Source organism: Novosphingobium sp. PY1, from assembly GCF_017312445.1.
Classification (GTDB): Bacteria; Pseudomonadota; Alphaproteobacteria; order Sphingomonadales; family Sphingomonadaceae; genus Novosphingobium.
Genome location: NZ_BLTI01000004.1, coordinates 620,018 through 677,688 on the forward strand (window position 1 = coordinate 620,018; position 57,671 = coordinate 677,688).

Sequence of the window (57,671 nt, forward strand, 5' to 3'; positions counted from 1 at the left end):
TACGGTACCGGCCGCAAGGGCGATGCCCCGGGCTTCCGCATCGGCGGCAAGACCGGCTCGGCCGAAAAGCCGGGTGCAGGCGGATATCGCCACCACTCGCTGATCTCGACCTTCGCTTCGGCTTTCCCGATGGACAAGCCGCGCTTCGTCGTGATCGCCATGCTCGACGAGCCGCAGGGCACGCAGGCCACCTCATTCCAGCGCACGGCAGCCTGGAACGCCGCGCCGGTCATCGGCCGCGTCGTCCCGCGTATCGGCCCGATCCTGGGCATCATGCCCGACGAAACGCGCGACATCGACATTTCCGATCTCAAGCCGCTCATCCCCAACGAAGTGCGTGCGTCAGAGGCTGACGGCGAATGAAACTGACCGATCTTTGCTCTGCAGCCGGCATCGCCCTGACCGAGAGCGGTGAGGCGACGGTGACCGGCTTCGCCATCGATCATCGCAAGGTCGCGCCCGGCACTGTCTTCGGCGCCTTCCGCGGTGCGAAGTTCAACGGCGAGGATTTCATCGCTGCTGCCATCGAAGCCGGCGCGGTCGCCGTGGTTGCCGCGCCCGATGCGACGGTGGAAGGCGCAATCCACTTTGCCGATGCCGAGCCGCGCAGGCTTTTCGCCCGCCTGGCCGCACAGTTCTTCACGCCCGTGCCGCCGACCCTGGTCGCGGTGACCGGCACCAACGGCAAGACCTCCACGGTCGAACTGACGCGCCAGATCTGGCGCATGGCCGGCATTCGCGCCGCCTCCATCGGCACCCTTGGCGTGACCACCAGCGACGAGACGGTCTCGACCGGGCTGACCACGCCCGACATCGTCACTTTCCTCGGCAACCTCTCCGGCCTGGCCCGCGAAGGCGTTACCCACGTTGCCTACGAGGCATCGAGCCACGGCCTTTCGCAGTTCCGCATCGAGGGGCCGCGCGTCGCAGCCGGGGCCTTCACTAACCTCAGCCGAGACCACCTCGACTATCATGCGACGATGGAAGAGTACTTCGCCGCCAAGATGCGTCTGTTCGACGAAGTGGTGGTTGACGGCGGCACGGCAGTGGTCTGGGCGGACGACGCGTGGTCCGACAGGGCGATCGAACATGCCGCCAAGCGCGGACTGAAGCTGTTTACCGTCGGCACGAAGGGCGAGCATATCCGCCTTCTCGGCCGCACGCCCGGCGGGCTCGGGCAGAAGTTGGAGATCGAGTACGCAGGCACGAACCACACTATCGATCTGCCGCTGATCGGCGCGTACCAGGCCGCCAATTCCCTGGTCGCGGCGGGACTCGTGCTGGCGACCGGAGGCGAGGCGCATGCCACCTTCGACGCGCTCAAGCGCCTGCAGACCGTGCGGGGCCGAATCGAGCGCGCGGCGATCACGCCGTCCGGCGCTCCGGTCTATGTCGACTATGCGCATACGCCCGATGCACTGGAAGCCGCGATCGCCGCGCTTCGTCCTCACGTTGCCGGGCGCCTGATCGTTGTGTTTGGTGCGGGCGGCGACCGCGACACGGGCAAGCGCCCGGAAATGGGCAAGGTGGCGGCCGATGGCGCGGATCTCGCGATCGTCACCGACGACAACCCGCGCGGCGAGGATCCCGCCGCGATCCGGTCCATGGTCCTGGCAGGCATGCAGGACAGGGGCCGGGAAATCGGCGACAGGCGGGAGGCCATCGGCGCCGCCGTCGGGGAAGCCGGAGCCGGCGATATCGTCCTGATCGCCGGCAAGGGACATGAGCAAGGACAAATCATCGGCAGCGGCGCAGATGTGCGCGTCCTGCCATTCGACGATGTCACGGTTGCCAGGGAAATGGCTGGCGCACTGGGGAGGTAGAAGACGATGAACGCTGTTGCCCGGATTCTCGACTGGCCTGCTGAACTGTCGGATGAGAACCCGTCTGCGCTGTGGGACGCGGTTGCGATCGCGCGCGCGGTCAAGGGCACGGCGAATGCCGAATTCACCGTTTCCGGTGTCGAGATCGACAGCCGCGACGTCCAGCCCGGAGACCTGTTCTTCGCCTTGAAGGGGGAGAGCATGGACGGGCACCGTTTCGTCGAGATGGCCTTTGCCAAGGGCGCTGCAGCCGTCGTCGTCGACCGTCCCGTGGACGGCCCTCACATTCTCGTGAAGGACACGACCGAAGCGCTGGAGAAGCTGGGCGCAGCCGCACGCCAGCGCGGGCGCGGCCCGATCATCGGCGTGACCGGATCGGTCGGCAAGACCGGCGTCAAGGAATCGATTTTCGCGGCTCTCGATCGCTCCAGCCGCGGCGACGCGCATCGCTCGGTCAAGAGCTACAACAACCACGTCGGCGTTCCGCTCAGCCTTGCGCGCATGCCTAGCCGCGCGCGCTTCGGCATCTTCGAGATGGGCATGAACCACGCCGGCGAGATCGCCGCGCTGACCCGGCAGGTACGCCCGCACGTTGCGGTGATCACCACCATTGCCCCGGCCCACATCGAGATGCTGGGCTCCGAAGAAGCGATTGCCGATGCCAAGGCCGAGATCTTCCAGGGACTGGAGGAAGGCGGCACGGCGGTGATCCCGGCGGACAGCCCGCATTTCCTGCGCCTGCGCGATGCGGCGGTGGCATGTGGGGCGAAAGTGGTGTCGTTCGGCAAGGCCGCCGATGCCGACGTGCGCCTGCTCGATACCGTTTCGGCCATCGGCGGCGGTTCGCTGGTAACGGTGGACATGGGCGACCGCCGCGTCTGCTACACCGTCGCTGCCCCGGGCGAACACTGGGTAATGAATTCGCTTGCCGTCATGGCGGCAGTACGCGCGGTCAAGGGAGACCTTGGCGCAGCTGGCGTGGCGCTCGCCGAAATGGGCGGCCTTCCGGGCCGCGGTGCGCGCGTCGAGATCGACGTTCCGGGCGGCGAGGCCGACGACGAAGGCCAGCGCAAGGCGCTGCTGATCGACGAGAGCTACAACGCCAATCCGGCCTCGATGCGCGCGACGCTGGCCCAGCTCGGCCGCACTCCGGCGCGTCGCCGGATCGCCGTGCTCGGTGCGATGAAGGAGCTGGGCAGCCACGGGCCTGACTATCATGCCGCCCTGGCCGAACCGATCCGCGAGGCGGGCGTCGATTACGCCGTGCTCGTCGGAGAGGAAATGGCGCCGCTCGCCAAGGTCCTCGACGAAGGGGAATTGGGGAAATCGGAAGGCGCGAAACTTGGCAAAACCGTGGCTTTCGCGCATTGCGGCAGTGTAGGGGAAGCTGTCGATGCCTTGCGCGCATTCGGACTTGAGCGGGATGATGCAATCCTTGTCAAAGGTTCGAATTCGGTGGGCCTCGCTTCCCTCGTGACCGCGCTCAGCAAGCAGGAAGGGTAGGGGTTCACCCCGCAAGATGCTGTATCTTTTCGCAGAATGGTTTCATTTCGAAGGGCTGGCCAACCTCTTTCGCTACCAGTCGTTCCGCTCCGGCGCCGCGCTGATGACGGCTCTAGTCATCGGTCTGATCATTGGGCCGAAGTTCATCAACATGCTGCGAATCCGCCAGGGCAAGGGCCAGCCGATCCGTGAGGACGGCCCGCAATCTCACCTCGCCAAGCGCGGCACGCCCACGATGGGCGGGCTGATGATCCTGATCGCGGTGATCGTGTCGATGCTGCTGTACATGGACATGTCCAACCCCTTCGTCTGGGCCTGCGTGGCCGTGACGGTGGGTTTCGGCGCCATCGGTTTCATGGACGACTACGACAAGGTGTCGAAGAGCAGCCACAAGGGCGTGCCCGGACGGGTGCGCCTGGCGATGGAATTCGTGGTCGCGGGCATTGCCGCCTACATCATCGTCAGCCAGCTCAACACCAACCTCTATGTGCCGTTCCTTTCGGGTCGCTATATTCCGCTGGGGCCGTTCTACTACGTCTTCGCTGCATTCGTGATCGTCGGCGCCGGCAATGCCGTGAACCTGACGGACGGGCTCGACGGCCTTGCGACGATGCCGGTGATCATCGCTGCAGGCACCTTCGCGATCATCTGCTATCTCGCGGGCCGCGTCGACTATGCGACCTACCTCGGCATTCCCCACGTGCCGCGCGCCGGTGAACTGGCGATCTTCTGCGCCGGTATCATGGGCGCAGGGCTGGCCTTCCTGTGGTTCAACGCCCCGCCGGCGGCCGTCTTCATGGGCGACACCGGCAGTCTGGCACTGGGCGGCGCGCTGGGCGCCATCGCCGTGGCTGCTCATCACGAGATCGTGCTGGCCGTCGTCGGCGGCCTGTTCGTCCTCGAAGCGGCCTCGGTGATCATCCAGGTCTTCTGGTTCAAGCGGACCGGAAGGCGCGTGTTCCGCATGGCGCCGATCCACCACCACTTCGAACAGAAGGGGTGGAAGGAATCGACGGTCGTGATCCGCTTCTGGATCATCTCGATCGTGCTTGCCGTAATCGGCCTGTCCACGCTGAAGCTGCGATAAGGGGACAGGCGTGATCGTCTCCCCCGCCTTTGCCGGTAAACGATACGCGGTCCTCGGGCTTGCCCGCTCGGGGATGACCGCTGTCGAGACCTTGCTGGCCAGCGGGGCGCACGTCATGGCCTGGGACAACCGCGACGAGCCCCGACAGGCCCTGGCTGGCCGCGTCGAACTGGCCGACCCGGTGACGGCGGACATTTCCGGCTACGACGGCGTGGTCGTCTCGCCCGGAATCCCGCTGAACCGCCATCCCATCGCTTCTGCCGCGCAGCGCGCCGGAGTGCCGGTGATCGGCGACATCGAGCTTTTCGCGCTGGCGCGGCCCAGCTTGCCTGCCCATCGCGTGGTTGGCATAACCGGCACCAACGGCAAGTCGACGACCACTTCGCTGGTTCATCACCTGCTCGAAAAGGCCGGCGTGCCCGCGCGCATGGGTGGCAATATCGGCGTGCCCATTCTCGGTACCGATCCGCTTCCCGAAGGGGGCGTCTATGTGCTGGAGCTTTCGAGCTACCAGATCGATCTGACGCGCAGCCTTGACTGCGACGTGGCCGCACTGCTCAACATCACGCCCGACCACCTCGATCGCTATGACGGCTTTGCGGCCTATGCGGCGTCGAAGGCCAGGCTCTTCACGATGCAGGGGGCCGAGCATGACGCGGTCTTCGGCAGCGGCGATGCGGAAACCGCCGCCATCGCCAGCACCGAGGCGAACAGGCGCGGTCTCGATCACGTCCGCATCGTCGATGGCGCCAAGCTCACGACGCTGCAGAAGAAGTGGCCCTCGCTGCAGGGGCCGCACAACCTGCAGAATGCGGCCGTTGCCGTGGCCATCGTCGAGGCGCTCGGCATTAAGCCCGAGCAGTGGAAGCGCGCCATGCGCAATTTCCGCGGACTGCCGCACCGCATGGAGCGCGTGGCCGAGGCTGACGGTGTCTTTTATATCAACGACAGCAAGGCGACGAACCCGGCTTCGGCCGCTCCGGCGCTGGCTGCATTCCCGCCCGACCCAGAGCCGCGCATCCACTGGATCGTCGGCGGTCTGCCCAAGGGCGATGACCTTGACGAGTGCGCACCCTATTTCGGCAACCTCGCGGCGGCATACACGATCGGCGATGCCGGGCCGCGGTTTGCCGAGATCCTTGCGCCCTACACGCAGGTCCACCGCAGCGAGATGATGGCCGAGGCGATCCGCGAGGCAATGGCGGCGGCCAGGCCGGGCGACGTGGTGATGCTGTCCCCGGCCTGCGCCAGTTTCGACCAGTTCCGCGACTACGAGGCGCGCGGCGAGGTTTTCCGCCAGATCGTCGAGGCGCTGCTTGCGCCCGAGGAAGAGGAGGACGCCTGATGGCGACCGCCGCTCCCGGCTCCAGTTCGCGCGCCGCCCGCTATAACCGCAATCGCCGCAGCGAACTGGCGATATGGTGGCAGGAAATCGACCGTGCGGTGCTGGCCATCGTGCTGATCCTCATGGGCATCGGCGCGGTCGCCGTCGCGGCCGGTTCGCCAGCCAGCGCCAAGCGCTTGTCGACCGCGCATGAGCGGCTGCCGGAACTGCACTTCTTCTACCTGCACATGCGCTGGCAGCTGATCGGCCTTGCCGCGATGTTCTGGGCCTCGACCCGGACCAAGGACAGCGCGCGGCGCATCGGCATCCTGATGGCGGGGGCCATGCTGTTCCTGCTGGTACTGGTGCCTTTCGTCGGTTCCGAAGTGAACGGTGCGCGGCGCTGGATCCGTCTCGGTGTCTCGATCCAGCCGTCCGAGTTCCTCAAGTGCGGCTACCCGATCCTGCTTGCCTGGATTCTCTCCTGGCGGGCACGCGATCCGAACATTCCCGTCGTCGGGATCTGTTTTGCAGTCATGGCGCTGCTGGGCGCATTGCTCATGGCCCAGCCCGACTTCGGCTCGACCATGCTGTTCGGCGGGACCTTCTTCGTGCTGATCCTGCTGTCGGGCATTCCGCTCAAGCGCATCGGCATGTTCGCGGGCGCGGGCCTGGTGGGCATCGTCCTGATGTACTTCACCTATGAGAACGGCCGGAACCGCATCGACAACTTCCTGTTCGGCGGCACCGCCTTCGACCAGGTCGACCTGGCCGAACGCACCCTGCTGAACGGAGGCTGGTCGGGACTGGGCTTCTGGATGGGCACGCGCAAGTTCGCGCTGCCCGAGGCGCACACCGACTACATCTTCTCGGTCATCGGCGAGGAATTCGGACTGATCGCCTGCATCGTGATCGTCGTGCTCTACCTTGCGGTGCTGACCCGCATCCTGCTGCGCCTCGTCGACGAGGAAGACCTCTTCACCGTGCTGGCCGCTTCGGGCCTTGCTGCGCAGTTCGGCGGGCAGGCCTTCATCAATATCCTCGTCAATCTGCAGCTTTTTCCTTCGAAGGGCATGACCCTGCCGCTGATCAGTTACGGTGGTTCCTCCACCGTCGCAGTGTGTCTTGCCATGGGGCTGCTACTGGCGATTACGCGGCGAAATCCGTACATCAAGCGTGAACGCTTTTCGCTTCGCGCCATCGGAGACAATTCATGAGTCAGGTCAGCCGCCACTACGTTCTCGCCGCGGGCGGGACGGGCGGACACCTCATTCCCGCATTCGCGCTTGCCGCCGAGCTGGACCGGCGCGGGCACCACGTGGCGCTCATCACCGACGAGCGGGGCGCGGCGATTCCCGGAAAACCCGATTTCCTGCCTGCCCATGTGCTGCCGCCCGGCCGCATTGCCGGCAAGAATCCGGTCAACTGGCTCAAGGGCGCGCGCGGCATCCTCGATGGCCGCCAGATGGCGCTGCGCCTGTTCGACAGCTTCGAGCCTTCGGCCGTCGTCGGCTTCGGCGGCTATCCGGCCATGCCCACGTTGCTTGCCGCCACGGCTGCCAAGATCCCGACCGTCCTGCACGAGCAGAACGCCGTGCTGGGCCGCGTGAACCGCTACTTCGCGGGCAAGGTCGATGCCATCGCCACGTCCTGCGAGGAAGTCGACCGGCTCGATCCCAGGCATGCCGGGAAGGTGACGCTCGTCGGAAATCCGGTGCGCAGCGAAGTGCTCACGCTTCGCGACGAGCCGTTCCCGGATTTCACCGAAGACAGCCTTTTCCGCATTCTCGTGACCGGCGGCAGCCAGGGCGCGCGCGTGCTGTCGCAGGTCGTGCCCGATGGCCTTGCCATGCTGCCGCCCGCGCTGCGCTCGCGCCTGCAGGTTATCCAGCAGTGCCGTCCGGAGGATATCGAGGCGGTGCGTGAACGATATGCCAGCCACGGCATTCCCGCCGAACTGGCAACCTATTTCGAGGACATGGACGAGCGTCTGGCCTCGGCCCACCTGTTCATCGGCCGCGCCGGTGCCTCGACCATCGCGGAGCTGACGGCTGTCGGCCGTCCCGCCATCCTCATTCCCCTGCCGATCGCGACTGACGATCACCAGGCCGCCAACACGCGCGAGATCGTCGCAGCAGGCGGAGCCCGTTCGATCCGGCAGGAAGGCTTCACCGGCGCCACGCTTGCCAAGCAGATCCAGGCGATGGCCCAGCATCCCGAGACCCTCGCCAATGCCGCCCACGCGGCGTGGAACTGCGGCTATCCCAATGCCGCGCGCGATCTGGCCGATCTCGTCGAGAGCTTCGGCGCTGCCCCGATCATGGACGTGATCCGCATGGACAGGAAGGTTGCGCCCGCCAACGGCAACGAGGCACTGGCCCGGGAGCCCGCGCTGTGAGGGGCGTAGGCACGGATATCGGCACGATTCACTTCGTGGGCATCGGCGGCATCGGCATGTCCGGCATTGCCGAAGTCATGCACAACCTCGGTTATTCGGTGCAGGGCTCCGACATTGCCGAGGGCTATGTCATCGACGGGCTGCGCAAGCGCGGCATCAAGGTGATGATCGGTCATGCGGGCGAGAACGTCGCCGGGGCCGCAGTCGTCGTCACGTCCACGGCGGTTAAGCGCGACAATCCCGAAGTGGTCTATGCGCTGGAACACCGCATTCCCGTGGTGCGCCGCGCAGAGATGCTGGCCGAGCTGATGCGGCTCAAGAACACCGTCGCCGTGGCCGGCACCCACGGCAAGACGACGACGACTTCGATGGTCGCGGCGCTGCTCGACGCGGGCGGCATCGATCCCACCGTGATCAACGGCGGCATCATCAATTCCTACGGTTCGAATGCCCGGCTCGGCGCGTCGGACTGGATGGTGGTGGAAGCCGACGAAAGCGACGGCTCGTTCCTGCGCCTCGACGGCACGCTCGCCGTCGTCACCAACATCGATCCCGAGCACCTCGACCATTACGGCTCGTTCGAGCGCGTGAAGGAAGCCTTCGTCGAGTTCATCGAGAACGTGCCGTTCTACGGCGCGGCCCTGCTGTGCATCGATCATCCCGAAGTGCAGGGCGTGATCTCCAAGGTCCGGGACCGCAGGGTCGTGACTTACGGCTTCTCCGCACAGGCGGACATCCGCGGCGAGAACGTGACGCCTTTCCCGGGTGGCAACCGCTTCGATGTCGCCCTGCGCCAGCGCGACGGCTCGTTCCGCCGGATCGAGGGGATCGAACTGCCGATGCCCGGTCGGCACAATGTCCAGAACGCACTGGCAGCGGTTGGCGTCGCGGTCGAGATGGGCTGCTCGGACGAGTGCATCAAAGGCGGCTTCGCCAAGTTCGGCGGGGTCAAGCGCCGCTTCACCAAGGTGGGCGAAGTGGATGGGGTCGCCATCATCGACGACTACGGCCATCACCCGGTCGAGATCCGCGCCGTGCTGGCCGCCGCGCGCGAGGGCGTGAAGGGGCGGGTCATCGCCGTCGTGCAGCCGCACCGCTTCACGCGCCTGCGCGATCACATGGACGAGTTCCAGACTGCCTTCAACGATGCCGACGTGGTCTATGCCAGCCCGGTCTATCCTGCCGGCGAGCAGCCGATCGAGGGCGTCGACAGCGCCGCCATGGTCGAGGGCATGAAGTCGCGCGGGCACCGTTCGGCGCAGGTCATCGCGGGTCCGGGTGAACTGGCCGATACGCTGGCCGCCTCGGTCCAGCCCGGCGACATGGTCGTGTGCCTGGGGGCCGGCGACATCACCAAGTGGGCCGCGGGCCTTGCCGACGAGATCCGTTCGCGGAGGACGGCGTGAACCTGTTCAACCCTCTCGATTGGCTGGAGCTCGTCTCCGAGTCTCATCGCCGCCACATCGAAGCCCTGCAGAAGTACGTCGAGGCGAGCCAGGCCTCGATCGATCCGGCACGCAAGGAAGAGGCAGGCGAACTGCTCGGCGAAGCCAACGAGAAGGCGCGCGAGGCGGCCGAGGGGCTGGCACGTGCGCAATGGGCGTGGCTCGGGATGTGGCGGTTCTGATGGAAGCCCTGTTTCCCTCCGTTTCCGGCAAGCTGACTGCCAATGCCCCGCTGGCTCCGCTCGTCTGGTTCAAGTCCGGCGGCGTTGCCGAGTGGCTTTTCGAACCCAGGGACATTGCCGATCTGCAGGCCTTCTTGCGCGAACTCGATCCCGCGGTGCCGATCATGGCGCTGGGCCTGGGTTCGAACATGATCGTGCGCGACGGCGGCGTGCCGGGCGTGGTGGTGCGTCTGGGCAAGCCTTTCGCCAGGGTCGCGCGGGTTGATGCCGTGACGTTGGACTGCGGGGGCGGGGCCTCGGGCATCCTCGTGTCCTCGACCGCGCGCGACAACGGGATTTCCGGCGTCGAATTCCTGCGCTCGATCCCCGGAACGGTCGGAGGCTTCGTGCGCATGAATGGCGGCGCCTATGGCGGGGAGGTCAAGGACATCCTCGTCGATTGCGACGTCGTCCTGCGTTCGGGTGAACTGGTGACGCTGGGCAATGCCGATCTCGGCTATACCTATCGCCATTCGGAATTGCCTGAGGGCGCCATTGTCGTGGCCGCACGCTTCAAGGGACGCCCCGGCGACCCCGTGGCGATCCAGGCGGAGATGGACCGGATCTCGGCCAGCCGCGAGGCCAGCCAGCCGCTGCGCTCCAAGACCGGCGGTTCGACGTTCAAGAACCCCGAGGGGCACAAGGCCTGGCAGCTCGTCGATCAGGCCGGATGCCGGGGACTGCAGGTCGGCGGCGCGCAGGTCAGCGAGAAGCATACCAATTTCCTGATCAATACCGGCGGCGCGACAAGCGCCGATATCGAGGCCTTGGGCGAGGAAGTGCGCCGCAGGGTCCGGGAAAACTCGGGCGTCGAGCTCGAATGGGAAATCCAGCGCGTCGGCACGCCTGCCGACGGGCCCAACACACAGCAAGCAGGTACACAGTGAGCCTTCCCAAACTTCATGTCGCGGTCCTGATGGGCGGTTGGTCGCATGAGCGGTCGGTTTCGCTGATGAGCGGGGAAGGCGTGGCCAAGGCGCTGGAGTCCAAGGGCCACAAGGTCACCCGAATCGACATGGACCGTAATGTCGCGCTGCGCCTGTCGGAAGCCGCGCCCGACGTCGTGTTCAATGCGCTGCACGGTGCTCCGGGCGAAGATGGCACGGTTCAGGGCATGATGGACCTGATGGGCCTTACCTATACCCATTCCGGCCTCGCAACGTCGGTCATCGCCATCGACAAGGAACTGACCAAGCAGGCGCTCGTCCCCCATGGCATTCCGATGCCGGGCGGGCGCATCGTGGCCTCCGAAGATCTCTACGCCGGCGATCCGCTGCCGCGCCCTTATGTCCTCAAGCCGGTTAACGAAGGCTCGTCCGTCGGCGTTGCGATCGTCATGGACGCGAGCAACTACGGCAATCCGATCCGCCGCGATGCAGCCGGGCCGTGGCAGGAATTCGATCACCTGCTGGCCGAGCCCTACATCCGCGGCCGCGAACTGACGACGGCAGTGATCGGCGACCGTGCGCTGCTGGTGACGGAACTGAAGCCGAAGTCCGGTTTCTATGACTTCGATTCCAAATACACCGACGGTTTGACCGAGCATGTCTGCCCGGCCGAAATCCCGGACGAGATTGCGCAGGCCTGCAAGGACCTAGCCCTGCGCGCGCACCGCCTGCTCGGCTGCAAGGGCACCAGCCGCTCGGATTTCCGCTGGGACGATACGCAGGGCGTGGAAGGGCTGTTCCTGCTGGAAACCAACACCCAACCCGGCATGACGCCGCTCAGCCTCGTGCCCGAGCAGGCCCGGGCCTGCGGCATGGAATATGCCGACCTCGTCGAGGCGATCATCGCCGAGGCGCTGGAGGACGCGCGGTCGAAACAAGCTGCGGGGGCAGTGAAGGGGGCTGAATGAGCCAGACGATCCGGCGCAAGTCGAAGAGCGCGAGGAAGTCCGCCGCAAGGCAGGGCACCAAGGCCAAGGTCCGGCAGGCCCGGGCGACGACCGGATCGGCGATGGACGTCGCGATGAGCTGGTTGCCGTTCTCGGAAGACCAGCTTCACCGCATCTTCCTCTTCGCGATCCTTGCAGGCGCAGGCGTTCTGGCCTGGCTGGCCGCCAGTGCCGCGGGCCTTCCCGCGCTGGTCGGCGACCAGGTGGCCCAGGTCGCCGCGCATTCGGGCTTCGAGGTCAAGACCGTGGTCGTGCGCGGGGCGCAGAACATCAACAAGCTCAAGGTCTATGAAAAGGCCTTGGCCGAACGCAACCGGGCGATGCCCGACGTCGATCTCGAAGGGCTGCGCAGCGAACTGCTCGAACTTTCTTGGATCAAGGACGCGCGGGTATCGCGCCAGTTGCCCGATACGCTGGTGATCGACATCGTCGAGCGTGAGCCGCACGCGGTGCTGCGCAAGGCCGACCGCTTCGTCCTGATCGACGAATCCGGGCATGAGCTGGAGGCGATCAGCCGCAAGGATGCGCAAGGGCGGCTTATCGTCTCGGGCTTCGGCGCCGGGCAGCAGGTGACCCAGCTCGCCCACCTTCTCGAAGCTGCACCCGCGCTCAAGCCGCGTGTGCGCGAGGCGGAGTGGATCGGCAATCGCCGCTGGAATCTCACGTTCAAGACCGGGCAGGTGCTCGCGCTTCCCGAGGGCGAAAAGCCTTCGGCCAACGCGCTGGTCACCTTCGCCCGGCTCGACGGGACCAACCGCCTGCTGGGCGGCAAGGTTACCGCATTCGACATGCGGGCACGCGATCGCATCTATCTGCGCGTGCCCGACGAGGAAGGCAGGGAACTCGCGCTCAAGGCGGGCGCGGTTCCGCACAGTGTGGAGGCAGACTGATGGCAGGCCCGCGCATCACCCGCGTCTTCGGCGCGGTCAATATCGGTTCCTTCCGCATTTCCGCGATTGTCGCGGGCATTTCGGAAACCGGCGACATGATTGTCCTGGGCTCCGGGCACCGCGCCAGCCAGGGCATCAAGCGCGGCTACGTGACCGACATGACGGCGGCGACTTATGCCGTGCGCGATGCCATCGACCGGGCCGAGCGCATGGCCAACACTTCGGTCCAGAAAGTCTGGATCGGCTGCTCGGGAGCCGGGCTCGCCAGCCGTATCGACCAGTTCGACGCCGAAATCGGCGGCCGCCGGATCGAGCAGGAGGACATCGACCAGCTGCTCGTCAGTGCGCGCGACGTGATCCAGCCCGACGGGCGCATGGTCCTGCACGCGCAGCCGGCGCAGTACCGGCTCGATGGCGCACACGGTGTCATCGATCCCAAAGGCCTCCATGCCGAGCGCCTCGGTGTCGACATTCACGTCATGCTGGCCGACGGTGCACCGATCCGCAACCTCACCGAGGCGGTCCAGAGCGCGCACCTCGAGGTCGAGGCCGTGGTCGGTTCACCGATTGCGGCGGGGCAGGCCTGCCTCTCGCCCGAAGAGCGCGATCTGGGCGTTGCGCTCGTCGAATTCGGGGCGGAGGTCACCAATGTCGCGATCTATTCGGGCGGAATGCTGACCGACATGATCCCGATTCCGATGGGCTCGGCCGATATCACCGATGCGATAGCCTCGGCCTTCGGCATCCGCCGCTTCCAGGCGGAGCGCCTGAAGTGCGTCAACGGTTCGGCCATCGCCAGTCCGACCGACCATCGCGAGATGATCCCGGTCAATGCCCCGGGTGAGGAGGGCGTGGGCCCCATCGCCCGCCATGCCGACGAGAAGAACCGCATCCCGCGCGCCGAACTGATCGGCGTGATTACCGGTCAGCTCGGCGCATTGATGGAAGAAGTCAGCAAGGCCCTGAAAGCCATGCGCTTCAGCGGTCAGCGCGGACAGCAGGTGGTGTTCACGGGAGGCGGTGCGGAGCTGGTCGGCCTTGCCGATTTTGCCCAGGCCGCACTGGGCAAACCGGTACGGATCGGCCGCGTCCCGCAGCTTGCCGGTTTGGCCGAAGCCCATGTAAAGCCGGGGTTTTCAACCTTGGCCGGTCTTGTGTTATACGCCGCCGACGACCCGGTGGACATCCGTAGTCTCGGAAAGAGCCACCAGAAGACCGTCAAGTACAGTGGGCTTGGTGTGGTCGGTCGCGTCGTCAGTGCCTTGAAGGAATATTTCTGAGGCGGCCGCGCGCCTTGCATTCGCGTCGGAGCAATTCGCCGCATCTTGCACTGCAGCGGCTGTGGACAAAGGTTAAGAGCGCTTTGCGTGGACGAGTCGAAGCGTGCAATCAGGCTAGTCAAAGTGATTTCTTCGCGCACGTGCCTGCAGGAGAGCGAAATGAGCATTAACATTGGACCGCCGGCGATTGACGAACTTCGCCCGCGGATTGTCGTAATCGGTGTCGGCGGGGCCGGTGGCAACGCAATTGCCAACATGATCGAGGCCCAGATCGAGGGCGTTGACTTCGTGGTGGCCAATACCGATGCGCAGGCCCTGAACAATTCCATCGCCGAAACCCGCGTGCAGCTGGGGCCGGACATCACCCAGGGCCTCGGTGCCGGTTCGCGCCCCGAAGTGGGACGCGCCGCAGCCGAGGAGACGCTCGAGGAAATCGATCGTCTGCTGGACGGCGTCCACATGGTCTTCATCGCTGCGGGCATGGGCGGCGGCACCGGCACGGGTGCCGCTCCGATCATCGCGCAGGCAGCGCGTGAAAAGGGCGTCCTGACTGTCGGCGTGGTGACCAAGCCCTTCATGTTCGAAGGCACGCGTCGCATGCGTTCGGCCGAAGCGGGCATCGAAGAGCTGCAGAAGCACGTCGATACCCTGATCGTCATACCGAACCAGAACCTGTTCCTCGTCGCCAAGGCGGAGACGACCTTCAAGGAAGCGTTCTCGCTTGCCGACGAAGTGCTGCAGCAGGGCGTGCGTTCGATCACCGACCTCATGGTCATGCCGGGCCTGATCAACCTCGACTTTGCCGACGTGCGTTCGGTCATGGGCGAGATGGGCAAGGCGATGATGGGCACGGGCGAGGGTGAAGGTCCGAACCGTGCGCTCGAGGCGGCCGAGCAGGCGATTGCCAACCCGCTGCTCGACGGCGTGTCGATGCAGGGCGCCAAGGGCGTCATCATCTCGATCATCGGCGGCGACGACATGAAGCTGCTCGAAGTCGACGAGGCGGCCAACCATATCCGCGAACTGGTCGATCCCGACGCCAACATCATCTGGGGTTCGGCGTTCAATCCGGACCTGCAGGGCAAGATCCGGGTCTCGGTCGTCGCCACCGGCATCGAGCAGACCGCCGAGCAGGCCGAAGTGGCTTCGCGTCCGATGAGCCTGGGTGCCTCGCGCGGCCCGGTTCGTCCGGCCGTTGCCCGTCCGGTCGCCGTCGAAGCGCCCGGCGAGCCGGAACCGCTTGAACTGGGCGAGCCCGAGCCGGCGCCGCAGGCCGAACCGGTCGCCGCCGCGCCCGAGCCGGAGTCGTTCGACGAGCTCGAGCTCGGTGCGAGCGAGGAGATCGAGGGCGCCGATGAGCAGAAGGAAGCCGCTTCGGGCAGCTATGCCAGTCTTTCCGGGTTGCGCACGCCGCGCAAGGAGCCGCTGGATCTTGGCGCTGAAGCCGAAGCCTCCGAACCGGCGCGCAATCAGGACGAACTGATGCTCGACGGCGGGCAGGCGGCACCAGCGCCTTCGCCCACGCCGATCCCGCGTCGCCCCGCACCCGCCCAGCCGGCATCCGGCGGCGGCAGCACCCTGTTCGAGCGTATGACCAGCCTGTCCCGTCCCAAGTCGGCAGCCAGCGCGCAGTCGGACGAGGAAGAGGATAGCGCCTCGATCAGCATTCCGCGCTTCCTCGGGCGCCAGAACAACCAGTAACGGACACAAGGCCAGGGGCGGTGACTGCAGTTGCCGCCTCAGCTTCTTGCGCCATTCCCGGCACCGTCTGTCGCTCTGCGCGATTGTGTCGGCGGTCCGTTCGCTGCAGGTTAATCGACGGGACGGCATAGGGCGGCCCGGCTTTTCATTTGACGGCGCATAAGCACGCTATTCGACAGTGCGCGAACGCGTTTCTTGCCGTCGCGATAGAGGTATTCAGGATCTTGCGGTTTGAGCTGAGGGTTTCGCGGTTCCTGGCAGGCGTGGGCCTCGCCGCCTTCTCGTTTGTTCCCGCCGCCGCATCGGCCCAGAGTGCCCCGGTCGTTTCACGGCCCATCGTCCAGGCGATCCCCAGCGTCGATCCCCAGAAGCTCAGCGATGCGCTGACCCGGCTCGGCCGTGACCCGCGCGACGTCAACGCGCTGATGGATGCCGCCGATGCCGCGCGCGCGCTGGGTGACTATGACGCCTCGATCGGCTTCTATCGCCGCGCGGAAGACCTTTCTCCGAACAATGCACGGATCAAGTCGGGCCTGGCGAGCGCGCTGGTCCTGAGCGGCGATCCGGTCGCGGCTATTCCGGTCTTTGCCGAGGCAGAGCGGGCAGGGGCCAGAGCCAGCGACATCGCCTCCGACCGCGGCCTTGCCTTCGACCTCGTCGGCGACAATGCGACGGCCCAGCGCTACTACATCGGCGCGCTCAATGGTTCGGGCGACGACGAGGCGCGGCTGCGCTATGCCGTCAGCCAGGCCATCGCGGGCGACGTCGAGGCGGCGCAGCAGACGCTGATGCCGTTGCTGCGCAAGCAGGACAAGCCGGGTTGGCGCACCCGTGCCTTCACGCTGGCAATCGTCGGCGACACCAAGGAGGCGGTCGACCTTGCGAACCGTATCCTGCCTGCGCCCCTGGCACAGAACGTGGCGCCGTACTTGCGCTACATGCCGCGCCTGACCAAGGCCCAGCAGGCTGCGGCGGCCAACCTCGGAAAATTCCCCAAGGCATCGGAAATCGGCCGCGACGATCCGCGCATCGCTTCCTACAAACCGGTGCAGCTGGCTGCCGCGATGCCAGCCGCCGCCATGGCGCAGGCGCCAGCCTATTCGGACAAGGCGAGCCGGCAGAAGGCCGCCAAAGCACAGGCCGAACAGGTCAGGCGCGAGGCCGAAGTCAACGAGAACCGGCGCAAGGCCGCGCTCGCCTCGGCCTCGGCGGACCGCGTTGCGCCGCCGGATCCCAAACCGGCGATCGAGCGCGAAATGGGTGAGTTGCCGCCGCGCGATGCCAATGGCGAACTGCCGCCGGTGAACGCGGGTTCGGCGCGTCAGGCGGCAACAGCAGCAAGCATGGCCCGCGCCGCGCCCACTCCGGCACCCACTCCGGCACCGGTTCGTGCGTCCGCTGAGGCACCTGCACCGGCACCCGTGACCACGCCGCCGCCGCGGCCTGCGGCTTCGACGTCGGGCAACTTCGATTTGGCCAGGATCGGCGGTTCGGCATCGCCACCGCCGCCTGCCAGTCCTTCGTCTGTGCCTGTCGTTGCCACTTCCGCTTCGTCCCTGACATCCAGACCAGTGGCGGAAGCGCCGCCTGAGCCGGGGCCAAGCCAGCTTTCGCTTTCGGAGATCTTCGCCGATCTGGGCAAGCCTACGGCGCAGGCCATGCCCGCCTCCGGCGCAGTCGATATCCGCAAGATCATTCCGGCCAAGCCCAAGCCCAAGGAAGAGCCGAAGCCTGCTCCCAAGCCGGAGAAGCCGGCGCCGCCGCCTCCGCCGGCGCATCCGAGCCGGATCTGGGTGCAGATCGGCGTCGGCCGCGACAAGAGCGCCATCGCCTTCGACTGGCGGCGCCATCTGCGTGAGACGCCGGAGCTGTTCAAGGGGCGCAAGCCTTATGTCAGCGAAATGGGCCGGACCAACCGCATCCTCGTCGGTCCGTTCGAGACCAGCAAGGCGGCGAACGAGTTCGCTGCCGATGTCCGCAAGGCAGACGTCGCGAATGCCTTGCCCTGGACGAGTCCGGCAGGCCAGGTCGTGGACGAATTGCCGGCCAAGTGATGGTGTTCGGGGTAAACTAAACACCGATCAGGCGAAGTAATTTTCCGGATGGTTGGTAGGTGCCGTTAATCTTCGGTTTAGCCTTATCCACATCATGTAAACAGGCTTGTGCAGTTTTGCGCAGGCGTTTCGGTCTCCCGCATTGTGCTGCCCCGGGCAAGCAAGACATCCATGCTCCAGATATCTCGGAGGATGAATGTCAGGATTTATGAGAACGGTGCAGGACGAGATGGGCAGTGAGGACGAAGCCGCTCCGGTGGAGATGCTCGCCTGCCTTTTCGAAGCCCGCGACTGGCCATTCGAACACACCTCCGACGACGAGATCTCGGCGGAAGTGAAAGGGAGCTGGGCGACCTACCAGATCCAGGCGGTCTGGCGCCGCGAGGACCGGGTGCTCCAGCTCCTGTGCCTGCCCGACATCCGGGTGACCGATGCCAAGCGCGCAGCGGTTTACGAGGCACTGGCGATGATCAACGAACAGCTTTGGGTCGGCCATTTCGATGTCTGGTCCAACGGCAGCGTCGTGCTCTACCGCCACGGCCTGATGCTGGGCGAGGACGGCCTGCTCGGCCCCGGGCAGGCGCAGATGGTGGTCGAGGCGGCGATCGAGGAGTGCGATCGCTTCTATCCGGTCTTCCAGTTCATCCTGTGGGGCGACAAGACCCCCTCCGAAGCGCTTGCGGCAGCGCTCGTCGACGCGGCCGGAGAAGCCTGATCGGTTGATAACGGCGGATCGGGATGGTCCGCTTGAAAACCGCGCTTTGGGCCTTGGCAGGAATTGGGAGCGCGCCTAGTTGAAGCGGCAATTCAAGCCGTTCCCTACAGGAGAAGACATGGAACGCTTTCAGAACATCCTGCTGGTTGGCTGCGGCAACATGGCCGGTGCCATGCTCGACGGATGGCTGGCAGGCGGTATCCCGGCCTCGCGCTTCACGGTTGTCGATCCCTATCGCAAGGCCGTGCCGCAAGGCGTGACCCTGCTGCGCGAGCTGCCGGAGGGGCGCTTCGATGCCGTGATGCTGGGGGTAAAACCCCAGGGCCTCGACGATCTTGCCCCCTCGCTGGCGCCCTCGGTCGGCGCGCAGACGGTGCTCTTTTCCATTCTTGCCGGCGTCGAGTTCGACAGCCTTGCCGCGCGCTTTCCCGATGCGGGTGCGATTGTGCGGATCATGCCGAACCTTGCGGCGGCCATCGGCAAGTCGCCCATCGCCCTCGATTCCCGCGGGCTCGACGACCAGGGGCGCGATGCCGTCACGGCGTTCATGCAGCCGCTTGGCACGCCGGAATGGCTGGCAGGAGAAGAGCTGTTCGACGCCGTGACCGCGCTTGCAGGTTGTGGTCCGGCCTTCGTTTATCGCTTCATCGACTCCCTCGCGGCAGGGGCGACTGCCCTGGGCCTCGATGCGAGGCAGTCCCAGCGCCTCGCGATCGCGATGGTAGAAGGCGCCGCGCAGCTTGCCGCCGGGCAGGCTGCGGCTCAGCCGCCGGTCTCGCCGGGCGAGCTGGCCGACATGGTGGCGAGCCCGGGTGGCTCGACCCGGGCGGGCATGAACGTGCTCGATGCTGACGAGGCGCTGGCCAGGGTGATCGCCTCGGCCATGGAAGCATCGCGCGACCGCAATGCTGAAATGGCGGCCGAAGCGCGCAAGGCTTGAGCGATGCCGGGGCTTGCATCTCCGATCGATACACTTTGACACAATCCGCGGCGTCCGGTTTTTCTTGAATAATGGGCCCCGGGCGCCGATATTCATTGTGTAACCGGCCACGGCATTGTGCGCGCGCCGGGAAAGGGAGTTAGAAATGGCGAATTGGAACGACCCCCAGCCCCGCTCGGGCTTCGGTGCGTCTCCGAGCCTTGACGGACGCACGGCTGGCCAGGCCACCTATGACATGGGCCTGCGCCGTCACATGCTTTCGATCTACAACTACATGGCTTCCGGCGTTCTGCTGTCGGGGATCGTGGCGATGCTTTTCGCTTCGTCCGGCATGGCCGTGCAATTGCTGTCGAGCCCGCTCAAGTGGGTAGTCATGCTGGCACCGCTCGGCTTCGTCATGGCCATGAACTTCGGCGTGAACAGGATGAAGACCTCGACGCTGCAGATGCTCTACTGGGGCTTCTGCGTGGTCATGGGTCTTTCGCTCTCGGCGATCTTCCTGGTCTTCACCGCCAGCTCGATCGCGACGACGTTCTTCGCGACCGCGGCTGCCTTCGCTGGTCTCAGCCTCTTCGGCTATACCACGAAGAAGGATCTTTCGGGCTTCGGCACGTTCCTGATCATGGGCGTGGTTGGCATCCTCGTTGCGATGGTGATCAACCTGTTCGTCGGGTCGACGGTGCTGCAGCTGGCGATTTCGGTCCTCGGCGTGCTGATCTTCGCCGGCCTGACTGCCTACGACACCCAGATGCTGAAGAACCAGTACTACCAACTGCGTGGGACTGAATTCATCGGCAAGGCGGTCGTGCTCGGTGCGTTGAGCCTCTACCTGGACTTCATCAACATGTTCCAGTTCCTGCTCTCGTTCCTCGGCCAGAGGGACTGATCCAGGCGGACATGGCGGTTCGTCCCGCTTGCGGGGCGAGTAATCCACAGTCCAGGCAGGCATTGCTATCATGCCCGGTGCGGTTCGTCGCACCGGGCATTTCTTTTGCCGCGGGCTGGAGATAGGATTCCGGCCGTTCTGATGGAGTTTTACAGGGTGGAAGACCACAAGATGAAAGGACTTGCTCGCCGCGTGCCGTTGCTGGCCGGCTCGGTCCTGGCCGTAACGATCGCAGTCCTTTCCGGCTGCTCGACCCCGCCGCCACCGCCGCCGCCACCGCCACCGGTCGTGGTCATCCCGCCCAAGCCGACGCCGCCGATGGGCGCGCCGGAGCACATGACGGTTCCGGCTGCCGACGCGAACGGCGTGCGCCATACGGTGAACTCGGGAATCTCGACGCCTCAGGCGGTGTGGAACCTGCGTTCGGCCTACAACGTGGCCGCACTCAATTGCGTCGAAGCGCAGTACCTGCCGATCCTCGAAGGCTACAAGCGCTTCCTCAAGGTCTACGCAAAGCCGCTCAATACCGCGAACCGCGAGATCGATCGAAGCTTCCAGACCCAGCACAAGGGGCGTGAAGCGATCAAGGCGCGTGAAAGCTACCAGACGCAGGTCTACAATTTCTTCTCGCTGCCGCCGGTCGATGCCAACTTCTGCCAGGCGGCCATGGACCTGACGACCGAGCTGGAAACCGTGGACCCGAGCCAGTTCGAGACTTACGCCTATACCGGCCTTGCCAAGATGGAAGCGCCGTTCAAGTCGTTCTTCGACAGCTACGAGCAGTACCGGGCCGATCTGGCCGCATGGGAAGCGCGCTACGGCAATGGCAATATTACCGTGCGCCCCACTTTCGAGCAGCAGGCGCAGGCTGGCTCGCAAGTGCTGCAGCAGTAACCTGATTGCGGGAATGCGCGAGGTGGGCGGAAAATCCGCCTCGCGCATTTTTGCTCTTTCATGGTCGGGTTCTCTTCGCTAAGGGAGCCGCTCGCGTGGCGGCAGTCCGCTATGCGCGATTGCTGGAACGGGGCCGTAGCTCAGCTGGGAGAGCGCGTCGTTCGCAATGACGAGGTCAGGGGTTCGATCCCCCTCGGCTCCACCAGTAATTGAAGATTTGCGCTGGTCCGGAAGGCTTCCGGATCTCACCCGGTCGGGCGCGGCCGGGTTTTTTGTTTGAGTGCCGGATTGGCTTGGTCCATCACCGGCATTGTTCGGGCAGGGCTGTTCCTTGCGTGAACGGACCCACGAGCGAGACCGCCGGAAACCACGATGCATTTTCTCGACCAGGCCAAGATCTACATCCGTTCGGGCGCAGGCGGCCCGGGTGCGGTCAGCTTCCGGCGCGAAAAGTACGTTGAGTACGGCGGCCCCGACGGCGGCAACGGCGGCAAGGGCGGCGACGTCATCTTCGAAGCGGTTGCCGGCCTCAACACGCTGATCGACTTTCGCTACACCCAGCACTTCAAGGCCCCGCGCGGCGGCCATGGCATGGGCAAGAACCGCAATGGCGCGGCCGGCAAGGACCTGGTGGTCAAGGTTCCGGTCGGCACGCAGATCATTGCCGACGAGGATCGCGAGACGGTGCTGGCCGACCTGACCGAGGCGGGCCAGCGCGTGACCCTGCTCGAAGGCGGCATGGGCGGCCGGGGCAACGCCAGCTACAAGACCAGCACCAACCGCGCCCCGCGCCAGCACCAGCCCGGCATCCCGGCCGAAGAGCTGTGGGTCTGGCTGCGCCTCAAGCTTCTGGCCGATGTCGGCCTGGTCGGCATGCCCAATGCAGGCAAGTCGACCTTCATCAACAAGCTGTCGAACACCAAGGCCAAGGTCGGCGACTATGCCTTCACCACGCTGCGGCCGCAGCTGGGCGTGGTCACCCACAAGCACCGCGAATTCGTGCTGGCCGACATTCCGGGCCTGATCGCGGGCGCTGCCGACGGCGCCGGGATCGGCGACCGTTTTCTCGGCCACATCGAGCGCTGCCGTGTGCTCGTCCACCTCATCGACATTTCCAGCACCGACCCGGTCGAGGCGATGCAGGTCGTGGAGGAAGAGCTGGAGGCCTACGGAGGCGGGCTCGAGGACAAGCCGCGCCTCGTGGCCCTAAACAAGATCGACCTGGTCGATGACGAACTGGCGCGGGAATACGCCAGGGAGCTGCTCAAGGGCGGCGCCGACGAGGTCTTCCCGATTTCCGGCGCGACCGGCAAGGGCATGTCGAAGCTGCTCGACGCGGTGATCGAGTACCTGCCTGCCGCGACTGTCACCGAACGTCCCGAAGGCGAGCAGGAAGAGTCCGAGGAAAAGCCCTGGTCGCCGATCTGACCGATGGGCACTTGACGCTCAGGCGGGCGGTGCCCGGTGATGCGGATGCGATCGCGCAGATCATCCTGCCGGTTATCGCTGCCGGAGAGACTTACGCGCTCGAAGCGCACATGACGCGGGAGGCTGCGCTGGCCTACTGGATGGGGCCGGACCGGCAGACCTTCGTTGCCGAGCAAGGCGGCGAAATCCTCGGGACCTACTACTTTCGCGCCAACCAGGCCGGCGGCGGCGGGCATGTCTGCAATTGCGGCTACATGACGCGGGCCTCGGCGAGCGGCAGGGGCGTGGCGCGCCGCATGTGTGAGCACTCGCTCGCCCATGCACGCGAGCAGGGCTTCCGTGCGATGCAGTTCAATTTCGTGGTGAGCACCAATGTGCGCGCCGTCGGCCTTTGGCATTCGTTGGGTTTCGAGACGGTCGGCCGCCTTCCGCGCGCCTTCGCCCATCCCCGGCAGGGGCTGGTCGATGCCCTTGTGATGTACCGCGAGCTTTGAGGATGGGCCTTTACTTCCATCCGTTGCTCAAACAGGACGATCCGCGTACCTGATTGCAAGCGGACGCTTTTCAGGGCGCCGCAATTCTCCTAGAGGCTCGGCTCCGATGCCCATTTCCCGCCTGTTCGATCTTTCAGACAAGTCCCATGCGCCTCGCCTCGTTCTCAAGGTGGGATCGGCGCTGCTTGTCGGGAAGCAAGGCGTGCGGCGCGAATGGCTGACGGGCCTCGTCGCCGAAATCGCCGCGGCGCGCGCGCGTGGCCAGCAGGTGATCGTTGTTTCCTCGGGCGCGATCGCGCTGGGTGCGGCGACGCTGGGCCTCGACAAGGGCGGTCGCGGCTCGCTGGCCGACGCGCAGGCCGCGGCTGCGGTCGGGCAGATCGCGCTTTCGGGGCTATGGGCCGAACTGCTCGGCAGCCATGGCCTCACTGCCGCGCAGATGCTGCTGACGCTGGAGGACCTTGAGGATCGCCGCCGTTATCTCAACGTCACCGCCACGCTCACGCGCCTGCTGGATGCCGGGGCGGTGCCGGTGATCAACGAGAACGATTCGGTCGCCACCAACGAGATCCGCTTCGGTGACAACGACCGCCTCGCCGCGCGCGTGGCGCAGGCGGCGCAGGCAAGTGCAGTCCTGCTGCTCTCCGACATCGATGGCCTGTACGATCGCCACCCGAAGGAGCCGGGCGCGAAGATGATCCCGGTGGTGGAGGGCGTGACGGCCGAAGTCCACGCCATGGCCAGCGCGGAATCGAATTCCGGCATGGGCTCGGGCGGCATGATCTCGAAGCTGCAGGCGGCCGAGATCGCCGAACTGGCCGGGATCGCATTGGTCATCGGCAACGGGCAGCATGACCGACCGGTGGCGCGGATTGTCGACGAAGGCGTGGGCACGCTGTTCCTGCCGCGGCGCAAGGCCGGCGCGCGCAAGGCCTGGCTGGGCGGTCGCCTGCGCCTCAAGGGCAGCATCATCGTCGACGATGGCGCGGCGGCGGCGCTGCTGCGCGGATCGAGCCTGCTCGCCAAGGGCATCACCGGGGTGAGCGGCGCTTTCCTGCGCGGCGATCCGGTGGCGATCGAGGACGGGCAGGGCCGGGTTCTGGCCCACGGCCTGTCGGAATACGACGCGGCCGAATGTGAGCAGATCCGCGGCCATCATTCGAGCGAGCAGGCCGACATTCTCGGCTATGCGCCGCGTTCCTCCGTGGTCCATCGCGACCAGCTGGTGCTGAAATGACCGCAAGTGCATTCGAACAGCGGCCTCTGGTTGCGCTGACCGGCGCGACCGGTTTCGTCGGGCAGGCAGTGCTCGATGCAGCGACAGCCCAGGGTTACGAGGTCGTAGCACTCACCCGGCGCGAGCAGGCACCGCGCCAGCACGTGCGCTGGATCAGGGGCGAGTTGTCGGACACCGCCTCGCTTTCCGAACTGACGCGCGGCGTCGAGGCGACGATCCACGTGGCGGGCGTCGTCAATGCCCCCGATGCCGAAGGGTTCGAGCTAGGCAACGTCACCGGCACGCTCAACCTCATCGAGACGGTCGTGGCCAAGGGGATCCCGCGCTTCGTCTATGTCTCGTCGCTGAGCGCGCGCGAACCGAAGCTATCGGCTTATGGAGCGTCGAAGGCGCGGGCGGAGAAGCTGGTCCGGGCAAGCCCGCTGGACTGGACGATAGTGCGCCCTCCCGCGATCTACGGGCCGCGCGACAGGGAGATGTTCGAACTCTTCCGGGCGGCGCGCTGGGGCGTGCTTCCGATGCCTTCGGCGGGACGCGCCTCGATGATCCACGTCGAGGACCTTGCTCGCCTGCTCGTGGCGCTTGTTCCCGGCGGTGAAGAAGTGACCGGCAAGCTGTTCGAACCCGATGACGGCAAGCAGGATGGCTGGGAGCACCACGAGATGGGCCTCGCCATCGGCTGGGCCATGGGCAAGCGTCCGCGCATCTGGGGCATGTCGCGCACGGCGCTGGAGCGGGTGGCGAAGCTCGACCACTTCCTGCGCGGGACCAAGGCCAAGATGACGCCGGACCGCGCCGCCTATTTCAGCCATCCGGACTGGGTGGTCGGCAGTAAGGGGCGCGTTCCGTCCTCGATCTGGTCGCCGCAGATCGAAACGCGCGAGGGCCTGAAGGCAACCGCGCAATGGTACCGCGACAACAAGTGGCTATGACGTCCTGAGCGCGGGGGGTGGCGGCGCAGCGATTCGTATCGCTCCGCCGTGCAACGGTGTCTTCTTTGCAAACTCTGTAAAAGTATGAGCCTTTGTCGGATGGCAAGGTGTCTGCGCACTGGCAATCCGTTTATCTGGTGCTCAGTGAATCGCGGACGCCGCAGGCATGCCGCCGCCCCGTGGAATCCCCGTAATCCCGGCCTTGGCCTCGTGCGAGCGGTCGATCAGGTGACGGAAAAAGCCTGAATTTCAGCGTTACGAATCTGAAATGCCTGATCCGGTCTAACCCCTAGATTTCATACAGCCCCATTTTCACGGGGTCGCGACTAGAGCCGAATGTGAGCCGTCTCTCCGCGAAGACGGCAAATTGCACGGGTCCACAGAAAGGGATTTAGGAATGGCGTTCGGTTCCGGGCCGGGTACGAGTTGGTTGCGCCGGCAATCGATCAACCGCAGGCTGACGATTCAATCGATAACGGCGGGCGTGCTTTCGCTCTGCCTCATTGCAACGATAGTGGTAGGATCGGGACTTTCGCTCGCCACCAGCAAGAAAGACGACAAGACCTCCGAGCAGGCGCTTTCCGCGGCCCTGTTGGAAAAGGACTTCGCGTCCCTTGAGCGTGACGTGTTCCGTCACGCCGCGATCGGCACCGAGCAGACCCAAAAGGACTGGGAAAGCAATGCCGAAGACCTGAAGGAGTCGATCCGCAATGCACAGGCCAACCTCGACGGCGAGGAAGCCAAGCATGCCGGTGACGTAGAGGCGAAGGCCGATGCCTATATCGATGCGGTCGCCTCCACTTTTGCCGCGGGCCCGGCGACGCCGGAAGGCCTCGATCGCATCGGCGAGCTGGGCAGCGCCGTGGACGACGGGATCGAACAGATTCGTGAGCCGGTGATCCAGCGCAGCGAAGTGCTGAATGAGCAGCAGCGCACCGTCACCTTCTGGGTGCTGGTTCTCTCCTCGCTCATCGCTTTCGGCGCCGGTTTGATTTCCTACCTGTTGGCCCGTGCGATCCGCACCAGCATCAGCGAGGAACTTGGCGCGGTGCGAGATTCGATTGCTGAAATCGAAGCAGGGCGCCTCAACGGCCAGATCGAGCATCTCGAGCGTCAGGACGAAATCGGCGAATTGGCCCGTGCGGCTGCGCGCCTGCGCGATACCGTCAAGGCCAAGGAGCGCAGCGATGCAGAGGCGCGCGACATGATCGAGCATGTCGGCGAAAACCTGGGTCGTCTTGCCAGCGGTGACCTCACTATCGAAGTTCCGGAACTGGGCGCGTCCTATGCCGCGCTGCGTGCGGACTTCAACAAGACGGTGGTGCGCCTGCGCGAAGCCATGCAGTCGGTGTCGCGCTCGACCCATGCGATCCGCACCGGTTCGATGGAAATCAGCCAGGCTTCCGACGATCTGGCCCAGCGCACCGAACATCACGCCAGTGAGATCGGTACGGCCGCAGGTGCGGTGAGCGAACTGTCGCGTGCCCTGCAGGACACCGCGCAGAGTGCTGCCGAAGCGCATCGCGGGGTCGATGCCGCGGTCAACGAAGCGCGCCGTGGCGGCGAGGTCGTCGGCCAGGCCGTTGGCGCGATGGAGCAGATCGAGAAGTCGACGGCCGAGATCGGCAACATCATCGCCGTCATCGACTCGATTGCCTTCCAGACCAACCTCCTTGCCCTCAACGCGGGCGTCGAGGCGGCGCGTGCGGGCGATGCGGGCAAGGGCTTCGCGGTCGTTGCCAACGAGGTTCGCGGGCTTGCCCAGCGCTCCGCCGAGGCGGCCAAGGACGTACGCACGCTGATCGAGACCAGCTCGTCGCAGGTTGCGGTTGGCGTGGACATGGTACGCCGCACCGGCGAGGCGCTCGATTCGATCATTGCGCGCATCGACAACACCACCGAAGTCGTCACCCGGATCAGCAATGCCTCGTCCGAGCAATCGGAAAAGCTGCGCCAGACCAACGACACCATCAGCCAGATGGACGTCGTCACCCAGCAGAATGCCGCGATGGTCGAGGAATCGACCGCCGCCGCGCGCAGCCTGGCGACCGAGGCGGACAACCTGGCCGAACTCGTCGGCACGTTCCGTATCGGCGATGCCAGCGTGGTCTCGTTCAAGGCATCGGAAGGCAGGTCCAGCCCCGCTCGCGCGGCCACCCCGGCACCGCGACGGGCAAGCGCTCCGATGACCGTGGGCAACACCGCCGTCGCCCAGGTCGTTGACGACGCGGACTGGTCCGAGTTCTAGGAATACGAGCGGTGGCCGAAGACGGTCACCGGTCGGTCTCCTGCGCCCCATCCTGCGACCCGGCAGGGTGGGGCGTTTCGTTTGTGGCGCAGCCTTGCCGCCTCACAGCTTCGGTTCAGATGGCGAAGGCGCAGTGGCGTGCCTCGCTCATCATGCGCAGCCAGTCGGTGCCTTCGATGGCGATGAGAGTACGGTGGTCGCCGCCCTCGAAGTAGATCTCGTCATCCTCGTGCAGGCGTCTGTCGAGCAGGTCGTCGTCGATGACGAAGTCCAGCCCATAGGCCTCGCCCATTGGCGGGATTGCGCCGAATTCGCAGTCGGGAAAGCTCATGGCCGCCTCGGCTTCGCTCAGCAGCCTGACATCGCAGCCGAGGTTGGCACCCAGTCGGTCGAGATCGACATGGCGGGAGGACGGCAGCACCGCCAGCACGTAATCGTCGCCGGCGCGCATCATCACACCCTTGGCCACGTTCTTGCCAGAGACGTGGGCAGCATGCGCGGCCCGACCCGAAGCGAACGTGCGCGAGTGGGGGATCTCGTCGTAGCTCGTGCCGCAAGACCTGAGATATTTGCGTAAGTTGGGTGAGATGGCCATGGCGTCCTCCTGCGTGTCGCGGAAGCGCGGGGGCGGCCTGATCATAGCTGGTACGGCAAACGGGGGCAGGGGGCCGTACGAAGCGCCAGGTCGGACCAGCGCTTTCCATGCAGCACAATAACAAAATCCGCCGATTCGGCCAATCAGAGCCTGGCGTGAAAAAGGCACGCGCCAACCCGGCCGGGGTGGCCGGGCACGGCGTCAGGCTATGTGAGCTGGTCGGCCTGGCGGCTCAGGCGCGCGCGCCGACGGGAATCGCCGCTTCGAGAACGGGACCCCGTGCGATGGGCGTTTCCGTCATCTCGATACCGGTACGTTCAGCCTTGCGTCGATAGGCGGCTGCCATTGCGCGGTGCATCTTGCGGGCTTCCGGGTCTGCCGTGGAATTGGCAAGCCCATCGTGCATCTGTGCGCGCTCAATATATTCGGCCGACGAAAGATTACTTTCCATTCGTCATCCTCCGGATCCATCATTACCGCCCGGGCGTCACTCGTAAGTCGAACGAGGGCGGACACGCCGGAACTCAAGCGGCATTACGCCTGCGCGATCTTTCCGGCAACTTAAAAAAGGCAAGTTACGCCACAATTGCCCCGATGGAAACCGATACCGCTACATTTGATCGCTTCTAAGGCGCGCCTAGTAGAATATTCCAGGGCGGGGGTCGATTGCATAACTGTTAAGTGTCTTTCTGTCAGCGGCGTCAACTTCGGTGAGGATCACCTGATACCCCCACAAGTCGGCAAGGTGCTGCAGGACCTGCCGCGCTTCCTCGCGCTGAAGCAGGACGCGGTCGCGCACGTTGTGCTCGAGCATCAGCTTGCGGTCGCTGTCGAAGTCGACGTCGACGATCTGGATGTCGGGATCGATGCCGGCGACGTCATGGTGCCGCGCCAGAGTGCGCCGGATCTCCTGATAGCCCTGTTCGTCGTGAATGGCCGCCACCTCGACTTCTTCGTCCTTCTCGCGGTCGTCCAGCTTGAACAGGCGCCACTTCCGGATCAGGTGCGGGCTGAGGAACTGGGCGATGAAGCTTTCGTCCCGGTAATTGGCCCAGGCGTCCTTGAGGACGTTCAGGGGGTCGCCGCAGCCGGCGAATTCCGCAAACCACCTGCGGTCCTCGTCCGAGGGATCGCGGCAGATCCGTTCGATGTCCTCCATGATCCCGAAGCCCAGCGCGTAGGGGTTGTGGCCCGAGTAGTGACCTGAATCGTACGTCGGCTGATAGAGCACGTTCGAATGCGAATGCAGGAATTCGAGGAAGGCCCCTTCGGTGATCTGTCCGGTTTCGTGAAGCCGCTTGAGAATGTTGTAATGGACCCAGACCGCGCAGCCCTCGTTCATCACCTTGGTCTGGCGCTGCGGATAGAAGTACTGGGCGATCAGGCGGACGATGCGCAGGATTTCCCGCTGCCAGCCGCGCAGGCGCGGCGCGCTCTTCTCAAGGAAGTAGAGTAGGTTTTCCTGCGGCAGGCCGAGTGACTTCTGGCGCATGTCACGCGATTCACGGTGCGTCGGCTTCTTGTTGGGCAGGGTGCGCCACAAGGCGTTGTAGTTCGATTCCTCATAGGCACGCCGTTCCTCCTCGCGCCGTCTTTCGGCATTGAGGTTGAGCGGTGCCGCGCGCGGATAGCGGTGGATGCCTTGCTGCATCAGGGCATGGGCGGAATCGAGAACCCGCTCGACTTCGGCCTGACCGTGGCGTTCCTCGCAGCGGGCGATGTAGTGGCGGGCGAACTCCAGGTAGTCGAGGATGCCTTCCGCATCGGTCCATTGCCTGAACACGTAGTTGTTCTTGAAGAAGTGATTGTGGCCGAAGGCGGCATGGGCGATCACCAGCGTCTGCATCGTCGCGCTGTTCTCTTCCATGACGTAGCTGATGCACGGGTCCGAATTGATCACCAGTTCATAGGCGAGCCCGCGCAGGCCCTTGCGGTACAGCAGGTCGTTGGCGAGGAACTGCTTCCCGAACGACCAGTGCTTGTAGAAGATCGGCATGCCGGTGGAGGCATAGGCATCGAGCATCTGTTCCGAAGTGATGACTTCGATGCGGTTGGGATAGACGTTGAGGTCCAGCTCGCCGATGGCGATGGTCTCGCAGGCGTCGTAGATGCGCTGGAGCGTGTCGAAGTTCCAGTCGCTTCCGGAGTAGAGCAAGGTGGAGGCAGGCGCGTTCATGAGGCGCGCGCCGTGGCACTTCGGCGGCTGAACAGGTCGCGGAACACGGGGTAGATATCCTTGCGTGAATGGACCCGGCGCATCGCGAACTTGCCGCCGGAACCGCCGATCTCGGCATAGGCCTGCCACAGGTTCGTCGCGCGTTCTTCGCCCGTGACGCCGCTGGAGGGCGGGTTGGAGACTTCGAGATAGGCCGCGTATTGCACGATTGGCAGGATCTCGTCGCGCATCAGCGCCGTGGTCTGCGGATTGTCGCGGGTGAAATTGTCTCCGTCCGAGGCCTGCGCAAGGTAGATGTTCCAGTCGAGTGGAGAGTAGCGGTCCTTTACCACGGCCAGCATCTCCTCGAGCGCGGAAGAGACGCGCGTGCCGCCGGTTTCGGTGCTGTAGAAGAAGGTCTCCTCGTCCACCTCCTGCGCCGAATCCGTGTGACGGATGAAGACGATCTCGACGTGGCGGTAGCAGCGGGTGACGAAGAGGTAGAGGAGGATGAAGAAGATCTTCGCCAGCTCCTTCATGTGCTCGTTCATCGATCCCGAAACGTCCATCAGGCAGAAGATGACGGCCTGGGAAATCGGCCTGCGTTCCTGCTCGAAGCGGCGATAACGCAAGTCGATCGGGTCGATGTAGGAGATCAGCGTCCGGCGCCGGTTGAGAACCACCAGCCGTTCGCGCAGTGCATCGAGCGTGGCGCGATCCTTCTCTGTAGGGCGGGTCTTTGCCTCGAGCCGGGCGATATCCTTTTCCAGCTCCTCGATCTCCGCCGTGGTCGGGCGCCGCAGGGCTAGCCGGCGCGACATCGCGTTGCGCATCGTGCGCGGGACCGAGAGCGAAGAAGGCGATCCCGACGTCGTATAGCCTGCGCGGCGGATGTCGAAGGAATCGCTGCCGGTCAGCCGCCGCTTGGCGAGGTCGGGGAGCTCCAGGTCTTCCAGGAACAGGTCGAGGAATTCCTCGCGGCTGAGGACGAAGCGGAACTCGTCTTCGCCATCGCCGGTGCCTGCCTCGTCGCCGCCGCCACCGCTGCCGCCCGGGGGGCGCTTGATCCGGTCGCCGGTGCGAAAGACCCGGTTGCCGGGAAGAACGTGATCGCGGTTGCCGCTGTGGCTGTCGCGGCGGAAAGTCGGTTCGTTGATGCCGCCGGTCTTGATGCTGACTTCGCCTTCGCTCTCAACTTCCCGGATCTTGCGCGAGGTCAGAGAGTCCCGGACCGCACCGCGCACGGAATCGCGCGCGCGACGCAGGAAACGCTGGCGATTGACCAGGCTCTTGCCGCGTGGGTTGAGGCGTCTGTCTATGATATGCATGTCGGGTCAGCACACCTCCTTCGCTCCCGCTCCCGCTACTCCGCCTGCTTGACGCGCATGTACCATTCGACGAGGCGCCGGACCTGGCGGGGCGTGTAGCCGCGTTCGACGAGGCGGGTGACGAACTCGTCGTGCTTGCGCTCGGTCTCGCTGTCCCGCTTCGACGAGAAGCCGATGACCGGCAGCAGGTCCTCGACCTGGCTGAACATGCGCTTCTCGATCACTTCGCGGATCTTCTCGTAGGAATTCCACTTCGGATTGCGGCCATTGTTGTTCGCCCGCATGCGCAGAGCGAACTTGACCACCTCGTTGCGGAAGTCCTTGGGGTTGGCGATCCCGGCGGGCTTCTCGATCCGGGTCAGCTCCTGGTTGATGACGTCGCGGTCCAGCATCTGACCGGTGTCCGGATCCTTGAAGTCGAGATCCTCGATCCAGGCATCGGCATAGGCGACATAGCGGTCGAACAGGTTCTGCCCGTAGTCCTCGTAGGATTCCAGGTAGGCCTTCTGGATCTCGTTGCCGATGAATTCGGCAAAGCGCGGCGCCAGTTCGCCCTTGATGAATTCCAGGTACTGGGCCTCGGTTTCGGCCGGGAGCTGTTCTTGCCGCACCATCGATTCCAGCACGTACATCAAGTGCACCGGATCGGCGGCGATCTCTTCGGTGTCGTGGTTGAAGGTGGCCGCCAGCGCCTTGAAGGCAAAGCGCGTGGACATGCCGTTCATGCCTTCGTTGACCCCGGCGTTGTCCTTGTATTCCTGCATCGTCTTGGCGTGCGGATCGATGTCGCGCAGCATCTCGCCGTTGTAGATGCGCATCTTCGAATAGATACTGCTGTTCTCCGGCGCCTTGAGCCGGGTCAGCACCGAAAAGCGCGCCAGCATGTCGAGCGTGCCTGGTGCGCAGGGCGCTTCGGCCAGCTGGGAATTCTGGAGCAGCTTCTCGTAGATCTTCCGCTCTTCGTCGATGCGCAGGCAATAGGGAACCTGGATCACGTAGATGCGGTCGATGAAGGCTTCATTGTTGCGGTTGTTCTTGAAGTTCTGCCATTCGGATTCGTTCGAGTGGGCCAGGATCACACCCGAGAAGGGAATTGCGCCGATATTCTCGGTGCCGATATAGTTGCCTTCCTGCGTTGCCGTCAGCAGCGGGTGCAACATCTTGATCGGGGCCTTGAACATCTCGACGAATTCGAGAACGCCCTGGTTGGCGCGGTTGAGCCCGCCCGAGTAACTGTAGGCGTCCGGATCGTTCTGCGAGAGCAGTTCGAGCTTGCGGATGTCGACCTTGCCGACCAGCGAGGAGATGTCCTGGTTGTTTTCGTCGCCCGGCTCGGTCTTGGAAATGGCGATCTGGCGCACGCGCGACGGCATCATCTTCGCTACCGTGAAACGGGAGACATCGCCCCCGAACTCGTCGAGCCGCTTGCGCGCCCATGGGCTCATCAGGCGGGAGAGGTAGCGCCGCGGGACGCCGTAGGTTTCCTCGATTTCCGGGCCGTCGATGTCCGGATCAAAAATCGCCAACGGGCTTTCGAACACCGGGCTCACTTCGTCGCCGGCCTTGAGCACGTAGATCGGATAGGCTTCCATGAGCGCCTTGATTCTCTCGGCGATGGAGGACTTGCCGCCGCCGACCGGGCCGAGCAGGTAGAGGATCTGCTTCTGCTCCTCGAGCCCCTGCGAGGCATGGCGGAAGAACGACACGATGCGTTCGATCGTGTCTTCCATGCCGTAGAATTCGGAGAAGCTGGGATAGACCCGGATCGTCCGGTTCATGAAGATGCGGCCGAGCCTTGCATCCTTGGCGGTATCGACGAGTTCCGGCTCGCCGATCGCTGCCAGCAGACGCTCTGCCGAGCCTGCATAGAGCATGGGGTCATCGCGACATTTGCTCAGGTATTGCTCCAGCGTCCACTCGGTTTCCCGGTGTGCTTCGTAAGAGCGCATGAACTTCGAAAAGAGATCATTCGTGGCCATCGAGAATACCTCTCCTGCCCCAGCTTTTCAGAATCGAAGAGTAACAAATTTAGCCTTTGTGTACCAGTAATTAGATGTGGTGCCGGGGTGTCTCTGAGGGGCCGGAGCTGCCCTTGCTGCACGGTGCAAGCCAGTGAAACTCGGCCATTCCCGCGGCCCGTCGGGGGTGTTTTCGGCTTTCCAAATAGTTGTGGAAACTATTTCTGCGGGCCTGCAAATATACATTCCTCCGATGTAATCGGGCCGTTTCTCGTGCCGAATCACCGGGCCGTCATATGCTGCCTCGAAAGGCTCGAGAGGCATCGCTGAGTCGCTTCCAGGAGTATGTCGGCAATCGGGGCGGCGATACCAACGCCATGATTTCGTATGCCACACAGGCAGACGCGAAGAATTCCTTAACCACGTTCAGGCAGGCTTTTTTTCAAGCATCACAGCGCATTGGGCGTGCTTGACCCTTTCCCGCGTTCAGCATTGGCATCGGCCATATCTGGTCAATTGCTCGGGGGTCACGCAATGCGATGCTAACGAATGTACGCCAAGCAAAGCATCCGAGATGCGCGACACCGTGCCGCGGCGATGACTGGAGATGCATTTACCATGGCGAACGAGAAGGCTTACAAGTGCCGTGACTTCGCACAGCTCGATGGCGAGAACTACGCCAGCTATCCTGCGATCAAGGCGATCGTGGAGAAGCACGCGCCCAAGGCGCTCGAGAAGCTTTATGCGCGCATCGCCACGGACGAGCAGGCCAGCAGCCTGCTGCCCAACCAGCAGATCCGCGATCACGCGGCCAGCGCCCAGCTTGCGCACTGGAAGGCGCTCTTTTCGCACCGCTTCGACGACGAGCAGGTACAGCGCTCGGAGAAGATCGGGCGCGTTCACTCGGAAGTCGGCCTGGACCCTTCGTTCTATATCGGCGGCTATGCTCTCGTTCTCGAGGAAATGATCGAGCGGGCGATGACATCGGGCCTGCACAATCCGCTCAGCGCGCGCAAGACCGGCAAGACGATCGCGACCCTGGTGAAAGTCGCCCTCGTCGACATGGAGGCCGCGATGTCGGCTTATTTCCGCGAAGAAGAGCGGGCTCGGCGCGCCGTCATCGCGTCGATGGGCGAGGCCCTCCAGGCGATGAAGGACGGCAACCTGCAGGCGCAGCTTTCCGACCTGCCCGAGGAATACCAGGAAATCACCCATGATTTCCACGAGATGCGCCGCGAATTGAGCTCGATCATCGTCGACATTTCGGACGCGGCCGGAAACATCGACACCGGCTCGCGTGAAATCAGTGCGGCCGCCAACGATCTGGCCGATCGCACCGAGCGTTCGGCCGCCGGTATCTCGCGCACCGCCGAAGTGATGAGCGAGGTCAACCTGGGCATCCAGTCGACCGTGTCGAGCGTCAAGCGCGTCAATGAATCCATTGCCGAGGTCGACAACCAGGCCGTGGCCGGTGGGCAGATCGTCACCGACGCGATCGGCGCCATGGACAAGATCAAGCACTCGTCCGAGGAGATCGGCCAGATCAGCGAAGTGATCGAGAACATCGCGTTCCAGATCAACCTGCTGGCGCTCAACGCCCGGGTCGAAGCCGCGCGCGCCGGAGAGGCTGGCAAGGGCTTTGCGGTCGTTGCCAGCGAAGTCGGTGCCCTGGCGCATCGCACCAGCGATTCCGCCAAGAGCATCAAGGAACTCATCTCCAAGTCGAATGGCGATGTCCTGGCAGGAGTCGATCTCGTGGCGCAGACCAAGTCCGCGCTCGAAGTGATCATTTCGCGGCTCGCCGTCGCCCGCAGCGAGGCGCGCGACATCGCCACAAGCGCCTCGACCCAGGCCGACAGCCTGCAGGAGATCAACGACGAGGTGCAGCGCATGGAGACCTCGACGCAGCAGAACGCGGCGATGGTCGAGGAATCGAATGCGGCCACCCGCACGCTTTCGCAGGAGGCCAGCCGCCTGACCGAGATCGTCGGCCGCTTCCGCCTCGAGAGGCGCAGCAAGGTTCACGATGAGAACGATAGTGCCGTGCAGGCCTTCGTGGCGCAGGAGCATGCCGAGAACGAGGGCCTCGCGCTGCACCGTCGCTACGGTTGATGGCATCGAGCGCCGCCGCTCAAAGAGCTTTCCGCTTCGTCGGTCGAGTGTAGTGCGTGTGCCTCGACAATTCGGTATTACCCCGAGGGGCTGTTACGCGAAGCATCGGGATTAATCGGGGTATACTAGGGCCTTAGCGACCACTTCGCCGCGCCCGTTACAGGCATGGCCCATGGCGGTCGGTGGGGGTCAGATCCCGCGCTGCAATGACCGCCCGTCTCCGTTCGCCAGAGGGATGTCCTACTCCAGCCCGAAGCCGGATCCTGTCGCCGGCCGGTCGCGGATTCCTGCGGTATTTTCGGAGGTTATATATCGGATAGATGAGTTCTCCGGGCGCGCGCGTCGCACAGTGCACCTTGGCCGGGGTGTGCATTCCGCAATTGCATGGCGGACCGCTGACGTCACGCCCGGGCGCATGTTCCTTTTGGGTTAGTGCCTCGGCAACATGATCGGGAAGCTTCCCTACTGCAGGCCGCGCGTTTCGCACGCCCCAACGAGCACCCGCTTGCTGCACTGCGGAATTGCTGATTTAATGCCGTCAGGCAATGCGTTGCCGGGTCGCTTGAAACAGCTAGCACTTAAGCGATCAGAATAGCCAAAGATTGCAGCTTCGAACGGGCGGAACCATTCGCCACTTCGTGAGATTTGACTTTTCTGTTGCGCATGACCCCGGGAATGCTCTGATGTACGCCAGACCACAGCCACTTGCCAAATATCAGCCTCGCCCCGATGCGCCCGTAGATCAGGGTGCATTGATCGATTTGCGCGCCTTCATGCAGGTCCTGCGGCGGCGCAAGAAGCTGGTCATGATTGTCAGCCTGATTGTTTTCGCGATCGTCGCTGCAATCTACTTCATGATCCCGCCGCGCTATGTCGCGACTACGACTGTGGCGCTGGAGCGTGGGGCTGAACAGGTCCTCAAGGTCGATCAGGTCGTGCCCAACGTCGATCCGGACTCCGCTTCGGTCGATACCGAAGTGGAGGTGCTCAAGTCTCCCGAACTTGCGGGCGAGGTCGTCGACAAGCTCCATCTCACCAAGGATCCGGAGTTCAATCCCTCCTTGCGCGATGGCGAGGAGGCGCCGGTCGAAACGCAGCGCAACTGGGCAATCGCCCAACTGCTCAGCAATCTGGGCGTAAAGCGCAACGGCTTCTCCTACGCGATCGACATCAATTACCAGTCGGAATCGCCCGCTACGGCGGCGAAGGTCGCCAATACGCTGGCGCAGACCTACATCGACAACCAGAAGGAATCGAAGGCCGGCGCGACCAGCCGGGCCAGTACCTTCCTCGAAAAGCAGCTCGAGAAGATGCGCGGGCAGGTTGAAAGTGCCGAGGCTGACGTGGCCCGCTACCGCGCGCAGCATGGATTGTTCGACATCGGTCAGAACAGCAGTGTGACGCAGGCGGAACTTTCCAGCCTCAACGGTCAGCTGGCGCAGTTGCGGGCCGATCAGGCCGAAGCCGACGCCCGCCTGTCCACGGCCAGGGCGCAGCTTGCGCGCGGCAGCAACGGGCAGGAGCTGGGCGAGTCCCTCGATTCCCCGGTGGTCAGCAACTTGCGTGCCCAGCGCGCCAAGCTGAGCGGCCGCGTCGCTTCGCTGCGCCAGCAGTTCGGTCCGAAGTATCCCGAGCTTGCTGCAGCCAAACAGGAACTGGCCGACATCGACGAGCAGATCGAGTCCGAAGTCAGGCGCATCGTCGCCAACCTGAGCAACGAAGCTAATGCAGCGCATCAGCGGACGGCTTCGATCCAGGGCTCGCTGAGCCGTGCGGAAGGCACGCTGGCAAGCGACAATGCGGCGTCGGTCGGCCTGTCTGAGCTGGAGCGCAAGGCGGAGTCCGCTCGCACGCTCTATCTCACGCTGCTTGACCGCTACAAGCAGACCCAGGCGCAGAAGGGTCTGGAGCGCAGCAATTCCTACATCGTCGCCCTGGCACGCGTCCCGGGCATGCCGGCTTTCCCGAACGTGATCGTCTTCGCCCTCATCGGCCTGATCGGTGCCATGGCCACGTCGACTGTCGTCGTCGCCGTCATGCAGCTGCTCGACCGGGGCGTGGAAACGACCAGCAACCTGGAAAAGCGGCTGGGCGTCACCGTGCTCAACTCCATTCCGGACACCAAGCACCTGCCCGAGCTGGCAGACCTGAGCGAGCCGATCCATCCGACGCAGCTCGTGGTCGAGCGCCCGCAATCCTCGTTCGCGGAAGCCTTCCGCTGGTTGCAGACCTCGATTCAGATCAGCCAGCCCAAGCGCGGCCCGGTGGTCGTGGCCGTGACGTCCGCGCTGCCCAGCGAAGGCAAGACGACCGTTGCCCTCTCGCTGGCGCGTTCCGCGGCGATGGCGGGCAAGCGGGCCGTCCTCGTCGATTGCGACTTGCGGCGCCGGGTATCCAATCCGGGCTCGGGCTTCGAGGGCTCGATTGGCCTGCGCGCGCTGCTGGCGAACGAGGGCGAGCTGAACCAGGCGCTCTACGTCGATCCGGAAACGGGCCTGTTCATCCTTCCGCGTCGCAACGACGAGCAGCATATCCAGCCCTTCGCCGATACGCAGGAGTTCGCCGATATCATCGCGGCCCTGCGCGCGCAGTTCGACTTCATCGTCCTCGACACCCCGCCTGTCCTCACGATCGATGACAGCCGCTCGATCGCGGCCAAGGCGGACAGCACGATCCTGATGGTGCGTTGGCGCAAGACGCCGATACGCGCAGCCGAACTGGCGCTTCGCCAGCTTGAGACGGTGGGCGCGAACGTGATCGGTGCGAGCCTCTCGATGGTCGACGTTTCGGCACAGGCCAGCATCGGCTACGAGGATGCCAGCTACTATTACGGTGCGTACAAGACCTATTATGCGTGAGCCTGATCGGGTTCGAGAAGAAATGAATCGGCATGGATGAACTGGGCGCCACCGGTCCGCATTTCGGACTGCCCATCCTGGTGCCGGCAACGCTGGTACTGGTGATCATCGCGATATTGGCGGGCCGCCGCATCCATGGCCTGCCGGGGCGGTTCCTGTTCCTGGCCATCTGGCTGCGCATGATTCTGGGTGCCTACCACGTCTACATGTTCCAGCCGATGTTCGCAGGGATGTCCGGCAATGCGCTGGTGTCCATCCTCATCACCGGGCTGGCCTTCCTGGTCATCCGGCCATCGCATCTGGCGCTCAAGGTCCTGGTGCCGACCTACCTGATCATGTTCCTGGTCGCGATTAGCGGGGCGCTCAATTCCGACATTCCGGGCGTGATGACGGTGACAGTCAAGTACGGCTACTTCGTCGTGCTGCTGATTGCGACCTTCGAGGCCTTGCGGCAGGACCGCGATCAGACGCTGATGCCGCTGATGATCTGGGCCTTTTCACCCTTGCTGCTGTTCCAGTGGCTGTCGGTTGCGCTCAACTTGCCCAAGGGGTCGGAAATGGCGGACGGGCTGGTGTGGATTGGCGGCTATAACCACGAGGCCGCCTTCTCCGTCGCGCTCCTGCTCGCCTTCCTCGTGGGCTGTTTCGCGCATCGCCTTAACCCGTTCATCCGTCTGGCTTACCTGGCCCTGGTCGCTGTCGGTATCTTCCTTGCCGGTTACCGCACGACGCTGATGGCTTCGGTTCCGCTGGTGGCGACGGTGTTCTGGGCCTCGATCACCCAGCACGTCAGTCCGACCCAGCGCCGGGTCGTGGCGGCAACGGCACTGGTCGTGGCGTTCGTGGCAGTTCTGGCCGTGGCGGTGATCAATTACGACCGCTTCATCGATCTCGGCACCTTCCTCAGCAATCCCGATGCGCTGATCAAGCCGCCGCGGGAATTCACGCAGGTCGAACGCCAGATCCTTTCTGCCCGCCCGTTGATCTGGAGCGAATACATATTCGCCTACAAGGATGGCACGCCGTTGCAGCACCTGTTCGGGTTCGGACCGGAATCATGGTCCAAGGGCTTCGACGTCTACCCGCACAACACGATCATCGGCACGCTTTACGAGCTGGGCGCCGTCGGCGTGTTCGCCATGCTCCTGTTCTGGGCGACGATGGCGGTCACCGCGCTGCGCGCGCGCAGCAATGACCTGCCGATGCTGATAGCGGCCCATCTCAGCTTTCTCATCCTGAACATGGGCACGATGCCGTTCTGGCAGCTGGAAGGCCTGGCGCTCTATGCCGTGCTGTGCGGCTATACGCTGTTCAGCGCCCGCGCACCGACTTATGACTGGTCCGATCCCTATGTCGAGGAAGAAGAGCCGGTGACCGTGTACTTCCCGGTGGGCGAGGAACGTTACGGGCGCCCATACCGCTTCAGCTGACGGAGCCGCCTCAGTTGGCGCCCAGATCCGCGCAGGCGAACTCGAAAGCTTCTGCGCGGGTAGTAGCGCTACGGTATCCTTCATAGACGCCGGTCCACTGACGAGCGAAGCCGCTGACCTTGCCGTAGTTGTTGTCCAGCGCGACATGCGGAATGTCGAGCAGTACGCTCAGGATATGCGCGTGAAGTCGGTCGGTCACGACCACGCGGCCGCGCGAAAGCATGGCGAGCCCGCGCTGTACGCGCCGTTCTGCAAGGGCCTGGTAGCGCCGCAGGCGCTTGTCCTGCTCGCCCCGTCCCAGCAGGCGAGCCAGCTTTGCCCGGGCCCTGAGCTGAAGCTTCTCACCTTTGTCCTCGTGGAGCCAGTCCACTTGTTCCACTCCGGCCGGCACCGGCGAGGTGTCTGCGGTGCGTTCATGGTCGGTGCGCAGGAGCGCCAGGATCGGTTCCTGCGAGGCATCACGCTTTTGCGGCCCCATCATCAGGGCGCTGTCGGGTGCGAGCCGCACGTCGCAATCGAACTGGCGCCGGGCGAATTCGAACGAGGCGGCATCGCGCGTCAGCAGCGTGAAGGCGCCGTGCGCTTCGATCGCACGCGCCATCTTCGCCGCCGCGGCTTCGTCGTTGTAGTGGATCGATTGCGGGAGTTGCACGATCGGTCGGCCCGGGAAGCTTTCCAGCAAGTGCAGCCGCAGTTCCTCGTGCTTCATCCAGCTCGTGCCGAAATTACCGCCGCCGTGGATCAGGATCGGACCGTCAGGGCAGGTCTGCCGAAGGTCATCGACGCTGAAGTTGTTCAGAGCAGCGGTATAGGCAGGCGTTCGGCCTTGCGCGCGCAGCCACGTCATTTCTCCGAGCCATATGGCAGAATCCCCGACGTTCGAGTGATCGGGAAAGTCCACCAGGGCCAGCGGCCCGGCCGGTATCGTCTGCGAGAAGACGTTGCCCAGTTCTTCTCCCAGTGCGCGGATCAGGGTCTGGGCGGTAAGTCTTTGTGGCATGCGGGAAAACTCGTTCATCGAAACTTTCGCAAGGTCTTGAGGGCAAGGCCCCGCCAGACCGGGCTGAGAGCGATCACGGTGATGCCATAGACCAGCGCGCCGATCGCCATGTTGAGGAAAAGAACCAACCAGGAGCCGGCCAGTTCCGGCACCCCGGGATGGGCGACGAGCGCGCGGGTGGCGGGCATGGTGAGGTGAAGGACGAGGCCCATCAGCACCGAAGCCGTCAGCGGCTGCCAGATCGCGCTCCAGGTATGGCGCAGGCCGATCCCGGAAACGCGCGCGAGCAGGAAGATCTGAAGGGGCAGGGTCAGGTACGAACGCACGACATAGGCGCAGGCGACCGCGAAGACGCCGTAGGGCGCGGCGATGAGCGTGAAGATCGCCGTGAGGCTGAGCTGGGTCAGCGAGATCGTCAGCAGGCTCCTGCTCGCTCCCAGCGCGCCGAGCGAAGGCGAGGCGAACTGGTTGAGCGTGAAGGGAATGGCCATGAAGGCGAAGACTTGCGCAAGATCGCCTGCGGCGGCCCACTTGTCGCCGAACACGGTGGGGATCGCCAGCGGCGCCAGCACGCCGAAGCCGACCAGCGCGGGAAAGGAGATGATTGCGGCCTTCGAGATCATCCACTGGTAGGCGCGGGCCAGTTCGACCCGATCGTCCTTGACGCGCGCCAGGGTCTGCATGGCGACCGTGGTGAAAGGACGGATCGCGCCGTTGGAGATGATGTCGACGGTGCGCCAGGCCGTGCGGTAGATACCGACCGCGACGACGCCGATGACGTTGCCGATGACCAGCTCCTGCAGGCGCGTCGTGGCGATGTAGACCAGCTGTACCGCAGTGAGGCTGCCGTTGATGCCGAGGTTGCGCTTGAGGATCGACCATTGCCAGTCCCAGCCCGGCTTCCAGCGATAGGCATGGCGCGACAGGATGGTGCTGATAATCTCGGTGAGGATGCGCTGGATCACCAGTGACCACAGGCCGAAGCCGAGCAGGGCGGCGATGATGGCCGTGCCGCCCCCGCCGATGCCGCTGGCGACCGAACGCAGCGCCGTCGTCTTGTGCCCGAACTCGCGCAGGCGCAGCGCCATGTGCGTCTGGCCCAGTGCGGAAATCGGCAGGACGATGCTCAGCACCTGAAGCGGCAGCGCGATCTGCGGCGCATTCATGAAGGCGGCGAAGGGATGGGCCAGCGCGATGATGATGGCGCTTGTCGCCAGCGAGAAGCCCATGTGGCTGCGATAGACGGTGTCGGTAAACGCGCCGGTCAGTTCCGATTCGCGGGCAACGGTCTGGGTCAGGCCGGCCATGCTGATGGTGCGGAACACTTCGGCGAAGATCGCCATGAGCGCGAAGGCGCCGATGTCAGCCCGCGTGAGCAGGCGTGCCAGCAGCACGAAGACGATGAAGGAGAAGACCTGGTCAGAGGCGAAGCGCAGGATCGACCAGCCGATCGAATGCTTGCTCTGCTTGCGCAGCTGCGTGTCGAACCGCGCCCCTTGCGAGGACGCGAAGGAATCCTTGGCGAAAGTGTCACCGGCCACGCAGGACGCTCAGTTTCTTGGCACGAATGCGTTGACGGTCGATCCAGCGCGCAAGGCGCTGGCGCGGGGCGTGGTAGGCAGCGCCGCGCCCCGCGCCGAAACGCTCCGCGCCGATGCCGGAGGGCACGAACTCCTCGACGATCGGGGCTGGAAACAGGGCGTAGTTGCGCACCCCGTGGTCCCACGATCGGTCCATCTGGTCGTCGATCGGGCGGCAGACGGTGGCGCAGGCGTCCATAAAGCGCCGCGCGCCGCTCAGGGTGATCGCATAGCCTTGCGTCCCGTAGGGATGGCCGACCAGCTCGACTACAGAGCGCGAATGCTGCAGGAAATTGCGCCGCACCACGCGGCTGAAGGTAGGCACCTTGGCATAGAGCCGCAGATAGGGGATCGCCTGGGCTTCCAGATCGGTCGCGCAAAGCTGTTCGAGGAAAGCCCAGTCGACGATGACGTCGTCTTCCAGGACGATGCATTGCCGCGTGCCGCTGCGCACCATGCCCTGCCATACGGCGAAGTGGCTGGAATAGCAGCCGCGCTCGCCTTTGGTGAGCTGGCGGCCCTTGTTGCGCTCCACCGCCTGTTCGTCATAGCTCAGGCCTTCGACCAGCTCGGTGCGGGCATCGACGAAGCGCCATGGCACTTTCGCGTCGCGGGCACGGGCCGAGAACGCGGCGCGGCGCTGGTGGGCATCGGTCATCGAGATGACGACAACCGGGCAGGAGGATGCGTTTTCAGCCATTCTGGTTACGCACGATAATCCGCTGGATCGCATTTAACTGGCCGTGCAGGGCATCGTCCAGTTGCGCATTGGAGGTGTCGCGGTGAAGCAAACCGGATTTCACGCTGCAACGCAACAGGGCAAGGGTGGTAAAACTGGCCTGCTGCGCCATGGTGAGGCAAAATAGCGGTTAAGTTGCTGCGAATCGCCGCTTTGCACGCCTTGGCCAGCATTAGGACCGGTTCGTCTTCGCAATTGCGAGACGCGCTTGACCGCATGGAGGGACTGGGCAAGCGTCGTGTGCATTCGTGAATGCCAATACCGGGCATGTTTCAGGGGTAACGATGTCTCCACCATTGATCAGCGTAATCATTCCGGTCTGGAACGGCAGCGACGTGATCGGCCGGTGTCTGACCGCACTGCGCGAGCAAACTCTCCCGGCCGGGCAGTTCGAAGTCATCGTGGTCGATAACGGATCGACGGACAATACGGTGGAGTTGGCGCGCGCCTTTCCGGAAGTCGTGGTCTATACGGAAGATCGCCCAGGCTCGTACGCCGCGCGAAACCGCGGTCTCACGCATGCCCGTGGGCATTACATCGCCTTTACCGATGCCGATTGCCGGCCGGACCCCCATTGGCTGGAAAAGGCATTGGAAGGGGCCGGACGCAACCCCAAGGCCGGTGTCCTGGCAGGGCAGATCTGCCTGTTCGAAGAGGGTGAGTTCTCCAACGCCCTGTTCAGCGATTACGAGCGTCTTTTCAGCTTTCCGCAGGCCTTCGCCCGCCGCGGCAACTGCGCGACGGCCAACTGGATGAGCCGGCGCGAGATCTTCGACAAGCTCGGCGGATTCGACGAGAACCTCAAGTCGGGCGGCGACAGGGCCATGGCGCTGCGTATTCGCGGAGCCGGATATCCGCTCGTCTATGTGCCCGAAATGATCGTCGGGCACCCCGTTCGTGCTACCCGGGAAGAATTAATCCGAAAACGTCGCAGGCTCAGCGGTGGCCGGTGGGACAGAACGCAACCATCGGGAAGACTTGCAAGAGTTCTGGGAGTCACGTTATATGACACAGCAAGACGAATAAGACGCGTCTGGATGGCGCCCGGTCTCACTATTGGCCGGAAGATAGCGTTGATGCGCCTCACTATGGACCTTTCGGTCGTTGCTACTCGTGAATACTGGCGGCTATTTCTTGGCCGTCGATCCGCAAGACAGTGAATTGATCGGGGTTCTGAATGACGTCTCCAAAGTTCTCTGTGGTGTTGCCGCTCTACAACAAGGCCGAACATGTCGCGGCCTCGATCGAGAGTGCGCTCAAGCAGAGCCTGCCACCGTTCGAAGTGATCGTGGTCAACGACTGTTCGACCGATGGCAGCCGCGAAATCGTGGCGGCCATCGATGACGAACGCGTGCGCATCTTCGACCGCGACCGACCCGGGCCGGGTGGCTATGCCGCGCGCAATCTCGCCATTCGTGAGGCGCGGGGCGACTGGATAGCCTTTCTCGATGCCGATGATTTCTGGCACGAGGATCATCTCGAAGTGCTCGCAGGGGCCATCGACAGGGCTCCTGAGGCCGGTGTCGCGGCAACCCGCTTCAACCATGTGTTCGATACACATAGCCAGCCGCAGCGCATCGCCCGATCCTTGGAAAACGGGGCTGTCCTGGACTTCGCGCTGTTCCTCGAAGCCTGGCTGGAAGTGCGGGAATGCCCGATGTGGACCGGAGCGATCGCCTTGCGGCGCGACCTTTTGCTCAATGCTGGCCTCTTTCCGGAAGGGCGGGCCGTGCGCGGCGGCGACAAGGATCTTTGGCTGAGGGCCATGCGCCATTCGGTGTTCACCTACGATTGCCGGTTTACCGCCGACTTCAGCCGCGATTCCACCAACAAGGTCAGCAAGTCGACGAACACGCTTTCGACGCCCTGCCTCATCGATACGGCGCGGGCGATGCTCTCCGGGGCGGAGCCGCGCGAGAAGCGCCTGCTGCGCCTCCTCATCAATCAGGAAATTGCGCATTACACGCGCTATTCGCTCAAGCTGGACAGCCGCATCCGCATTCCCTTGCGCGATGTCGCCTTGCCTGAAGGCTGGGGCACTCTGGCGTTGCTGGCCGTCACCCGCTGGACGCCCGCGTCCTTGCGCAAATCGGCCTACCAGTTGATCAAATCAGTTCGGGCGAAACATATCGGGGCAGGGCAGACCGTATGAACAGAACATCGATGTCCGCGGCCTATGTGATCGCGCGCGCGATTTCGGGGGCGTGTATTCCCGTGGTCGCCTTCGGGGCGACGACCGTCCCGGCGATGGCGCAGAAGTATGACCCGTTCAGCAAACTCGGGACATTGGGCGCCAGCGACAATCCGCTGGACGAGGACCAACCGGAAAGCGTGACCGGACGATCGCGGCCGGAATATGCATCGGTGCCGATCCAGGCGGGCTCGCTGCAGATCATGCCTCAGGTTACGGTCACTTCCGAATTCGACGACAACGTCTATGCCCGGGAAGACGACCGCACCAGCGACGTCAACGTCACCCTTCGCCCGCGCCTGTCGATTTCGCGCCCGTCCGATGGTTTTTCGTGGTCTGTGGCAGGCGAATACGAGGCGACGCGTTTCTTCAAGCTGACTTCGGAAAATACCGACGATTATGCTTTAAAGGGCGGTGTGCAATACCAGGTGGGAAGTACGACCTATTTTCAGGCGAACGTCCTGCATGCGCGCAATTCGGAACAGCGGTCTTCGCCGGACTCGCCAACCGGAATCATTCGGCCCAACCGCTACAAGCTGACCGAAGGTTATGCAGACATCCGGCACAGCTTCAACCGCGTAAGCCTGCAGGCGACGGTCGACTATCAACGCCTGAACTATCGCGACAATTTCAACAATCTTGGCGAAATCGTCGATCAGTCCTTTCGTAATCGCTCGGTCTATACGGGTGGCTTGATCGCACAATATACGATGAGCCCGAGCTTCGCGATCTTCGCTGCCGGGTCTGCCAACAAGCGCGATTATCGGACTCGCATCGGACCGGTTCCGGCACGCGATTCCACCGGATACGAACTGGCGCTGGGGGCGAACTTTGCGGTTGGCAACCTGATGCGCGGAACCCTGCGTGCCGGCTACTTGCGGCAGAATTACAAGGACCCGCTGTTCAGTGATAACAAGGGCCTGCTGCTGCGCGGCGAACTGGCCTACTATGTTACGCCGCTGGTGACCCTGACGGCCAAGATCGACAGGACCGCTAATGAAACCGGTGTGCGCCAGGCGGGCGGTTACGTGAAGACGACCGCAACGCTCCAGGCCGATTACGAATTGAAGCGCAACCTGATCTTCCACCTCGAGGCGGGCAACGAGAACCGCAATTATAACGGTGTCGACCGTACCGACAATCGCTTTACCGGTCAGGTCAAGGCGACCTGGTTGCTGAGTCCGCGCTGGTCCCTGCAGGCCGGTATCAGCCATCGTGGACAAGACAGCTCGGGCCTGGCGAGTGGACGCGATTTCAGCGAAAACCGCGCCTTCGTCAGCATCCTGTTCAAGGGGCTATAGGCAAGGGCGCGGTCCTTCCGGGGCGCACCCGCCAGCGACACTGGCTGTGCGCCTCGGAACCGGTCAGTTTTTCGAGCCGATGGACGTCGCATTGCGACAGCGCCGCAGCAGGTCTTCGGGTACCAGTCGATTGACGTAGCCTTCCGATCCATTTTCCGAGAGCAACTTGCCCGGATTACCGCCGACCACGCCCTTTTCGGGCACGGTCTTGGTGACGACGGCATTCGCGCCGATGGCGCAGTCGTCACCCAGGTGAATATGGCCGATGATCTTCGCCCCGGCCCCGATGAAGACGCGGTCTCCCAGAACCGGCGATCCCGCGCGAGAACCACGGTTGGCCTGGCCCAGCATCATGCCGTGGGTCAGGTTGGCATTGGCGCCGATCACGGCATCCCCGTTGATGTAGATGCCTCCGAACCGGTTGATGAACAGGCCGGGGCCGATCACGGTGTATTCGGGAATGGCAATGCCGTATTTGTAACGACAGCGCAGCAGCATCCACTTGGAAAGCGGATAGAGACCGAAAGCCTTGAAGCGCAGGGTCTTCAGATAGCCGCAAGTGCGCATGTGCACGGTGTACTTGTAGCCCGGCGTGAACAGGAAGTGTCGCAAGAATGCCTTGGCATCCGTGCGCCCGCCGTAGCGATAGAGGTCTGCCGTCAGCAGCAGGCGCAGTTCCCTGAACGTCCGGGCACAACCGCGCTGGTGGTTCTCACTCAGCTTCGCCGGTTGCAGGCGGGACATGTCATTCAAAAGTAGCGCTCCCCGATGCGGATTGTGTCGCCGGGTGCCACGGGAATGCCCGCGGTCAGCTTGTAGGGGTGTTCGTCCTCTTCCCCGGCGCCCTTGATGTAGACGCGCTTTTCGTTCGCGCGGTAGGTGAAGCCGCCGGCCTTGGCGACGGCATCCCTAATGGTTAATCCCAAGGAGTAAGGGTATTCGCCCGGCTTGCCGACTTCGCCCAGGATATAGATCGGACGATAACTGCCGACCTCGACCGCGACACTCGGTTCCGTCACATAGCCGCTGGCGAGTCCGGCGGTGATCGTCTCCTGGATGGCGGATGGCTTGACACCTGCCGCCTTGATGTTGCCGACGAGCGGGAAAGCGATTGTACCTTCCGAGGAAATGACAAAGTCCCCGCTCAGGGCCGGTAGCCCGTAAGTGGTAACCTTGATCGTGTCTCCGGGGGCAAGCTGGAGTTCCACGTCCCTGCTTTCGCGCGGCTTCTCGCCGGCAAGGGTAGGGTGCTGTGCACTGACAGCGGTCAGCGCGAGAGTGAGTGTCAAAGCCTGAAACCACTTTTTGGCCATCGTTCGCCTCATTTTCTGTCTTGTGCTGCTTACGCCGTACTTCAAGAAATCTGACCACTTGCCGCGATCTTGGGGCGATGTGTCGTGACGGATTTGCGCCGGGTAGCTGCCAACCTGTCGATGATCTCCCAATATCTGCCAGTGGTCTGCATAATATCGAACTTGTGTGTAATGGACGCCGCGCTTGCGCCCTTCGCGTCGCGCGTGGCCGGATCGTAAACCAGGCGCAGGGCCTGTGCGAATGCTGACGGGTCATTGGTCGGTACGACCACGCCGGCATCGCACTGTACCATGCCTTCGTTCTCGTCTCGCGGTCTATTGAGGAGGATCTCCGATGGACCGGAAGGACAGTTCGTGGTGACGACGGGCAGGCCGCAGGCCATCGCCTCCACCATTCCATTGGGGAATCCTTCCGCATTCGAGGGCAGGGCGAACAGCGTTGCCCGCTTGAGGACGGCGAATGGGTTGTCGACGAAGCCGGGCAGGTAGACGCGGTCCTGCAGGCCGAGTTCCGCTACCTGGGCTTCCAGCTTCTCGCGCTCCGGTCCTTCGCCAAGGATGACGAGCGAGCAGGGCAGCGTGGACTGGGCGAAAGCATCGACCAGCATCGAGAAGTTCTTGTTGGGTACGAGCCGACCGGTCGCAGCGATATATTCGCCTTTTACAGCGACCGCCGGATCGCCCGCGCCGAGATCCTCGATCAGGTCGTGGTCGACGGGGTTGAAGATGATCGATACCCGGTCTTGCGGGACAGCGAAATTGTCGTGCAGGTCCTGCGCCACGCCATCGGAAACGGCGATGACGTGGTCGGCCTTGGGGTAGGTAAGGCGCAACAGCAGGCGGCTGGCCAGCGAGCGCAGGCGCCCTGCGAAATGGGCAGTGCTGTTTACGCGTTCACTGATGATGCAGGCGGTGCGCAGCCCCCGGGTGGCCACGATATTGCCCACATTGGCGCGCGAAAGGAAGCTGAGCGTCACGTCGGGCCGCATGCGGGCATAGAGGCGGCGCAGCGCCATGATGCTGGGCAGGAACTTGCCGCGGCAGTCGAACTGGATCACGTCTATCCAGTCGGGCACGGCATAGGCGTCCGGCTCCCTGTCAAGCAGGACCAGGGAAATATCGTAACGCTCCCGCCAGGGCGCGGAAGCGCGTAGCAAGGTCGTCATGATTCTCTCCGCCCCGCCACCGGCGAGGGAATTTATCACGAAGACGGCCTTCTTCTTTCGTACGGAACCTGACATCATCATTATTTGGCGGAACGCGAAGCCGATCGAGCGATGCTGACTGTATCGTTGGGAATTGCCGAAACCGACCGATAGAGCGCAGCGGTCTTGAACGCCGCTGCATCCCAGTCGAACCGCTTCTTGACAGTTCGGGAGTCAGAACTCCGCGCCTTGTGATTGGTTGCCAGCAGACCGGAAAGCCGTTCGACATCGCCGACCGGGAAATAGCAGTCTTCGCCAAGCCCAAGATCGCGATTGGCCTCGATGTCGCTAAGCAGCATCGGCGCCTCGCAGGACGCTGCTTCCAGAGCCGCGATCGGCAGGCCTTCATGATAGGAAGGCATCACGAAAAGGGCGCAGTTCTCATAGAGGCACTTGAGCACCGGGCGCGTCTGAAAGCCGAGAAAGCGGATCCGTTCGCTTTCGTGTGCACGAAGTTCTCGCGCATATTCGGAATCGTGGTCGGCATCGCCGGCAATGGCCAGGACCCAGTCAGCGCCGAGTTCTGCCGACTGGAACGCCTCGATAAGGTCATGCAGGCCCTTTTCGGGCACCAGGCGGCCGACGGCGATCGCATACTTCTTGCCAGTAAGGCCAAGCGCGGCATGCACTTCGGCGGAATCTACCCCATCGGAAGGCAACTTGGGCGTGCCGTTGGGGATGTAGGAAACCTTGTGCGCCTGCGAAGGGAAGATCTCGCGCAGGTGGTTGGCCAGGGAGGGCGAAATCGCGATCACGCGATGGGCCCAGATCAATCCCGACCGTTCGCCGACGCGCAGGATCATCTTGGCCATCGCGCCCCATTTTGCACGCTCGTAGTCCGCACCGTGGTGGGTCACGATCACCTTGAGGCCGAGGATGCGCGCAAGCGGCGTCATGAGCGCCGGGCCAATGCCGTGGATGTGAAGGACGTTAGCCTTCTTGAACCAGGCATAAAGCGTCGCGACGAACGTGGCGACGATCGCTTCGAACGAGCGCGAGCGCGGAGCCGGGAGCGGAGTGAGCACGATGCTCTCGAATGTGCGCCGCTCGGCGTCGACATAGGGCGCCCGGCACAGGACATTGATGTCGAAGTCGTTGTTGGCCGACTTGATGCGCGGCAACAATTCCTCGCAGTGACTCTCAATCCCGCCCATGACACGAGGTATCCCTCGAAGGCCGGTAACGAATATCTTCATGGCGTCTGCCCTGTTCGAGTGCATCCACCGCCACAGCTCTATTACCTGAAGTTTAGAGCATCAGACCAAAGACTTACTCCAAAAGGGGTAAGTTAATCCGGTGCGACGACGTTGTTCCAATTTTATTCTCATCGACTCAGTACCAAGTGCTTCAATACTAAGCGGACGATAGCTGTCTGTCGGAGCGAATGATAGCTTGCCTCAAGAGGTACTTGAACGCTTATTGTGCGCTGCAGCAGTCCTCTCGTCGGGTTTTCGCCTCGCTATATCGTACGCCGTCCGAGTTAAGGTAATTTCGCAAGGTAGCTAACAGGCGATACATGACGCTGCCTGTTCGGGGTCGTTTGCCGGATTGTATAACAATCGATTTTAGGCGCGGTTCCGCTTCACCTTGATCTTTTGTGAATCCCGTTCCGGAACCCATGTGATCACCGGCTCGGGGCCCTCGACCCGGATGAGGGGGGCGTCTGGCGCGTCGATCGTCGCATTGCGGATCTCGAGGTGCATCGGTTCCTTGGTTGCGAAGAAAAAGACCGGCGCGGAATTTCCCGGCGATCCTTTGACCACGGGCTGGTCGATGACATAGCGCTTGACGTCGCCGTGGAAGGAGAAGTGCGACTTGCCGCCGGTGCCGCCGTAATGGTGCGGGTCTACGCTTGTGCAGCGCAGGAGTTCGCCGCTGTTCCAGAGGCGGTAATTGCGCTTGTTCGCACGTGCGATGCAGTTTTCGAGGCGCACGTCCGCCGACTTGAGGTCGAAGCCGCCGTCGCTGCAGCCGGTAGCAACGCACGAGATGTAGCGAATGCCATGGTTGCCGCGTTCGTCGGAAAAGCCGTCGCCGTTCCAGTACTTGTCCTTGGCGCGCGAGGCTTCGCGGAAATCGTGCGCTTCCACCCGGGTGTAGGTGATGTCATGGGCGGTGCCGTCGAGCTGGTAACCCACGCAGTAAAGATCGCACCTGGAACTGCCGAAGGCCTTCACGTCCTCGATCGTGCCGTCATGCGAACCGTAGCGGATGCGGGTCATGGTCCGGTCGACCTCGCGGGCCGTGACTGAACGCACGACGAAATTGGTGAGGTTTGCCGGGACACTCTTGTCCGAACTGGTTACTTCCAAAAAGCGGTAGAGATTGTTCGCCGCGCAACTTTCGATGGACAGATTGTCGACCGGCATGCGTACGCGTACGCCGCCATTGCCCAGGTCGAGAAACTTGCAGTTCTGGATGAGCGAATTCGATTGGGCGCGCAGCCCTTCGCCACCATCGCCCTTAACGCCGTCGGCGGCGCGATTGCCCTGGAAGGTCTTGCCGCTGATCACAGTAGATGCGCCCGCTGATGAGGAGCGGGAAAGGACCAGGGCAGTGATCCCCGTCGACGCGGTAATGGCTGTGGTTACGACGTAGCGGCGCGTGAGCTTCGATTGCATCGTGAGTTTCCCGGCGGCCAAGGATGGATGGAGAGGCCGGGGGCTCATGTGTCATGCAGGCAATACCTGCGAGCCCGACCTCGTGCAGCCGGGAAGGTGACGATAGCCTGCCGGGAGCGCAACCCGGGCGACGTCGAGATACGTTAAAAATTGACCAGTTGAAGCAGAGGCGCGGCCAGATGTTGGCTTTCGGGGGGCAGCTCGGCAGCGAACCGCCGATTTGCCTTTTCAGCCGCAGCCGGATCGGTGCACCATGCGGATGTCAGCGACGGTTGCGCAGGGCCTTCCAGCCGGCGGCGATGCCCACGCCGAGAGTCGCAGGAACGGCAACAACAACCAGAACGGCGGCAACCCCCGCAGTCACGACTGCGGAGCCTGCGAGGTGCAGCGCTTCGCCGACGACCTGGTCGGTCGTTCTCGAAGCAGTCGACCTTGTCAGTCCGGTACCCTTGTTCATTGCGACCCTCGCATCCTGCAGTCTCGTTCAGGCTGCAATTCAGCCTTAGTCTGGAACGGACTACCTCCATCTTATTAACACGTTCTTATCATTAGACTATGATGGTGCGGGAATTATCAAGAATTTTCGGGTTCGATCCGGCTGTTTCCGGTGAGCTGATGCACTTCGGGCACGGCACGCCTCTCTGCGCGCCATGCCCGAAGCAGCCTGTCTTGCCGGGGCTATCGCCCCTCTTGTGATCAGGCCCTGCCGATCGAATAGTAGGTGAAACCGGCGGCTTCGGCGAAGTCCGGCTTATAGATGTTGCGCAGGTCGACCAGCACCGGTGCCTTGGCGATCTGCTTGACCCGCTCGAGGTCGAGCGCACGGAATGCATCCCATTCGGTGACGATCACCACGGCGTCGGCGCCTTCGATCGCCTCGTAGGAATTATCGACCATCTGCACTTCGGGCATCAGCGGCTTGGCGAGTTCCATGCCTTCTGGGTCGTAGGCAATCACGGTGACCCCGGAATCGGCGAGAGCCTGCGCAATCGCGATCGAGGGGCTGTCGCGCATGTCGTCGGTGTTGGGCTTGAAGGTCAGGCCAAGCATGGCGACGCGCTTGCCGCGGGCGGCGTCCAGTCCACCGAGCGCTTCGATGACCTTGCGGCCCATTGCCCGCTTGCGGCTGTCATTGACCTTGGCGACCGCCTCCACGATGCGCAGGGGGCTGTCGTAGTCCTCGGCGGTCTTGAGCAGCGCGAGGGTGTCCTTCGGGAAGCAGGAGCCGCCGTAGCCGGGGCCCGCATGCAGGAACTTCGAGCCGATGCGGTTGTCGAGGCCGATGCCGCGTGCGACGTCCTGGACGTTGCCGCCCACCTTCTCGCAAAGATCGGCGATCTCGTTGATGAAGGTGATCTTGGTCGCAAGGAACGCGTTGGCGGCGTACTTCGTGATCTCCGCCGAGCGCCGGCTGACGAACAGGATCGGCGATTCGTTGAGGAACAGCGGGCGGTAGACTTCCTGCATGACCTCGCGGCCGAAATCGTCCTCGGCACCGATGACGATGCGGTCGGGGCGCTTGAAGTCGCCGATGGCCGCGCCTTCGCGAAGGAATTCCGGGTTGGAGACGACGGCGACGCGGTGCTTGGTGCCGCTTTCCTTGAGGATGCGCTCGACTTCGTCGCCGGTGCCGACGGGAACGGTGGACTTGGTGACGATCACCGCGTCGTTCGACAGGCTTTCACCCACTTCGCGCGCGACGGCGTAGACGAAGGAGAGGTCGGCATGGCCGTCGCCGCGCCGCGAGGGCGTGCCGACGGCGATGAAGATCGCGCTGGCGTCCTTGATGCCTTCGGCGAGGTCAGTGGTGAAGGAAAGCCGGCCGGCCTTCACGTTGTTTTCGACCAGAGCGTCGAGGCCCGGCTCATAGATCGGCATGATGCCGGCATGGAGCCGGTCGATCTTGGACTGATCCTTGTCGATGCAGACCACGTCGTGGCCGAAATCGGCGAAGCAGGCGCCGGAAACCAGACCGACATAGCCGGATCCAACCATCGCAATCTTCATGTCAGTGCCACCATTTGCAAATTTTCGGGAGATCGGGGTGAACCCTTCGCCGTTTATCTATGCGAAGTTCGCGAGGAATTTCCACCTCTGAATTCGCAACTGCAAAAAAGAATGGACGACCTGTTGCAAAGCAACGGCGAACGCACGGGCGGCCGGCCAGGAGTTGCGTTAACTTCATGACAGCCTCGCTGTTCCGTCCCGGGACAACGGGGCTGTCCGTGTTCGTCCTCCGCCTTTTGGGGGATTGCCGAAGTCAAGGTTTCGGTATTGTTAACTGTAATTTGCACCACGATATGGATGGCTCCTGCGTGGGCGTGCCTAGGATCAAGACTTGCGGCTTCTGCTGATCAATCACCGCTATTTCGTGGCAAGCGGGGCGGAGCGTTACCTGTTCAACATCGAGAGGGTTCTGCAACGCGCGGGGCACGAGACCGCTGTCTTCTCGATCGATTACGAGCAGAACCGAAGCAGTCCGTGGTCTTCCTATTTCACCAGGCCCATCGGCAGAGCGGATCAGGTCTACTTCGACGAGCATCGCACCGATCCCGGGTCGGTCGGGCGCAGTCTCGGTCGCCTGTTCTATTCGCGCGAGGTGGAGCGCGACCTTGCGCGGCTGATAGAGGACTTCCGGCCCGACGCTGCCTACCTGATCCTGTTCCTGCGCAAGCTGTCGCCTTCCGTTCTTGTTGCGCTGCACAATGCCGGGGTGCCGATCGTGGTGCGCGTGTCCGATTACGGATACCTGTGCGCCGAGCACCATTTCCTGCGCAACGGGGAGAGCTGCACCAAATGCCTGGGCGGTCGCCTTTTACCCGGCGTCGTGCACGGATGCGTGCATGGCAGCCGGGTGATATCGGCGCTGGATGCCGCGGCGACATGGTACCATCGCCGGCAGGGCTATTTCGATCTGATCGACCGGTTTGTAACGACCAACCCGTTCCTGACCGACTTCATGGTGCGGGGCGGCTACGATCCTGCGCGGCTGGCCTGCATCCCCACTTTCGCCGATGAGGAGATCTTTGCTCCCCGCGCGGGCGATCCGGGGAAGTACCTGCTCTATGCCGGGCGCCTGGATCCGTCGAAAGGCCTGGAAACGCTGATCGAAGCGATGGCGATCTTGAAGCGGCGTTCGGGCTCGCCGCCGCGGCTTCGCATCGTCGGCGGCGCGCAGTACGAGGATTACCACAAGGCGCTGGTGCGGCATGTCGAGCGCGCCGGCCTTGCCGATTGCATCCGTTTCGAACGCCCGGTCGCGGCCGAGGAAGTGGCGGGCCTGTTGGGCAGTGCAACGGCCTCGATCATCCCCTCGGTCTGGTTCGAGAACCTGCCGAACTTCTATCTGGAAAGCATCAGCGCCGGCGTGCCGGTGATTGCTTCCAACCTGGGTTCGCTATCGGCGGCGATCACGGATGGCGAGGACGGCCTGCTGTTCGAGACCGGCAATGCAGCGGACCTGGCCGATTGCATCGCGCGCCTGATGCAAGATCCGTCGCTGGATCGGCGCCTGCGCACTGCGGGGCCGCTCAAGGCCAAGGCGCAGTATTCTGCCGAGCGGCACCTTGAACTCCTGACCGACCTGTTTGCCGAAGTGATCGCGCAGGGCCGCAGCGCCCCATTGCCCTACAGCGGGTCGAGCCGGGCGAAGGCAGTGTTCGAATGACCCTGGTAGCCTCCAGCGGGCAGCAGACGCCCGACCACGCCTTTCGCGGCGGAAAGCGGCAGCGAAGCGATGACTACGGCGAGGAAGGCCGGGTCGTAGCGCCCGATCGACAGGGCCAGCCGGATGACTTCCTTCGTGCGGCCGAGGCGAATGGCACGGTGGAACAGCAGGCGGCTCAGGCGATTGCGGCCCGACTGGAACGCCTTTGCAAGCTCCGGGTGGCGCGGCAGCAGGTCCGCCGTGCACAAGTCGCGCGAGCGCAGCATCTGCAGGACATCGCTCGACATGTTGTCGGGAAGGTCGCGATAGCCGGTCAGCGGCTCGGGAACGAAGCCGAAGTGGTGATGTTCGGCGATCTCGAAATAGAGCTTCCAGTCCTCGCACCCTTGCCCGCCGCGCGCGCGCAGGGTGGTGTCGTAGCCGCCGGTCCTGTCGAACGCGGAGCGCCGGATCAGCGCGGAAGAGCCATTGCCGATGAAGTTGTGAAAGGCGAGGGGGGCCAGCACGTCACCTTCGTGACAGGGCCGGTGGCGCAGCTGCACCACCTGGGACTTGCCGTCGATCAGTGCGAACCAGGTATAGACGAGGCCCATCCGCTCCCCACCCTGGCGGAACACGGCCAGCTGCCGTTCGATCTTGGCCGGATGCCACAGGTCGTCCGCGTCGACCGGCGCGATGAACCGGCCGGTCGAGGCCGCGATCCCGGCGTTGCGGGCAGCGGCGACACCGGCATTGGCCTGGCGCAGCAGGCGGATGCGCGGATCGCGCGCCGCAAGGCCCTGTACGATGGCGGGCGTGTCGTCCGCCGATCCGTCGTCGACGACCACGATTTCGAGTTCGCGATGGGTCTGTGCCGTGACGCTGCGCAGCGTCTCGCCGATCGTCCGGGCTGCGTTATAGGCCGGTACGATGACGGATACGGTTTCGCTGCCGGCAGGTTCCAAGCACATCTCCATTGGCTTCGAAAACCAGTCTGCCTGAACATCTTCGCGGGCGAAAGCACTGTCCGGCCCGATTTCGGAACCAGCGGACGCTTCGCGGGATTGTCTGATCGACGCGTTTCAGCATTGTCGCCGCATTGCAGCAGAAAGTCCGCCTGAGATGTCCCGCATCGCCATCGAGCACATAGACGCATCGGCCATGCCGCCTGCGCCCGTCCGCGAGACGGCTCGCACGCTCCTTGTGTTCTGGTGGCAGGACATGCCGGTGGGGCAGGTCATCGACGAGGGGCGGCCCGGCGAGCGAATCGACCTGGAACGCCACTGGCAGGCATTCACTACTTCGCCCGCCCTCGTGCGGGCGAGGGACATGGCCGCCGATCTTCGCCGCCCGACTCTCGATGCCTCGGTGGTGATCTGTACGCGCGACCGGCCCGATGTCCTGCGCGAATGCCTCGCCTCGCTGGTGCACCAGAGCTACCGGCCCGCCGAAGTGATCGTCGTTGACAATGCTTCGGTGGACGATCGCACCCGGCAAGTCGCGCAGGAAGCGGGCGTTGTCTATGTGCGGGAGGACCGGCCTGGGCTCGACATTGCCCGCAACAGCGGCGCGCGCCGGGCACGTTCCCCGGTCATCGCCTATACCGACGATGACGTGCGGCTCCATCCCCGCTGGCTGGAGCGCCTGACGCTGGCCCTTGAGGCCGGTGATGCCATGGCGGTGACCGGGCTCGTGCTTCCCGCCGAACTGGAGACGGAAGCGCAGATCCTGTTCGAGACGCATTGGAGCTTCGGACAGGGCTATCTGCCGCGCCGCTTCGATGAGAACTTTTTTGCGATGGATCGCCAGACCGGCAGCGAAGTCTGGACGATCGGGGCCGGGGCCAGCATGGCCTTTCACCGTCGTGCCTTCGATATCGCGGGCTATTTCGACGAGCGACTCGATGTCGGCGCGGCGGGCTGTTCGGGCGATTCCGAGTACTGGCACCGTATCCTCAGTCATGGCGGCGTGTGCGTTTACGACCCCGCGGCAGTGGCCTTTCACGTCCACCGGCGCGAGATCGCTGGGCTCGCTTCGCAGATCTACCACTACATGCGCGGCCATGCGGCGGCCCTGATGGTCCAGCACGAGCGCACCGGCAATCGCGGGAACCTGCGCCGGGCCTTTGCGATCATGCCGCGCTATTACGCCGGGCGGGTGCTGCGCCGGTTGGTGAGAGGGACGCGGCCGGACAATCGGTTCCTGCGCCAGGAGATTTCCGGCTATGTCGCCGGGCTGATCTACT

Annotated in this window: 49 protein-coding genes and 1 tRNA gene (2 of these 50 running past the window's edge); 33 read left to right on the top strand and 17 right to left on the bottom strand. The window is 64.0% G+C overall.

Features of this window, described 5'->3' with window-relative positions:
• The 25 genes from J3474_RS06960 to J3474_RS07080 form a co-directional block, all read left to right on the top strand.
• A protein-coding gene (locus J3474_RS06960) for a penicillin-binding protein 2 (RefSeq protein ID WP_013832097.1) crosses the window boundary here: on the top strand, nt 1-363 show its final stretch. 1,413 nt of this gene lie to the left of the window's left edge; the window shows 363 of its 1,776 coding nt (coding positions 1,414-1,776); the start codon falls outside the window, past its left edge; the stop codon is at nt 361-363.
• Nucleotides 360-1,823, top strand: a complete 1,464-nt coding sequence (locus tag J3474_RS06965) for a UDP-N-acetylmuramoyl-L-alanyl-D-glutamate--2,6-diaminopimelate ligase (protein WP_207093517.1) — start codon at nt 360-362, stop codon at nt 1,821-1,823. Before J3474_RS06960 ends, J3474_RS06965 begins: the two co-directional genes overlap by 4 nt.
• A gap of 6 nt (nt 1,824-1,829) precedes the next feature.
• Nucleotides 1,830-3,326 (top strand): UDP-N-acetylmuramoyl-tripeptide--D-alanyl-D-alanine ligase, encoded by a 1,497-nt coding sequence (gene murF / locus J3474_RS06970; RefSeq protein ID WP_207093518.1) that lies wholly within the window; start codon nt 1,830-1,832, stop codon nt 3,324-3,326.
• A gap of 16 nt (nt 3,327-3,342) precedes the next feature.
• On the top strand, nt 3,343-4,413 hold the full coding sequence (gene mraY / locus J3474_RS06975) for a phospho-N-acetylmuramoyl-pentapeptide-transferase (RefSeq protein WP_007012066.1): 1,071 nt from the start codon (nt 3,343-3,345) through the stop codon (nt 4,411-4,413).
• Between the two features lie 10 nt (nt 4,414-4,423).
• On the top strand, nt 4,424-5,758 hold the full coding sequence (gene murD, locus J3474_RS06980; RefSeq protein ID WP_013832100.1) for a UDP-N-acetylmuramoyl-L-alanine--D-glutamate ligase: 1,335 nt from the start codon (nt 4,424-4,426) through the stop codon (nt 5,756-5,758).
• Nucleotides 5,758-6,954: an FtsW/RodA/SpoVE family cell cycle protein gene (locus J3474_RS06985; protein WP_207093519.1), complete on the top strand. Its 1,197-nt coding sequence runs from the start codon at nt 5,758-5,760 to the stop codon at nt 6,952-6,954. The genes murD and J3474_RS06985 overlap by 1 nt, the downstream gene beginning before the upstream one ends.
• Entirely contained in the window at nt 6,951-8,135 is a 1,185-nt protein-coding gene (gene murG, locus J3474_RS06990) for an undecaprenyldiphospho-muramoylpentapeptide beta-N-acetylglucosaminyltransferase (RefSeq protein ID WP_207093520.1), read from the top strand. The genes J3474_RS06985 and murG overlap by 4 nt, the downstream gene beginning before the upstream one ends.
• On the top strand, nt 8,132-9,541 hold the full coding sequence (gene murC, locus J3474_RS06995) for a UDP-N-acetylmuramate--L-alanine ligase (RefSeq protein WP_013832103.1): 1,410 nt from the start codon (nt 8,132-8,134) through the stop codon (nt 9,539-9,541). Before murG ends, murC begins: the two co-directional genes overlap by 4 nt.
• A complete protein-coding gene (locus J3474_RS07000) occupies nt 9,538-9,762 on the top strand; it encodes a hypothetical protein (RefSeq protein WP_041558738.1) in 225 nt (74 codons plus the stop codon). The genes murC and J3474_RS07000 overlap by 4 nt, the downstream gene beginning before the upstream one ends.
• Nucleotides 9,762-10,688 carry a UDP-N-acetylmuramate dehydrogenase gene (gene murB / locus J3474_RS07005; RefSeq protein ID WP_207093521.1) on the top strand — a complete coding sequence of 309 codons (927 nt, stop codon included), beginning with the start codon at nt 9,762-9,764 and terminating at the stop codon, nt 10,686-10,688. Before J3474_RS07000 ends, murB begins: the two co-directional genes overlap by 1 nt.
• Complete coding sequence (locus J3474_RS07010) at nt 10,685-11,656, top strand: D-alanine--D-alanine ligase (RefSeq protein ID WP_083835191.1); 972 nt, start codon at nt 10,685-10,687, stop codon at nt 11,654-11,656. The genes murB and J3474_RS07010 overlap by 4 nt, the downstream gene beginning before the upstream one ends.
• A complete protein-coding gene (locus tag J3474_RS07015) occupies nt 11,653-12,585 on the top strand; it encodes a cell division protein FtsQ/DivIB (protein ID WP_207093522.1) in 933 nt (310 codons plus the stop codon). Before J3474_RS07010 ends, J3474_RS07015 begins: the two co-directional genes overlap by 4 nt.
• Complete coding sequence (gene ftsA, locus J3474_RS07020; protein ID WP_013832106.1) at nt 12,585-13,865, top strand: cell division protein FtsA; 1,281 nt, start codon at nt 12,585-12,587, stop codon at nt 13,863-13,865. The genes J3474_RS07015 and ftsA overlap by 1 nt, the downstream gene beginning before the upstream one ends.
• 159 nt (nt 13,866-14,024) lie before the next feature.
• The gene (ftsZ, locus tag J3474_RS07025) at nt 14,025-15,566 is read left to right on the top strand and encodes a cell division protein FtsZ (protein ID WP_207093523.1); all 1,542 of its coding nucleotides are present in this window, start codon (nt 14,025-14,027) and stop codon (nt 15,564-15,566) included.
• Between the two features lie 224 nt (nt 15,567-15,790).
• Entirely contained in the window at nt 15,791-17,620 is a 1,830-nt protein-coding gene (locus J3474_RS22950; protein ID WP_305798458.1) for a tetratricopeptide repeat protein, read from the top strand.
• Between the two features lie 196 nt (nt 17,621-17,816).
• Nucleotides 17,817-18,335: a YbjN domain-containing protein gene (locus J3474_RS07035; protein ID WP_138921304.1), complete on the top strand. Its 519-nt coding sequence runs from the start codon at nt 17,817-17,819 to the stop codon at nt 18,333-18,335.
• Nucleotides 18,336-18,453: 118 nt separating this feature from the next.
• The gene (locus tag J3474_RS07040) at nt 18,454-19,275 is read left to right on the top strand and encodes a pyrroline-5-carboxylate reductase (protein WP_207093524.1); all 822 of its coding nucleotides are present in this window, start codon (nt 18,454-18,456) and stop codon (nt 19,273-19,275) included.
• Between the two features lie 145 nt (nt 19,276-19,420).
• Nucleotides 19,421-20,161, top strand: coding sequence for a Bax inhibitor-1/YccA family protein (locus tag J3474_RS07045; RefSeq protein ID WP_007012052.1), 741 nt, complete (start codon nt 19,421-19,423; stop codon nt 20,159-20,161).
• Nucleotides 20,162-20,302: 141 nt separating this feature from the next.
• Nucleotides 20,303-21,055, top strand: a complete 753-nt coding sequence (locus J3474_RS07050; RefSeq protein ID WP_242528226.1) for a hypothetical protein — start codon at nt 20,303-20,305, stop codon at nt 21,053-21,055.
• Nucleotides 21,056-21,184: 129 nt separating this feature from the next.
• A tRNA-Ala gene (locus J3474_RS07055) sits at nt 21,185-21,260 on the top strand.
• A gap of 167 nt (nt 21,261-21,427) precedes the next feature.
• Nucleotides 21,428-22,483: a GTPase ObgE gene (obgE, locus tag J3474_RS07060; RefSeq protein WP_207093525.1), complete on the top strand. Its 1,056-nt coding sequence runs from the start codon at nt 21,428-21,430 to the stop codon at nt 22,481-22,483.
• Nucleotides 22,484-22,494: 11 nt separating this feature from the next.
• Nucleotides 22,495-22,977: a GNAT family N-acetyltransferase gene (locus J3474_RS07065; RefSeq protein WP_376706514.1), complete on the top strand. Its 483-nt coding sequence runs from the start codon at nt 22,495-22,497 to the stop codon at nt 22,975-22,977.
• Between the two features lie 106 nt (nt 22,978-23,083).
• On the top strand, nt 23,084-24,214 hold the full coding sequence (gene proB, locus J3474_RS07070) for a glutamate 5-kinase (protein WP_013832114.1): 1,131 nt from the start codon (nt 23,084-23,086) through the stop codon (nt 24,212-24,214).
• The gene (locus tag J3474_RS07075; protein WP_207093527.1) at nt 24,211-25,146 is read left to right on the top strand and encodes an NAD(P)-dependent oxidoreductase; all 936 of its coding nucleotides are present in this window, start codon (nt 24,211-24,213) and stop codon (nt 25,144-25,146) included. Before proB ends, J3474_RS07075 begins: the two co-directional genes overlap by 4 nt.
• Nucleotides 25,147-25,543: 397 nt before the next feature.
• Nucleotides 25,544-27,394, top strand: coding sequence for a methyl-accepting chemotaxis protein (locus J3474_RS07080; RefSeq protein ID WP_207093528.1), 1,851 nt, complete (start codon nt 25,544-25,546; stop codon nt 27,392-27,394).
• 115 nt (nt 27,395-27,509) lie between these two features.
• Here J3474_RS07080 and J3474_RS07085 read toward each other — a convergent pair whose 3' ends face one another.
• From J3474_RS07085 to J3474_RS07105, 5 genes are all read right to left on the bottom strand, one after another.
• Nucleotides 27,510-28,034 carry an aminoacyl-tRNA deacylase gene (locus tag J3474_RS07085; RefSeq protein ID WP_242528227.1) on the bottom strand — a complete coding sequence of 175 codons (525 nt, stop codon included), beginning with the start codon at nt 28,032-28,034 and terminating at the stop codon, nt 27,510-27,512.
• 187 nt (nt 28,035-28,221) lie between these two features.
• Nucleotides 28,222-28,440 (bottom strand): hypothetical protein, encoded by a 219-nt coding sequence (locus J3474_RS07090; RefSeq protein WP_007012043.1) that lies wholly within the window; start codon nt 28,438-28,440, stop codon nt 28,222-28,224.
• 186 nt (nt 28,441-28,626) lie between these two features.
• A complete protein-coding gene (locus J3474_RS07095) occupies nt 28,627-30,165 on the bottom strand; it encodes a SpoVR family protein (protein ID WP_207093529.1) in 1,539 nt (512 codons plus the stop codon).
• The gene (locus J3474_RS07100; protein WP_013832119.1) at nt 30,162-31,472 is read right to left on the bottom strand and encodes a YeaH/YhbH family protein; all 1,311 of its coding nucleotides are present in this window, start codon (nt 31,470-31,472) and stop codon (nt 30,162-30,164) included. The genes J3474_RS07095 and J3474_RS07100 overlap by 4 nt, the downstream gene beginning before the upstream one ends.
• Before the next feature lie 35 nt (nt 31,473-31,507).
• Nucleotides 31,508-33,451 (bottom strand): PrkA family serine protein kinase, encoded by a 1,944-nt coding sequence (locus J3474_RS07105; RefSeq protein WP_013832120.1) that lies wholly within the window; start codon nt 33,449-33,451, stop codon nt 31,508-31,510.
• A gap of 597 nt (nt 33,452-34,048) precedes the next feature.
• Here J3474_RS07105 and J3474_RS07110 point away from each other — a divergent pair.
• The 3 genes from J3474_RS07110 to J3474_RS07120 all read left to right on the top strand — a co-directional run bounded on the left by J3474_RS07110 (nt 34,049) and on the right by J3474_RS07120 (nt 39,830).
• The gene (locus J3474_RS07110; RefSeq protein ID WP_207093530.1) at nt 34,049-35,542 is read left to right on the top strand and encodes a globin-coupled sensor protein; all 1,494 of its coding nucleotides are present in this window, start codon (nt 34,049-34,051) and stop codon (nt 35,540-35,542) included.
• A 683-nt stretch (nt 35,543-36,225) separates the two neighbouring features.
• The gene (locus tag J3474_RS07115) at nt 36,226-38,400 is read left to right on the top strand and encodes a polysaccharide biosynthesis tyrosine autokinase (protein ID WP_207093531.1); all 2,175 of its coding nucleotides are present in this window, start codon (nt 36,226-36,228) and stop codon (nt 38,398-38,400) included.
• A 32-nt stretch (nt 38,401-38,432) separates the two neighbouring features.
• Entirely contained in the window at nt 38,433-39,830 is a 1,398-nt protein-coding gene (locus J3474_RS07120) for an O-antigen ligase family protein (protein ID WP_207093532.1), read from the top strand.
• A gap of 10 nt (nt 39,831-39,840) precedes the next feature.
• Here the strand turns inward: J3474_RS07120 and J3474_RS07125 are convergent, their stop codons facing one another.
• From J3474_RS07125 to J3474_RS07140, 4 genes are read right to left on the bottom strand one after another with little or no spacing between them, the layout of a single operon-like run.
• Nucleotides 39,841-40,848: a polysaccharide pyruvyl transferase family protein gene (locus J3474_RS07125; RefSeq protein WP_207093533.1), complete on the bottom strand. Its 1,008-nt coding sequence runs from the start codon at nt 40,846-40,848 to the stop codon at nt 39,841-39,843.
• A complete protein-coding gene (locus J3474_RS07130; protein ID WP_207093534.1) occupies nt 40,845-42,371 on the bottom strand; it encodes a lipopolysaccharide biosynthesis protein in 1,527 nt (508 codons plus the stop codon). The genes J3474_RS07125 and J3474_RS07130 overlap by 4 nt, the downstream gene beginning before the upstream one ends.
• Nucleotides 42,361-43,110, bottom strand: coding sequence for a glycosyltransferase family 25 protein (locus J3474_RS07135; RefSeq protein ID WP_207093535.1), 750 nt, complete (start codon nt 43,108-43,110; stop codon nt 42,361-42,363). The genes J3474_RS07130 and J3474_RS07135 overlap by 11 nt, the downstream gene beginning before the upstream one ends.
• On the bottom strand, nt 43,103-43,261 hold the full coding sequence (locus J3474_RS07140; RefSeq protein ID WP_158511842.1) for a hypothetical protein: 159 nt from the start codon (nt 43,259-43,261) through the stop codon (nt 43,103-43,105). The genes J3474_RS07135 and J3474_RS07140 overlap by 8 nt, the downstream gene beginning before the upstream one ends.
• 136 nt (nt 43,262-43,397) lie before the next feature.
• Between J3474_RS07140 and J3474_RS07145 the strand changes: the two genes are divergently transcribed.
• Genes J3474_RS07145 through J3474_RS07155 form a run of 3 tightly spaced genes read left to right on the top strand, consistent with a single transcriptional unit; the run spans nt 43,398 to nt 46,641 of the window.
• Complete coding sequence (locus J3474_RS07145; RefSeq protein ID WP_148274935.1) at nt 43,398-44,309, top strand: glycosyltransferase family 2 protein; 912 nt, start codon at nt 43,398-43,400, stop codon at nt 44,307-44,309.
• Nucleotides 44,310-44,326: 17 nt separating this feature from the next.
• Nucleotides 44,327-45,301, top strand: coding sequence for a glycosyltransferase family 2 protein (locus tag J3474_RS07150; protein WP_207093536.1), 975 nt, complete (start codon nt 44,327-44,329; stop codon nt 45,299-45,301).
• Nucleotides 45,298-46,641 (top strand): outer membrane beta-barrel protein, encoded by a 1,344-nt coding sequence (locus tag J3474_RS07155; protein WP_242528228.1) that lies wholly within the window; start codon nt 45,298-45,300, stop codon nt 46,639-46,641. The genes J3474_RS07150 and J3474_RS07155 overlap by 4 nt, the downstream gene beginning before the upstream one ends.
• Nucleotides 46,642-46,704: 63 nt before the next feature.
• On the opposite strand, the gene J3474_RS07160 is transcribed toward J3474_RS07155, so the two are convergent.
• The 7 genes from J3474_RS07160 to J3474_RS07190 form a co-directional block, all read right to left on the bottom strand.
• On the bottom strand, nt 46,705-47,385 hold the full coding sequence (locus J3474_RS07160; protein ID WP_013832131.1) for a serine O-acetyltransferase: 681 nt from the start codon (nt 47,383-47,385) through the stop codon (nt 46,705-46,707).
• 5 nt (nt 47,386-47,390) lie between these two features.
• Nucleotides 47,391-47,930, bottom strand: a complete 540-nt coding sequence (locus tag J3474_RS07165) for a polysaccharide biosynthesis/export family protein (protein ID WP_242528229.1) — start codon at nt 47,928-47,930, stop codon at nt 47,391-47,393.
• Between the two features lie 65 nt (nt 47,931-47,995).
• On the bottom strand, nt 47,996-49,201 hold the full coding sequence (locus J3474_RS07170; RefSeq protein ID WP_308632752.1) for a glycosyltransferase: 1,206 nt from the start codon (nt 49,199-49,201) through the stop codon (nt 47,996-47,998).
• Nucleotides 49,201-50,379, bottom strand: a complete 1,179-nt coding sequence (locus J3474_RS07175) for a glycosyltransferase family 4 protein (protein WP_308632753.1) — start codon at nt 50,377-50,379, stop codon at nt 49,201-49,203. Before J3474_RS07175 ends, J3474_RS07170 begins: the two co-directional genes overlap by 1 nt.
• A gap of 345 nt (nt 50,380-50,724) precedes the next feature.
• Nucleotides 50,725-51,780, bottom strand: a complete 1,056-nt coding sequence (locus J3474_RS07180; RefSeq protein ID WP_207093539.1) for a hypothetical protein — start codon at nt 51,778-51,780, stop codon at nt 50,725-50,727.
• A gap of 262 nt (nt 51,781-52,042) precedes the next feature.
• The gene (locus J3474_RS07185) at nt 52,043-52,237 is read right to left on the bottom strand and encodes a hypothetical protein (RefSeq protein WP_041558745.1); all 195 of its coding nucleotides are present in this window, start codon (nt 52,235-52,237) and stop codon (nt 52,043-52,045) included.
• A gap of 239 nt (nt 52,238-52,476) precedes the next feature.
• Nucleotides 52,477-53,787 carry a UDP-glucose/GDP-mannose dehydrogenase family protein gene (locus tag J3474_RS07190; protein ID WP_013832136.1) on the bottom strand — a complete coding sequence of 437 codons (1,311 nt, stop codon included), beginning with the start codon at nt 53,785-53,787 and terminating at the stop codon, nt 52,477-52,479.
• 331 nt (nt 53,788-54,118) lie between these two features.
• Between J3474_RS07190 and J3474_RS07195 the strand changes: the two genes are divergently transcribed.
• On the top strand, nt 54,119-55,447 hold the full coding sequence (locus J3474_RS07195) for a glycosyltransferase (protein WP_207093540.1): 1,329 nt from the start codon (nt 54,119-54,121) through the stop codon (nt 55,445-55,447).
• On the opposite strand, the gene J3474_RS07200 is transcribed toward J3474_RS07195, so the two are convergent.
• Entirely contained in the window at nt 55,408-56,397 is a 990-nt protein-coding gene (locus J3474_RS07200) for a glycosyltransferase family 2 protein (RefSeq protein WP_242528232.1), read from the bottom strand. The genes J3474_RS07195 and J3474_RS07200 overlap by 40 nt on opposite strands.
• Before the next feature lie 151 nt (nt 56,398-56,548).
• On the opposite strand from J3474_RS07200, the gene J3474_RS07205 reads away from it, so the two are divergent.
• Nucleotides 56,549-57,671 carry the 5' portion of a glycosyltransferase family 2 protein gene (locus tag J3474_RS07205; protein ID WP_207093542.1) on the top strand. Its footprint extends 32 nt past the window's final position, so only the first 1,123 of its 1,155 coding nucleotides appear in the window; the start codon lies at nt 56,549-56,551; its stop codon lies beyond the right edge, outside the window.

What these genes read in the sequence shown, in the direction of transcription:
- J3474_RS06965 (WP_207093517.1), top strand. Translation starts at nt 360, where the DNA reads ATGAAACTGACCGATCTTTGCTCTGCAGCCGGCATCGCCCTGACCGAG.
- murF (WP_207093518.1), top strand. Translation starts at nt 1,830, where the DNA reads ATGAACGCTGTTGCCCGGATTCTCGACTGGCCTGCTGAACTGTCGGAT.
- mraY (WP_007012066.1), top strand. Translation starts at nt 3,343, where the DNA reads ATGCTGTATCTTTTCGCAGAATGGTTTCATTTCGAAGGGCTGGCCAAC.
- J3474_RS06985 (WP_207093519.1), top strand. Translation starts at nt 5,758, where the DNA reads ATGGCGACCGCCGCTCCCGGCTCCAGTTCGCGCGCCGCCCGCTATAAC.
- murG (WP_207093520.1), top strand. Translation starts at nt 6,951, where the DNA reads ATGAGTCAGGTCAGCCGCCACTACGTTCTCGCCGCGGGCGGGACGGGC.
- murB (WP_207093521.1), top strand. Translation starts at nt 9,762, where the DNA reads ATGGAAGCCCTGTTTCCCTCCGTTTCCGGCAAGCTGACTGCCAATGCC.
- J3474_RS07015 (WP_207093522.1), top strand. Translation starts at nt 11,653, where the DNA reads ATGAGCCAGACGATCCGGCGCAAGTCGAAGAGCGCGAGGAAGTCCGCC.
- ftsA (WP_013832106.1), top strand. Translation starts at nt 12,585, where the DNA reads ATGGCAGGCCCGCGCATCACCCGCGTCTTCGGCGCGGTCAATATCGGT.
- ftsZ (WP_207093523.1), top strand. Translation starts at nt 14,025, where the DNA reads ATGAGCATTAACATTGGACCGCCGGCGATTGACGAACTTCGCCCGCGG.
- J3474_RS07035 (WP_138921304.1), top strand. Translation starts at nt 17,817, where the DNA reads ATGTCAGGATTTATGAGAACGGTGCAGGACGAGATGGGCAGTGAGGAC.
- J3474_RS07040 (WP_207093524.1), top strand. Translation starts at nt 18,454, where the DNA reads ATGGAACGCTTTCAGAACATCCTGCTGGTTGGCTGCGGCAACATGGCC.
- J3474_RS07045 (WP_007012052.1), top strand. Translation starts at nt 19,421, where the DNA reads ATGGCGAATTGGAACGACCCCCAGCCCCGCTCGGGCTTCGGTGCGTCT.
- J3474_RS07050 (WP_242528226.1), top strand. Translation starts at nt 20,303, where the DNA reads ATGGAGTTTTACAGGGTGGAAGACCACAAGATGAAAGGACTTGCTCGC.
- obgE (WP_207093525.1), top strand. Translation starts at nt 21,428, where the DNA reads ATGCATTTTCTCGACCAGGCCAAGATCTACATCCGTTCGGGCGCAGGC.
- proB (WP_013832114.1), top strand. Translation starts at nt 23,084, where the DNA reads ATGCCCATTTCCCGCCTGTTCGATCTTTCAGACAAGTCCCATGCGCCT.
- J3474_RS07075 (WP_207093527.1), top strand. Translation starts at nt 24,211, where the DNA reads ATGACCGCAAGTGCATTCGAACAGCGGCCTCTGGTTGCGCTGACCGGC.
- J3474_RS07080 (WP_207093528.1), top strand. Translation starts at nt 25,544, where the DNA reads ATGGCGTTCGGTTCCGGGCCGGGTACGAGTTGGTTGCGCCGGCAATCG.
- J3474_RS07085 (WP_242528227.1), bottom strand. Translation starts at nt 28,034, where the DNA reads ATGATCAGGCCGCCCCCGCGCTTCCGCGACACGCAGGAGGACGCCATG.
- J3474_RS07090 (WP_007012043.1), bottom strand. Translation starts at nt 28,440, where the DNA reads ATGGAAAGTAATCTTTCGTCGGCCGAATATATTGAGCGCGCACAGATG.
- J3474_RS07095 (WP_207093529.1), bottom strand. Translation starts at nt 30,165, where the DNA reads ATGAACGCGCCTGCCTCCACCTTGCTCTACTCCGGAAGCGACTGGAAC.
- J3474_RS07100 (WP_013832119.1), bottom strand. Translation starts at nt 31,472, where the DNA reads ATGCATATCATAGACAGACGCCTCAACCCACGCGGCAAGAGCCTGGTC.
- J3474_RS07105 (WP_013832120.1), bottom strand. Translation starts at nt 33,451, where the DNA reads ATGGCCACGAATGATCTCTTTTCGAAGTTCATGCGCTCTTACGAAGCA.
- J3474_RS07110 (WP_207093530.1), top strand. Translation starts at nt 34,049, where the DNA reads ATGGCGAACGAGAAGGCTTACAAGTGCCGTGACTTCGCACAGCTCGAT.
- J3474_RS07115 (WP_207093531.1), top strand. Translation starts at nt 36,226, where the DNA reads ATGTACGCCAGACCACAGCCACTTGCCAAATATCAGCCTCGCCCCGAT.
- J3474_RS07120 (WP_207093532.1), top strand. Translation starts at nt 38,433, where the DNA reads ATGGATGAACTGGGCGCCACCGGTCCGCATTTCGGACTGCCCATCCTG.
- J3474_RS07125 (WP_207093533.1), bottom strand. Translation starts at nt 40,848, where the DNA reads ATGAACGAGTTTTCCCGCATGCCACAAAGACTTACCGCCCAGACCCTG.
- J3474_RS07135 (WP_207093535.1), bottom strand. Translation starts at nt 43,110, where the DNA reads ATGGCTGAAAACGCATCCTCCTGCCCGGTTGTCGTCATCTCGATGACC.
- J3474_RS07140 (WP_158511842.1), bottom strand. Translation starts at nt 43,261, where the DNA reads ATGGCGCAGCAGGCCAGTTTTACCACCCTTGCCCTGTTGCGTTGCAGC.
- J3474_RS07150 (WP_207093536.1), top strand. Translation starts at nt 44,327, where the DNA reads ATGACGTCTCCAAAGTTCTCTGTGGTGTTGCCGCTCTACAACAAGGCC.
- J3474_RS07155 (WP_242528228.1), top strand. Translation starts at nt 45,298, where the DNA reads ATGAACAGAACATCGATGTCCGCGGCCTATGTGATCGCGCGCGCGATT.
- J3474_RS07160 (WP_013832131.1), bottom strand. Translation starts at nt 47,385, where the DNA reads ATGTCCCGCCTGCAACCGGCGAAGCTGAGTGAGAACCACCAGCGCGGT.
- J3474_RS07170 (WP_308632752.1), bottom strand. Translation starts at nt 49,201, where the DNA reads ATGATGATGTCAGGTTCCGTACGAAAGAAGAAGGCCGTCTTCGTGATA.
- J3474_RS07175 (WP_308632753.1), bottom strand. Translation starts at nt 50,379, where the DNA reads ATGCACTCGAACAGGGCAGACGCCATGAAGATATTCGTTACCGGCCTT.
- J3474_RS07180 (WP_207093539.1), bottom strand. Translation starts at nt 51,780, where the DNA reads ATGCAATCGAAGCTCACGCGCCGCTACGTCGTAACCACAGCCATTACC.
- J3474_RS07185 (WP_041558745.1), bottom strand. Translation starts at nt 52,237, where the DNA reads ATGAACAAGGGTACCGGACTGACAAGGTCGACTGCTTCGAGAACGACC.
- J3474_RS07190 (WP_013832136.1), bottom strand. Translation starts at nt 53,787, where the DNA reads ATGAAGATTGCGATGGTTGGATCCGGCTATGTCGGTCTGGTTTCCGGC.
- J3474_RS07200 (WP_242528232.1), bottom strand. Translation starts at nt 56,397, where the DNA reads ATGTGCTTGGAACCTGCCGGCAGCGAAACCGTATCCGTCATCGTACCG.